Annotated in this window: 36 protein-coding genes and 1 riboswitch (1 of these 37 cut by a window edge); of the genes, 19 read left to right on the top strand and 17 right to left on the bottom strand. The window is 73.0% G+C overall.

Annotated features, from left to right (window positions below; genetic code table 11):
* Positions 1-405, bottom strand: a 405-nt coding sequence (locus M8J73_RS22515) for a DUF8805 domain-containing protein (protein ID WP_505016641.1), incomplete at its 3' end; no start/stop codon positions are given.
* Positions 406-503: 98 nt separating this feature from the next.
* Entirely contained in the window at positions 504-1,235 is a 732-nt protein-coding gene (locus M8J73_RS22510) for a class II aldolase/adducin family protein (protein ID WP_055542734.1), read from the bottom strand.
* A gap of 353 nt (positions 1,236-1,588) precedes the next feature.
* Here M8J73_RS22510 and M8J73_RS22505 point away from each other — a divergent pair, with 353 nt between their 5' ends.
* Both M8J73_RS22505 and M8J73_RS22500 read left to right on the top strand, forming a co-directional pair.
* Entirely contained in the window at positions 1,589-2,848 is a 1,260-nt protein-coding gene (locus M8J73_RS22505; RefSeq protein WP_249828981.1) for an inorganic phosphate transporter, read from the top strand.
* Positions 2,849-2,874: 26 nt separating this feature from the next.
* On the top strand, positions 2,875-3,096 hold the full coding sequence (locus M8J73_RS22500) for a hypothetical protein (protein ID WP_055716385.1): 222 nt from the start codon (positions 2,875-2,877) through the stop codon (positions 3,094-3,096).
* 73 nt (positions 3,097-3,169) lie between these two features.
* Here M8J73_RS22500 and M8J73_RS22495 read toward each other — a convergent pair whose 3' ends face one another.
* Positions 3,170-3,427, bottom strand: a complete 258-nt coding sequence (locus tag M8J73_RS22495; RefSeq protein ID WP_249828980.1) for a hypothetical protein — start codon at positions 3,425-3,427, stop codon at positions 3,170-3,172.
* A gap of 248 nt (positions 3,428-3,675) precedes the next feature.
* A riboswitch (cobalamin riboswitch) is annotated at positions 3,676-3,818 on the top strand.
* A gap of 100 nt (positions 3,819-3,918) precedes the next feature.
* On the opposite strand from M8J73_RS22495, the gene M8J73_RS22490 reads away from it, so the two are divergent.
* The 7 genes from M8J73_RS22490 (at position 3,919) to cobI (ending at position 15,055) form a co-directional block, all read left to right on the top strand.
* Positions 3,919-4,914: a cobalamin biosynthesis protein gene (locus M8J73_RS22490; protein ID WP_055540274.1), complete on the top strand. Its 996-nt coding sequence runs from the start codon at positions 3,919-3,921 to the stop codon at positions 4,912-4,914.
* Positions 4,911-6,422: a cobyric acid synthase gene (locus M8J73_RS22485; RefSeq protein ID WP_055540273.1), complete on the top strand. Its 1,512-nt coding sequence runs from the start codon at positions 4,911-4,913 to the stop codon at positions 6,420-6,422. The genes M8J73_RS22490 and M8J73_RS22485 overlap by 4 nt, the downstream gene beginning before the upstream one ends.
* Positions 6,419-10,078: a cobaltochelatase subunit CobN gene (gene cobN, locus M8J73_RS22480; RefSeq protein WP_055540272.1), complete on the top strand. Its 3,660-nt coding sequence runs from the start codon at positions 6,419-6,421 to the stop codon at positions 10,076-10,078. Before M8J73_RS22485 ends, cobN begins: the two co-directional genes overlap by 4 nt.
* A gap of 169 nt (positions 10,079-10,247) precedes the next feature.
* Positions 10,248-12,314, top strand: coding sequence for a putative cobaltochelatase (locus M8J73_RS22475; RefSeq protein WP_249828979.1), 2,067 nt, complete (start codon positions 10,248-10,250; stop codon positions 12,312-12,314).
* Positions 12,314-12,913 (top strand): cob(I)yrinic acid a,c-diamide adenosyltransferase, encoded by a 600-nt coding sequence (gene cobO / locus M8J73_RS22470; protein WP_059197257.1) that lies wholly within the window; start codon positions 12,314-12,316, stop codon positions 12,911-12,913. The genes M8J73_RS22475 and cobO overlap by 1 nt, the downstream gene beginning before the upstream one ends.
* Before the next feature lie 7 nt (positions 12,914-12,920).
* Positions 12,921-14,327, top strand: coding sequence for a cobyrinic acid a,c-diamide synthase CobB (locus tag M8J73_RS22465; protein ID WP_249828978.1), 1,407 nt, complete (start codon positions 12,921-12,923; stop codon positions 14,325-14,327).
* Complete coding sequence (gene cobI, locus M8J73_RS22460; RefSeq protein WP_249828977.1) at positions 14,324-15,055, top strand: precorrin-2 C(20)-methyltransferase; 732 nt, start codon at positions 14,324-14,326, stop codon at positions 15,053-15,055. The genes M8J73_RS22465 and cobI overlap by 4 nt, the downstream gene beginning before the upstream one ends.
* A gap of 23 nt (positions 15,056-15,078) precedes the next feature.
* Here the strand turns inward: cobI and M8J73_RS22455 are convergent, their stop codons facing one another.
* Entirely contained in the window at positions 15,079-15,807 is a 729-nt protein-coding gene (locus tag M8J73_RS22455; RefSeq protein ID WP_055540804.1) for a ZIP family metal transporter, read from the bottom strand.
* A gap of 464 nt (positions 15,808-16,271) precedes the next feature.
* On the opposite strand from M8J73_RS22455, the gene cobM reads away from it, so the two are divergent.
* The 5 genes from cobM (at position 16,272) to cobC (ending at position 22,235) form a co-directional block, all read left to right on the top strand.
* The gene (gene cobM / locus M8J73_RS22450; RefSeq protein WP_055538239.1) at positions 16,272-17,099 is read left to right on the top strand and encodes a precorrin-4 C(11)-methyltransferase; all 828 of its coding nucleotides are present in this window, start codon (positions 16,272-16,274) and stop codon (positions 17,097-17,099) included.
* Positions 17,096-18,337, top strand: coding sequence for a bifunctional cobalt-precorrin-7 (C(5))-methyltransferase/cobalt-precorrin-6B (C(15))-methyltransferase (locus M8J73_RS22445; protein WP_055538238.1), 1,242 nt, complete (start codon positions 17,096-17,098; stop codon positions 18,335-18,337). The genes cobM and M8J73_RS22445 overlap by 4 nt, the downstream gene beginning before the upstream one ends.
* Entirely contained in the window at positions 18,334-20,079 is a 1,746-nt protein-coding gene (gene cobJ / locus M8J73_RS22440) for a precorrin-3B C(17)-methyltransferase (RefSeq protein WP_055538237.1), read from the top strand. Before M8J73_RS22445 ends, cobJ begins: the two co-directional genes overlap by 4 nt.
* Positions 20,080-20,230: 151 nt before the next feature.
* Positions 20,231-21,160, top strand: coding sequence for a sirohydrochlorin chelatase (locus M8J73_RS22435; protein ID WP_055538236.1), 930 nt, complete (start codon positions 20,231-20,233; stop codon positions 21,158-21,160).
* A complete protein-coding gene (gene cobC, locus M8J73_RS22430) occupies positions 21,150-22,235 on the top strand; it encodes an Rv2231c family histidinol phosphate aminotransferase CobC (RefSeq protein WP_055538235.1) in 1,086 nt (361 codons plus the stop codon). The genes M8J73_RS22435 and cobC overlap by 11 nt, the downstream gene beginning before the upstream one ends.
* A gap of 54 nt (positions 22,236-22,289) precedes the next feature.
* Here cobC and M8J73_RS22425 read toward each other — a convergent pair whose 3' ends face one another.
* The 5 genes from M8J73_RS22425 to M8J73_RS22405 form a co-directional block, all read right to left on the bottom strand.
* Positions 22,290-22,943, bottom strand: coding sequence for a hypothetical protein (locus tag M8J73_RS22425; protein ID WP_055538234.1), 654 nt, complete (start codon positions 22,941-22,943; stop codon positions 22,290-22,292).
* Between the two features lie 181 nt (positions 22,944-23,124).
* A complete protein-coding gene (locus M8J73_RS22420; RefSeq protein WP_249828976.1) occupies positions 23,125-24,216 on the bottom strand; it encodes an amidohydrolase family protein in 1,092 nt (363 codons plus the stop codon).
* Positions 24,217-24,440: 224 nt separating this feature from the next.
* Positions 24,441-25,250, bottom strand: a complete 810-nt coding sequence (locus M8J73_RS22415; RefSeq protein WP_055541971.1) for an amino acid ABC transporter ATP-binding protein — start codon at positions 25,248-25,250, stop codon at positions 24,441-24,443.
* Positions 25,247-26,080, bottom strand: a complete 834-nt coding sequence (locus M8J73_RS22410; protein ID WP_055541972.1) for an amino acid ABC transporter permease — start codon at positions 26,078-26,080, stop codon at positions 25,247-25,249. The genes M8J73_RS22415 and M8J73_RS22410 overlap by 4 nt, the downstream gene beginning before the upstream one ends.
* A gap of 3 nt (positions 26,081-26,083) precedes the next feature.
* Complete coding sequence (locus tag M8J73_RS22405; protein WP_055541973.1) at positions 26,084-26,944, bottom strand: basic amino acid ABC transporter substrate-binding protein; 861 nt, start codon at positions 26,942-26,944, stop codon at positions 26,084-26,086.
* A gap of 249 nt (positions 26,945-27,193) precedes the next feature.
* On the opposite strand from M8J73_RS22405, the gene M8J73_RS22400 reads away from it, so the two are divergent.
* On the top strand, positions 27,194-28,297 hold the full coding sequence (locus M8J73_RS22400) for a pyridoxal-phosphate-dependent aminotransferase family protein (RefSeq protein ID WP_249828975.1): 1,104 nt from the start codon (positions 27,194-27,196) through the stop codon (positions 28,295-28,297).
* 235 nt (positions 28,298-28,532) lie between these two features.
* On the opposite strand, the gene M8J73_RS22395 is transcribed toward M8J73_RS22400, so the two are convergent.
* On the bottom strand, positions 28,533-32,177 hold the full coding sequence (locus M8J73_RS22395) for a tetratricopeptide repeat protein (protein WP_249828974.1): 3,645 nt from the start codon (positions 32,175-32,177) through the stop codon (positions 28,533-28,535).
* Positions 32,178-32,649: 472 nt separating this feature from the next.
* Between M8J73_RS22395 and ectA the strand changes: the two genes are divergently transcribed.
* The 4 genes from ectA (at position 32,650) to thpD (ending at position 35,939) form a co-directional block, all read left to right on the top strand.
* Positions 32,650-33,201: a diaminobutyrate acetyltransferase gene (gene ectA / locus M8J73_RS22390; RefSeq protein WP_206188042.1), complete on the top strand. Its 552-nt coding sequence runs from the start codon at positions 32,650-32,652 to the stop codon at positions 33,199-33,201.
* A gap of 107 nt (positions 33,202-33,308) precedes the next feature.
* Positions 33,309-34,580 (top strand): diaminobutyrate--2-oxoglutarate transaminase, encoded by a 1,272-nt coding sequence (gene ectB / locus M8J73_RS22385; RefSeq protein WP_055538738.1) that lies wholly within the window; start codon positions 33,309-33,311, stop codon positions 34,578-34,580.
* 41 nt (positions 34,581-34,621) lie between these two features.
* Positions 34,622-35,020, top strand: coding sequence for an ectoine synthase (locus tag M8J73_RS22380; protein WP_055538734.1), 399 nt, complete (start codon positions 34,622-34,624; stop codon positions 35,018-35,020).
* A 22-nt stretch (positions 35,021-35,042) separates the two neighbouring features.
* Complete coding sequence (gene thpD, locus M8J73_RS22375; RefSeq protein WP_055538739.1) at positions 35,043-35,939, top strand: ectoine hydroxylase; 897 nt, start codon at positions 35,043-35,045, stop codon at positions 35,937-35,939.
* A gap of 90 nt (positions 35,940-36,029) precedes the next feature.
* On the opposite strand, the gene M8J73_RS22370 is transcribed toward thpD, so the two are convergent.
* From M8J73_RS22370 to M8J73_RS22340, 7 genes are all read right to left on the bottom strand, one after another.
* Positions 36,030-37,097: a maleylpyruvate isomerase family mycothiol-dependent enzyme gene (locus tag M8J73_RS22370; protein ID WP_055538735.1), complete on the bottom strand. Its 1,068-nt coding sequence runs from the start codon at positions 37,095-37,097 to the stop codon at positions 36,030-36,032.
* A 79-nt stretch (positions 37,098-37,176) separates the two neighbouring features.
* Complete coding sequence (locus tag M8J73_RS22365) at positions 37,177-37,785, bottom strand: RNA polymerase sigma factor (protein WP_055538736.1); 609 nt, start codon at positions 37,783-37,785, stop codon at positions 37,177-37,179.
* Between the two features lie 45 nt (positions 37,786-37,830).
* Positions 37,831-38,883: an aminotransferase class V-fold PLP-dependent enzyme gene (locus tag M8J73_RS22360; protein WP_055538737.1), complete on the bottom strand. Its 1,053-nt coding sequence runs from the start codon at positions 38,881-38,883 to the stop codon at positions 37,831-37,833.
* A 192-nt stretch (positions 38,884-39,075) separates the two neighbouring features.
* A complete protein-coding gene (locus M8J73_RS22355) occupies positions 39,076-39,795 on the bottom strand; it encodes a DsbA family oxidoreductase (RefSeq protein WP_249828973.1) in 720 nt (239 codons plus the stop codon).
* A gap of 130 nt (positions 39,796-39,925) precedes the next feature.
* Positions 39,926-40,459: a GNAT family N-acetyltransferase gene (locus tag M8J73_RS22350; protein ID WP_206187913.1), complete on the bottom strand. Its 534-nt coding sequence runs from the start codon at positions 40,457-40,459 to the stop codon at positions 39,926-39,928.
* An 85-nt stretch (positions 40,460-40,544) separates the two neighbouring features.
* Positions 40,545-41,153, bottom strand: coding sequence for a DUF1349 domain-containing protein (locus M8J73_RS22345; protein WP_055540105.1), 609 nt, complete (start codon positions 41,151-41,153; stop codon positions 40,545-40,547).
* 37 nt (positions 41,154-41,190) lie between these two features.
* Positions 41,191-42,455: the 3' portion of an aldehyde dehydrogenase (NADP(+)) gene (locus M8J73_RS22340; protein ID WP_079054984.1), read on the bottom strand. Its footprint extends 265 nt past the window's final position; only the last 1,265 of its 1,530 coding nucleotides appear in the window; the start codon falls outside the window, past its right edge — the gene reads right to left on this strand; its stop codon occupies positions 41,191-41,193.

The following is a 42,455-nucleotide window of genomic DNA, read 5'->3' as shown; positions in this document are numbered from 1 at the left end:
GTCGGTGTGGTCGAGGCCGAGTGCGGTGCGTGGGTCGCCGATGTGGGTGTTGGGGGTGAACCACACCTTGTCGCCCGGTTCCAGGGTGCCTTCGCTGACGCGTTCCAGGCGGCGCACGACCGTGTCGGGGGCGTGCGGCACGCTGTTCACGACGGAGCCGACGACCGCGTGGGCGCCGGCGCCGGTGAGGCCGTGGATGCCGGGGCGCTGGGAGGCGAAGGCCCTGGTCAGGGTGATCCGGCCGGCCGCGGTGGAGTGCACGGTCAGCCGGGGCTCCGTGGGCAGTGGTCTGCCCGGTGTGGTCTTCAGCGCGGCATCGCTGGCCAGTCGGCCGGCGGCGACACTGGCCGCCCCGGCCGCGAACGCGACCCCGACGGCCGCGGCTGCTGCTCTCACTGCACGCACGCATCCAGTGTCCTGGCCGACCCCGTCCGCGGCCAGTGGGCGGGACACCGGAGCATCCGGCGGGGTGGTGGCCGGCCGGATGCTCCGGGGCCCCGCCGCTACCTCGGCTGGCCGTATCCCCGCAGCCGCTCCCCCGCCTCCGCCACCTGGTCCGGGGTGAGCAGGCGCGGGCTCAGGCCGGGCACCGAGGAGGCCGTCAGCCAGACCCTGCACATCCATTCGAGCTGGGCGGTGCGGTCGAAGGCTTCGGAGAGGCTCCGTCCGTAGGCGATGGTGCCGTGGTTCTGGAGGAGACAGGCCGTGCGTCCCGTCAGGGCGCGGAGCATGTTGTCGGCCAGCTCGGGGGTGCCGTAGGTCGCGTAGGGGGCGACGCGGACCGGTCCGCCGAGGGCGCCGGACATGTAGTGGATCAGGGGCAGCTCGCCGACGAGGGTCGAGACGGCGGTCGCGTGGACGGCGTGGGTGTGGACCACGGCGCGGGCGTCGGTCATGGTGTGGATCGCCAGGTGCATGGGCAGTTCGCTCGTCGGCCGGAGGGTGCCCAGGGTCTGGCGGCCCGCGAGGTCGACGCCGGTCACGTCATCGGGGGTGAGGCGGTCGTAGGGGACGCCCGTCGGGGTGACCAGGACGGTGTGGCCGACGCGTACGGAGACATTGCCGGACGTGCCCACGACCAGACCGTCGGCCACGGTCCTGCGGGCCGTGGCGACCAGCTCGTCCCAGGCCCGCGCGATGTCGTCGGCAGCCGCCTCGGGCGGCCCGCCCTCCGTATGCCGTGGATCCCCACCCGCGTCCAGCGGGCCCCGCGTGTTCCACCTCTGCTCAGCCATGCCGCGATCCTGCCAGGAGGCCCGCCCGGCTCGGCTTCGCATACAACCCGTACGACAAGTGGAGGGAGCCGGGTCCCGCCCCGTGACCGGAATCCGTTCACCGGGTCCGCGGCACGTGGCCGCGGGCGTTCATCGTGCGTTGACACGGATCACGCTCGGAGGCCCCGGCTCCGTTTCAGTTCGAGGGAATCGGGGAAGGCGCGCGGTCGGCCCGCCCGAGAACGGCTCCGTCGACACAAACGGAACCTCGACAACCCGATCGCTACACCCATCGGTACTCCCGAGTTCATCTTCCGTTCACCCAGGTTGCCTACGGTCCAGATGCCACTGACATCCAAAAGAAGCTCGGGTAAATGGAAAACTTCTCGCTGATCCTCGCGATCGTGGTCATCACCGCGCTCGCGTTCGATTTTACGAACGGTTTCCACGACACCGCCAACGCGATGGCCACCACCATCTCGACCGGCGCCATGAAGCCCAAGGTCGCGGTGGCCATGTCCGCCGTGCTCAACCTTGTCGGCGCGTTCCTTTCCATCGAGGTCGCCAACACCATTTCCAAGGGGCTCGTCGACGAGTCCGGGATCCAGCCAGAGGTCATCTTCGCGGCGCTCGTGGGCGCCATCCTCTGGAACCTGCTGACCTGGCTGGTGGGGCTCCCCTCCAGCTCCTCGCACGCCCTGATGGGCGGCCTGATCGGTGCCACGATCGCCTCGGTCGGCACGGGCGCCGTGCACGGGGACGTGCTCGTCACCAAGGTGCTGATCCCCGCCGTCGCGGCCCCGCTGGTCGCCGGCATCGCGGCGATGTTCGCGACGCGGTTGACGTACAAGCTCGGGCAGCACACGAGCGAGAAGGCCGCAGGCAAGGGCTACCGCGCCGGTCAGATCGCCTCCGCCGGTCTGGTCTCGCTGGCCCACGGCACGAACGACGCCCAGAAGACGATGGGCATCATCACCCTGGCCCTGGTCGCCGGCGGCGCTCTCGCGCCGGACTCCGACCCGCCGGTCTGGGTCATCGTCTCCGCCGGTATGGCCATCGCTCTCGGCACCTACCTGGGCGGCTGGCGCATCATCCGCACCATGGGCAAGGGCCTGACCGACCTCCAGCCGCAGCAGGGCTTCGCCGCCCAGACCAGCGCGGCGACGGTCATCCTGGCCTCCTCGCACCTGGGCTTCTCCCTCTCCACCACGCACTCGGTCTCCGGTGCGGTCATGGGCGCGGGCCTGGGCCGCAAGGGCGGCGTGGTGCGCTGGTCCACCGCCACCCGGATGTTCGTGGCGTGGGGCCTGACCCTGCCGGCCGCGGCGCTCGTCGCCGCGCTCGCCGAGTGGGTGACGTCCCACGGCACGTGGGGCACGGCCGTCGTCGCGGTCTTCCTCATCGCCTCCAGCGCCGCGATCTGGGTGATCTCGCGCCGTGAGGTGGTCGACCACACCAATGTGAACGACGCCGAGGAGCCCCCCGGCGTGGTGACCACGGCCATCGCCGCGGTGACCCCGCCGCCGACCGCCGCCGTGGCCGAGGAACTCGCGGCGACGATCCCGGCCCCCGCGGCCGCGACGGCCGGCGCCGAGACCCCGACCGGCCCCTCCGCCCCCACACCGGCCGTCTGAGCCGGCGCCCCTAGGAAGACACCACCATGCACATCGACTGGGCAGCACTCGGCTCCGTCTTCGGAGTCAGCCTCGTGGTCACCGTGGCCCTCGTCGGCCTGTTCACCCTGGGGATCGTCGGCCTCTCCAAGCGGGAGACGGCGACCGCCTCCGGCGGCTCGGCCGCCCTCGCCACGACAGCGGCGTACGCCTGCTTCGCGGCGTGCGCGGCGGCGGTGGGCTACGGCATCTACCTGATCATGGCCTGAGACCACACCCACCCGACACCACCACGAGCCCCCTGTGCCGGTCACCCCGGCGCAGGGGGCTCGTCGTCTTCGTTCACGGCGTCCGGTGACCGGGGTTCAGGCCCCACCAGAGGCCCGCTCCCGTGGCGACGAGGGTCGTCACCGCCATCCAGACGACGGCCCGCGCCTCCGTCCCCGGCACCCACAGCGCGGCGAGGGCGCCGACGCCGACGGCGAGCACCCCCGCCACCGTGCTGAACAGCACCAGCGGGGCGGCGGCCGTCACCAGCGTCCGCCGGTCCCACGACGCTCCCGTGCTCGCCCGCGCGGCCCTCTCGGTCCGGTCCTCCATCGCGTGCACCTCCCGTCCCCCGGACGGGTCTTCACGAGCCGTCCGCTCCCGGGTCCCCAGCCCCGCCAGAAAACCACAGCACGCCGTGTGACGGAAGAAGTGCAGAGCGTTCTGATACCTGTTCGAGCACACACGGGGCCCGGGTGCCGGGAAAGAGCACGCAAAGCGCCGATTCGGGCGACTGACGCCGTTTCAGCGATGTGGGGCTCAGCACACCGCTGCGCCGCAGGTCAACAGCAAGTTGACGGGTCTTCCGGGGCCGTGGTGGACTGCCGGGGCCATCCACGACGGCAGGAGAGGAAGCCGGTGCGAGTCCGGCGCGGTCCCGCCACTGTCACCGGGGAAGAACCTTCCCCGGGAGCCAGGAACTCTCGTCGTCGGTCTCGTCGAACCAGGGCGTGGACACCCTGAGTGAGGACATATCGCCATGCGCGGCTGCCATGTGAGACTCAGCATCCGGTCCTTGCCCGACCCCGCGATCGGCTGAACGCGTGCGTGCCGATCGCGTCTTCGCGTACGGCGCCACCGCCGGACTCCTCGGTGACCTGCTGCTCGGCGATCCCCGCCGGGGGCATCCCGTCGCCGTGTTCGGACGGGCCGCGGGCGCCGTGGAGCGGGTGTTGTGGCGGGACCACCGGGGGTGGGGCGCGCTGCACACCGTGGTGTGCGCCGGAGGCGCTGTGGCGCTGGGGGCGGTGGCCGCGGCTGCGGCACGGCCGTCCCGTGCGGCGTCCGTCGCGCTGACCGGCGCGGCCATCTGGGCCGTCGTCGGGGGCACCTCCCTCGCGCGGGAGGCCCGCACCGTCGGGCGGGCGTTGGAGGCCGGGGACATCGAGGCCGCGCGGGACCGGCTGCCTCATCTGTGCGGACGGGACCCGCAGGCGCTGGACGCGGACGGGATCGCGCGCGCCGTGGTCGAGTCCGTCGCCGAGAACACCTCGGACGCCGTGGTCGGGGCGCTGGTGTGGGGCGCGTTGGGCGGTGTGCCCGGCCTGCTCGGGTTCCGCGCCGTCAACACGCTGGACGCCATGGTCGGGCACAAGTCTCCCCGTCATCGGCGGTTCGGGTGGGCGTCCGCCCGCCTCGACGACGTGGCGGGGTGGCCGGGGGCCCGGCTCACCGCCCTGCTGGCCGCCGCGGCCGGCGGGGACGCCCGAGGGGCCGTACGGGCCTGGCGGGCGGACGCGGGGAAGCATCCGAGCCCCAACGCGGGGCCCGTGGAGGCGTCGTTCGCCGGGGCGCTCGGCGTCCGGCTGGGAGGCACCTTGTCGTACGGAGGGCGGGTCGAGCACCGGCCTGTGCTGAACACGGAAGGGCGGGCCGTCACCGTGGGGGACATCGAGCGGGCCGTGCGGCTGTCGCGGCGCGTGAACTGGCTCGCGCTCGGCGTCAGCGCGGGCGCGTCACTGCTGCGGGGCCGCGTCGCGCGGGGCCCGGCACAGGAGTTGACCAAGGGTCGCGGCCGGCGGTCGAAGGGGGCGTCATGACGGGCGGCGGACTGCTGGTCGCCGGCACCACCTCCGACGCAGGCAAGAGCGTCGTCACCGCCGGGATCTGCCGGTGGCTGGTCCGACAGGGCGTCAAGGTCGCGCCGTTCAAGGCGCAGAACATGTCCCTCAACTCGTTCGTGACGCGGGAGGGCGCCGAGATCGGGCGGGCCCAGGCCATGCAGGCACAGGCCTGCCGGGTGGAGCCGACGGCGCTGATGAACCCGGTGCTGCTCAAGCCCGGCGGGGAGCAGAGCAGCCAGGTCGTGCTGCTCGGCAAGCCGGTCGGGGAGTTGAGCGCGCGGGGCTACCACGGGGGACGGCAGCAGCGGCTGCTGGGCACCGTGCTCGACTGTCTTGCCGAGTTGCGGGGCACGTATGACGCGGTGATCTGTGAAGGGGCCGGGAGTCCCGCCGAGATCAATCTCCGGCGGACCGACATTGTCAACATGGGGATCGCCCGCAACGCCGGGCTCCCCGTGCTCGTCGTCGGCGACATCGACCGCGGTGGTGTGTTCGCCTCGTTCTTCGGGACGGTGGCGCTGCTGTCGCCCGAGGACCAGGCGCACATCGCCGGGTTCCTCGTCAACAAGTTCCGCGGGGACGTCTCCCTGCTGGAGCCGGGGCTCGACATGCTGCACGGGCTGACGGGGCGTCGGACGTACGGGGTGCTGCCGTTCCGGCACGGTCTCGGCATCGACGAGGAGGACGGCCTGCGCGTGTCCCTGCGCGGGACGGTCCGCGAGTCGAACGTGTCGCCGCCCGTCGGGGAGGACGTGCTGCGGGTCGCCGTCTGCGCGATCCCCCTCATGTCGAACTTCACCGACGTGGACGCGCTCGCCGCCGAACCCGGCGTCGTGGTGCGGTTCGTGGACCGGCCCGAGGAGCTGGCCGACGCGGATCTCGTCGTCGTCCCCGGCACCCGGGGCACCGTACGGGCGCTGGACTGGCTGCACGAGCGGGGCCTGGCCGACGCCCTGCGGAGCAGGGCCGCCGAGCACCGGCCCGTGCTCGGCATCTGCGGCGGCTTCCAGGTCCTCGGCGAGCACATCGAGGACGACATCGAGAGCCGCCGGGGACAGGTGGACGGGCTCGGAATCCTGCCCGTACGGGTGCGGTTCGCGCGGGAGAAGACCCTCACCCGGCCTGAGGACGAGGCCCTCGGGGAGCACGTCACGGGGTACGAGATCCATCACGGGGTCGCCGAGATCAACGGGGGCGAACCGTTCCTGGACGGCTGCCGGGTCGGCCAGACCTGGGGCACGCACTGGCACGGCTCGCTGGAGTCGGACGGGTTCCGGCGGGCCTTCCTGCGCGAGGTGGCGGCCGCCGCGGGCCGTCGTTTCGTGCCGGCCGCCGACACGTCGTTCGCCGCGCTGCGCGAGGAGCAGCTGGACCGGCTCGGCGATCTGATCGAGGAACACGCGGACACCGACGCGCTGTGGCGGCTCATCGAGTCGGGCGCGCCGCAAGGACTGCCTTTCATTCCACCGGGAGCGCCCGCATGAGCACTGGCACTGTGTTGTTGTTGTCGACCGCCGACACGGATCTGCTGGCGGCCCGGGCCGCCTCCGGAGCCTCGTACCGGATCGGCAACCCGACCCGCGTCGACGTGGGGGACGAGCTGCCCGCTCTCCTCGACGGCGCGGACATCGCCGTCGTACGGCTGCTGGGCGGCAAGCGGGCCTGGGAGGACGGGCTCGCCGCGCTGAAGGCCGCCGGGATCCCGACCGTGCTGCTCGGCGGTGAGGCCGTGCCGGACGCCGAGCTGATGGCCGAGTCGTCGGTGCCGGCCGGTGTGGTCGCGGAGGCGCTCAAGTACCTCGTGGAGGGCGGGCCCGACAACCTCACCGAGCTGGCCCGGTTCCTCTCCGACACCGTGCTGCTGACCGGCGAGGGGTTCGTCGAACCGCGGAAGATGCCCGAGTACGGGCTGCACGGGGAGCGTCCGCTCGTCGAGGGGCGGCCCACGGTCGGGGTGCTCTTCTACCGGGCGCACGAACTGAGCGGCAACACCGCGTTCGTCGACACGCTGTGCGACGCGATCGAGACCAAGGGCGCCAACGCGCTGCCCGTGTACTGCGGTTCGCTGCGCGGCGCCGACGCGGGGCTGTACGAGCTGCTCGCGGGGGCGGACGCGCTGGTCGCCACCGTCCTCGCCGCCGGCGGTACGCACGCCTCCGAGGCGTCGGCCGGCGGCGACGAGGAGGCGTGGGACATCGGCGCGCTCGCCGAGCTGAACGTCCCCGTCCTCCAGGGCCTGTGCCTGACGTCGTCGCACGCCGCGTGGGACGAGTCGGACGCCGCCCTCTCCCCCATGGACGCGGCGATGCAGGTCGCGATCCCCGAGTTCGACGGACGGCTCATCACGGTGCCGTTCTCGTTCAAGGAGCAGGGGCCGGACGACGTGCCGGTGTACGTCGCCGACCCCGAGCGGGCCGCGCGCGTCGCCGGGATCGCCGTGCGGCACGCGGCGTTGAAGCACAAGCCGAACGCGGAGAAGAAGCTCGCGCTGGTCTTCACCGCCTACCCGACCAAGCACTCGCGCGTCGGCAACGCGGTGGGCCTCGACACGCCCGCCTCGGCGGTGCGGGTCCTCGACGCCCTCAAGGCGGCCGGGTACGGGGTCACCGCGTACCCCGACAACGGCGACGAGCTGATCCACCGGCTCATCGAGGCCGGCGGCCACGACGTGGAGTGGCTGACGGAGGAGCAGCTGGCCTCCGCGCCCGCGCGGGTGCCGCTCGCCGACTACCGGGCCTGGTTCGACAAGCTGGACCCGGAGCTGCGGGACGGCATGCTGGAGGCGTGGGGCGAGCCGCCGGGTTCGCTGTACGTGGACGGGGACGACATCGTGCTCGCCTCCCTCCAGTTCGGGAACGTCGTCGTGATGATCCAGCCGCCGCGCGGCTTCGGGGAGAACCCCATCGCGATCTACCACGACCCGGACATGCCGCCGTCGCACCACTACATGGCCGCCTACCGGTGGCTGGAGAACAGTTTCGGTGCCGACGCGATCGTGCACATGGGCAAGCACGGCACCATGGAGTGGCTGCCGGGCAAGGGCCTCGGGCTGAGCGGGGGCTGCGCCCCGGACGCCGTGCTCGGTGATCTCCCGCTCGTCTACCCGTTCATCGTCAACGACCCCGGCGAGGGCACGCAGGCCAAGCGGCGCGGGCACGCCACCGTCGTCGACCACCTCGTACCGCCGATGGCGCGCGCCGACACCTACGGCGACCTGGCGAAGCTGGAGCAGCTGCTCGACGAGTACGCGCTGGTGTCCGACCTCGACCCGGCGAAGGCGCCGGCCGTGCGGGCGCAGATCTGGACGCTGGTGAAGGCCGCCGAGCTCCACCACGACCTGCATGTGGACGAGCAGCCGGGCGACGACGACTTCGACGAGTTCGTCATGCACATCGACGGCTACCTCTGCGAGATCAAGGACGTGCAGATCCGCGACGGTCTGCACATCCTCGGCGGCGGCCCGGTCGGTGAGCCGCGCGTCAACCTGGTGCTGGCCGTGCTGCGCGCCTCGCAGGTGTGGGGCGGGCAGGCGAACGCGCTGCCGGGCCTGCGGGCGGCGCTGGCGACCCACTTCGGCCTGGTCGAGAAGGAGTTGCTGGCGGAGCCCGGCGCGCCGGTGAAGGTGCCGGTCGAGCTGAGCGACCTGGTGGAGGGCCCTTCCCGTACCGCCGCCGACGCCATCGACCTCCTGGAGCAGCTGTGCCGGCGGGTCGCGGAGGGCATGGAGGCACGGGACTGGGACGTCACCGTGGTCCCGGCGCTCGTGCGCGGTGTGCTCGGCACCGAACTGCCGGACGCCGTCGCGGTGCTGGAGTTCGCGTGCAGGGAGGTCGTGCCGCGGCTCGCCCGCACCACCGACGAGATCGGGCACATCCTCAAGGCCCTCGACGGCGGTTACGTCCCGGCGGGTCCCTCCGGTTCGCCGACGCGCGGCCTGGTCAACGTGCTGCCGACCGGCCGCAACTTCTACTCCGTCGACCCCAAGGCCATCCCGTCCCGGCTCAGCTGGGAGGTCGGGCAGTCGCTCGCCGACTCACTGGTGCAGCGGTACCTGGCCGACACCGGGGAGTACCCGAAGTCCGTCGGCCTCACGGTGTGGGGCACGTCCGCGATGCGCACCCAGGGCGACGACATCGCCGAGATCCTGGCGCTGCTGGGCTGCCGGCCGGTGTGGGACGACGCCTCGCGCCGCGTCACCGGGTTCGAGGTCGTGCCGCTCGCGGAGCTGGGGCGGCCGCGCATCGACGTCACGGTGCGGATCTCCGGGTTCTTCCGGGACGCGTTCCCGCACGTCGTCGGACTGATCGACGACGCGGTGCGGGCCGTGGCCGAGCTGGACGAGCCGGCCGAGCAGAACTTCGTGAAGGCGCACGCCGACGAGGACACCGCCGAGCACGGCGACCGGCGGCGGGCCACGGCCCGGGTCTTCGGCTCCAAGCCGGGCGCGTACGGCGCCGGGCTGCTGCCGCTGATCGACGCCCGGAACTGGCGCTCCGACGCCGACCTCGCCGAGGTGTACGCCGTCTGGGGCGGCTACGCGTACGGGCGCGGCCTCGACGGGCGGGCGGCGCGCGGGGACATGGAGACGGCGTTCAAGCGGATCGCGGTGGCGGCGAAGAACGTCGACACGAGAGAGCATGACATCGCGGATGCCGACGACTACTTCCAGTACCACGGCGGCATGGTCGCCATGGTCCGCCATCTGACGGGCGCCTCCCCCGAGGCGTACGTGGGCGACTCGGCGACACCGGACCAGGTGAAGACGCGCACCCTCGGCGAGGAGACGCACCGGGTGTTCCGCGCCCGTGTGGTCAACCCGCGCTGGATGGCGGCCATGCGGCGCCACGGCTACAAGGGCGCCTTCGAGATGGCGGCGACCGTCGACTACCTCTTCGGCTACGACGCCACGGCGGGCGTGGTCGACGACTGGATGTACGAGAAACTCAGCGCGGAGTACGTCTTCGACGCGGAGAACAGGGACTTCATGCGCAAGTCCAACCCTTGGGCGCTCAGGGGCATCACCGAGCGACTCCTTGAGGCGGCAGACCGTGGCCTCTGGGCGGAGCCGGACCAGGAGACCCTCGAACGGCTCCGCGCGACCTACCTCGAACTCGAGGGCGATCTGGAGGGAGACGCATGAGGCCCCTCCGAACCCCCGCGTCGGCGGGGAGCACGTCATCCCGCGCAGTGCCCACGGGTTTGACTTCGGACCACCCCCGCGTCAGCGGGGAGCATGCCTTGACCGTGACAGCTGGGCAGCTGCGGCGCCCGCACCTGGGTCCTGAAGCACTCGAAGGAGTGATCGCCGCGTGAGTACTCCCTTTCCGTTCACGGCCGTCGTCGGCCAGGACGACCTGCGGCTCGCGCTGCTGCTGAACGCCGTGTCCCCGGCCGTCGGCGGGGTGCTGGTGCGCGGCGAGAAGGGCACCGCGAAGAGCACCGCCGTGCGGGCGCTGTCGGCGCTGCTGCCGGAGGTGGACGTCGTCGCCGGGTGCCGCTTCTCGTGCGACCCCGCGAAGCCGGACGCGGCGTGCCCGGACGGGCCGCACGAGCCGGGGCCGGGCACCACCCGTCCCTCCCGGATGGTCGAGCTGCCCGTCGGTGCCTCCGAGGACCGGCTCGTCGGTGCCCTCGACATCGAGCGGGCGCTCTCGGAGGGCGTGAAGGCGTTCGAGCCAGGGCTCCTCGCCGACGCGCACCGGGGGATCCTCTACGTCGACGAAGTGAACCTGCTGCACGACCACTTGGTCGACCTCCTCCTCGACGCGGCGGCCATGGGCGCCTCGTACGTGGAGCGCGAGGGCGTCTCCGTGCGGCACGCTTCGAAGTTCCTGCTCGTCGGGACCATGAACCCCGAAGAGGGCGAGCTGCGGCCGCAGCTCCTCGACCGGTTCGGGCTGACCGTCGAGGTGGCCGCCTCGCGGGAGCCCGACCAGCGGGTGGAGGTCGTCCGGCGGCGGCTCGCCTACGACGACGACCCGGCCGGATTCGCGGCCCGCTGGGCGGACGAGGAGGCGGCGATACGGCAACGGATCATCGCCGCACGGGAGTTGCTGCCGCAGGTGCGGCTGGGCGACGGGGCGCTCCGGCAGATCGCGGCGACCTGCGCCGCGTTCGAGGTCGACGGTATGCGGGCCGACATCGTCATGGCCCGGACGGCGACCGCGCTGGCCGCCTGGGCCGGGCGGACCGACGTGCTCGCGGAGGACGTGCGGCAGGCGGCGCTGCTCGCGCTGCCGCACCGGCGGCGCCGCAACCCGTTCGACGCGCCGGGCCTGGACGAGGACAAGCTCGACGAGACGCTGGAGGAGTTCGGCGGGTCGTCCGAGGACGAGGACCCGGACCCGGACCCCGGCCCGGACGGGCCCGGCGGTGGCGGGCAGCCGCCGTCGTCGGACCCGGAGGGGCCGCAGGGCGGGGAGACCGGCGCACGGCCCGAGGCCGGGGAGGGCGGGGAGCCGCAGCCGTCCGGGGCGGGTGCGGGCGAGCAGTCCGCCGTACGGGCCGCCGAGCCGTTCCGGACGAAGGTGCTGAGCGTGCCGGGGCTCGGTGAGGGCGCCGCCGGGCGGCGTTCGCGGGCCCGGACCGAGCACGGGCGCACCACCGGGGCGCGCCGACCGCGCGGAACGCTCACCAAGCTGCACCTGGCGGCCACCGTGCAGGCCGCCGCGCCGCACCAGCGGGCGCGCGGGCGGTCCGGGCCGGGGCTCGTCGTCCGGCGTGACGATCTGCGGCAGGCGACCCGTGAGGGGCGTGAGGGGAACCTCGTGCTGTTCGTGGTGGATGCCTCCGGGTCGATGGCGGCGCGGCAGCGGATGAGCGCCGTGAAGGGCGCCGTGCTGTCGCTGCTGCTGGACGCGTACCAGCGGCGGGACAAGGTGGGGCTGGTGACGTTCCGGGGATCGGCGGCGGAGGTGGCGCTGCCTCCGACGTCGTCGGTGGACGCGGCGGCGGCCCGGCTGGAGTCGCTGCCCACCGGTGGGCGGACGCCGCTCGCCGCCGGGTTGCTGCGGGCCCACGAGGTGCTGCGCGTGGAGCGGCTGCGGGACCCGGCGCGGCGCGCGCTGGTCGTGGTGGTGACCGACGGGCGGGCGACGGATGGAGGGGCGGCGCGAAGCGCCTCCGGCCGGGGTGGTGGCCGGGCGGCGGGTGGGACGGAGCAGGTGGCGCTGGCGGGGCGGGCGGCCCGGCTGTTCGCGGCCGAGGGCGTCGCCTCCGTGGTGGTGGACTGCGAGTCGGGGCCGGTGCGGCTGGGGCTGGCCGGGCAGCTCGCGGGTGAGCTGGGCGGTACGGCCGTGACGCTGGACGAGTTGCGGGCGGACTCCATCGCCGGTCTGGTCAGGGATGTGCAGGGGACTTCGAGGAGGGCCGCGTAATGCCGCAGGGACAGCCGAGTGTGGTGCCGGACGACGGGCTGACGACACGGCAGCGGCGCAACCGGCCGCTCGTCGTCGTGCACACCGGCATCGGGAAGGGCAAGTCCACCGCCGCGTTCGGGCTGGCACTGCGGGCCTGGAACCAGGGCTGGCCGATCGGGGTGTTCCAGTTCGTCAAGTCGGCGAAGTGGAAGGTCGGCGAGGAGAACGCGCTGCGGGTGCTGGGCGCCAGCGGTGAGGGCGGCTCCGTCGACTGGCACAAGATGGGCGAGGGCTGGTCCTGGGTCCAGCGGGACGCGCAGATGGACAACGAGGAGAAGGCCCGCGAGGGCTGGGAGCAGGTCAAGCGGGACCTGGCGGCCGAGACGTACAAGCTCTACGTGCTCGACGAGTTCGCGTACCCCATGCACTGGGGGTGGGTCGACACCGACGAGGTCATCGCCGTGCTGCGCGACCGGCCGGGGACGCAGCACGTGGTCATCACCGGGCGGAACGCGCCGGAGAAGCTGGTCGACTTCGCGGACCTCGTGACCGACATGTCGAAGGTGAAGCACCCCATGGACGCGGGCCAGAAGGGCCAGCGGGGCATCGAGTGGTGATGTCGTCGTGAACTCCTCGTCGTCCGTCCCCCGGCTGGTCGTCGCCGCGCCCTCCTCGGGCAGCGGCAAGACCACCGTCGCCACGGGGTTGATGGCCGCGCTCACCGCGCGGGGGCTCACCGTGTCCCCGCACAAGGTGGGGCCGGACTACATCGACCCCGGCTACCACGCGCTCGCGAGCGGGCGGGTGGGGCGCAACCTCGACGCGTACCTGTGCGGGCCGGAGCTGATCGCGCCGCTGTTCGCCCATGGGGCGCGGGGGTGCGACCTCGCCGTCGTCGAGGGCGTGATGGGGATGTACGACGGGGCCGCCGGCGAGGGGGAGCTGGCGTCCACCGCGCATGTGGCCAAGCTGCTGCGGGCGCCGGTGGTGCTGGTCGTCGACGCGTCGTCGCAGTCGCGGTCGGTGGCGGCGCTGGTGCACGGGTTCGCGTCCTGGGACCCCGAGGTGCGGGTCGGGGGCGTGATCCTCAACAAGGTCGGCTCCGACCGGCACGAGGAACTGCTGCGGGAGGCGCTCGACTCGGCCGGGGTGCCGGTGCTCGGTGTGCTGCGGCGGGTGGCCCGCGTGGACACGCCGTCCCGCCATCTGGGGCTGGTGCCGGTCGCCGAGCGGCGGGCGGAGGCCGTGGAGGCGGTCGCGGAGATGGCCGCGCAGGTGGCCGCCGGATGCGACCTGGAGGCGTTGGTGGCGCTGGCGCGGAGCGCGGGGGCGCTGCCGGGCCCGGCGTGGGACGCGGCGGAGGCCCTGGCTTCCTCGCCCCCGCCGCTCCCGCCCGTCCCGTCCTCGGCCCCGCCCGTCCCGTCCTCGGCCCCGGTCGTCGCCGTCGCCGGCGGGCCCGCGTTCACCTTCTCCTATGCCGAGCAGGCCGAGCTGCTCACTGCCGCCGGGGCCGAAGTCGTGACCTTCGATCCGCTGCGGGACGAACAACTGCCCGAGGGGACCCGGGGGCTGGTCGTCGGGGGCGGGTTCCCCGAGGTGTACGGCGCCGAGCTGTCCGCCAACGAGGCGCTGCGCAAGGAGGTCGCCGAACTGGCGCTGGGCGGGGCGCCCGTGGCGGCCGAGTGCGCGGGGCTGCTGTATCTGTGCCGGGAGCTGGACGGGCGGCCCATGTGCGGGGTGCTCGACGCCACGGCCCGGATGGACGCGCGGCTGACGCTCGGGTACCGGGACGCCGTGGCCCTCGGTGACAGCGTGCTGGCGCCCGCGGGGACGCGGATGCGGGGGCACGAGTTCCACCGGACGGTCGTCGAACCGGGCGCCGGGGCCGCTCCCGCGTGGGGGATCCGCGGCGCTCAGCGGCGGGTCGAAGGTTTTGTACAGCGCGGTGTGCACGCGAGCTATCTGCACACGCACTGGGCGTCCGAGCCCGGTGTCGCCCGTCGGTTCGTGGAGAGGTGCCGGACGTCATGAGCAGCAGGCTGATCGGAGTGGGGGTCGGCCCCGGTGACCCGGAGCTGGTGACCGTCAAGGGCGTCAACGCGCTGCGGGACGCCGATGTCGTCGTCGTGCCCGTCATGGACACCGGGGAGCGGGGGCGCGCCGAGGCGACCGTGCTGCACTACGTGGGCGCGGAGAAGATCGTCCGGGTGGTGTTCGCGCTCAACGAGCGGACCGACCGGGGGCGGCGCGAGGCCGCCTGGGACGCGGCCGGTGAGCGGGTCGCCGAGCTGCTGAAGGCGCACTCCGCCGTGGCGTTCGCCACCATCGGCGACCCCAACGTGTACTCGACGTTCACCTATCTCGCCCACACCATCGGCGAGCTGGTGCCGGGGACCGTCATCGAGACGGTGCCCGGGATCACCGCGATGCAGGACCTCGCCGCGCGCTCCGGTGCCGTGCTGACGGAGGGGACGGAGCCGCTGACGCTGGTGCCCGTGACGGCGGGGTCGGCCGTGCTGAAGGACGCCCTCGGCGGGCCGGGGACCGTGGTGGCCTACAAGTTCGGGCGGCAGGCGCAGGCCGTCGTCGAGGCGCTGCGGGAGACCGGGCGGCTCCACGACGCCGTGTGGGGGTCCGCGCTGGGCCTTCCCGAGGAGTCCATCCAGGCCGCCGACGCGCTCGACGGCGGCCCCCTACCGTATCTGTCCACGTTGATCGCGCCCGCCCCGCGCGACGGCGGGCGCGGCGGCAAGCTGTGAGCGGAGCCCTCGGGTCCGGTCGCTCACTCGGCCACGCCGACCACCACCCAGATGAACGCCGCCCCGGCGATCGTGCACAGCAGTGTGGAGCGCGCCGGGTGCGTGTGATGGGCCTCGGGGAGGATCTCGGCGGCGGCCAGGTACAGCAGGGCGCCGCCGAAGAAGCCGAGGTAGCAGCCGAGCGGGCCCTCGGGGATCGTGACCAGCAGCGTGGAGGCGGCGCCCAGGACCGGCGCCACCGCGTCCGCGACGAGCATGGTGATCGCCCGGCGGCGGGCGTTGCCGTACACGCTCGTCAGTGTGTACGTGTTGAAGCCGTCGGCGAAGTCGTGGGCGATCACCGCGAGCGCCACGGCGAGGCCCATGCCCTCGCCGACCTGGAAGGCGGCGCCGATGGCGACGCCGTCCATGGCGCTGTGGCCGACCATCGCGGCGGCCGCCGTGAGACCGACCTGCGGGGTGCGCCCGTCGTTCTCCTCCGCGCCGTGCGCCGCCTGACGGGCCGCCAGCAGGCGTTCCACCAGGTGGGCCGCGAGGAATCCGGCCACGAACAGCAGCAGCGCCGCCGGTACGCCGAACACCTCGTCCCCGGCGGCCTCCAGGGCCTCCGGGAGCAGGTCGAGGCCGACCACGCCCAGCATCAGTCCGCCGGCCAGGCCCAGCACCAGGTGACGGCGGTCGGTGACGTGCCCGGCCGTCCAGCCGCCGATGAGCGTCATGAGGAACGCGCCGAGCGCCACGAACACCGCCATGGGTCCTTGCTACCGGAAGAGCGCGGCCTCTTCGGTGCGGCGCCCCGAGACCCCAGCCGGGTTCCGGGGCCCGGCACCGCTCCGGCGGGCCCGGGCCCGAAGGGGCGTTTGTTCGGCGCGTGCGGGTGGGTGGGGGCCGTTCGCGCCCACGCGGCGGAGCCGCATGTGTCACCGCCCCGCGCCCCTGAAGGCTTCGGGCCTTCGGCCCGGCCTTCATCGGAGAAGCACGGGGCCGCAGGCCCCTGCTTTTCCAGGGGCGCGGGGAACTGCGCGACAAGCCCCCACTCACCCGCACCCGCCAACGACGCCCCCTTGGGCCCGGGCCCGAAGGGGCACCGCCCCGCATCACCCGTGCGCGGCGGACTGCCCGCGCGCCCCGTACAGCCTTCGCGCCCCGTACCGCCTTCGCGCCCCGTACCGCCTTCGCGTCCCGTACAGCCTTTGAGAGAGGAACGATGACTTCCATGGCCGAAGCCCCCACCGGCAAGGTGACCTTCGTCGGTGCCGGGCCCGGCGCCGCCGATCTGCTGACGTTCCGGGCCGCACGGGCGATCGCGGAGGCGGACGTCGTGATCTGGGCGGCCAGCCTGGTGCAGGCCGAGGTGCTGGACCACGCCCGCGCGGAGGCGGAGATCCTCGACTCGGCCGCCATGTCCCTGGAGGACGTCGTCGCCGTGTACGAGCGCGCCCTCGCGGAGGGGCTGAAGGTCGCCCGGATCCACTCCGGTGACCCGGCGCTGTGGGGCGGCACCCAGGAGCAGCTCGACCGGTGCCGCGCGCTGGGCATCGCGACCGAGGTCGTGCCGGGCGTGTCGTCGTTCTCCGCCGTCGCCGCGCTCGCCCAGCGGGAGCTGACGATCCCGGAGGTCGCGCAGTCGGTGATCCTGACCCGGCTCGGCGGGGGCAAGACGCCCATGCCGCCGGGTGAGGAGGTACGGGAGTTCGCGCGGCACGGCACCACGATGGCGATCTTCCTGTCGGCCGCGCGCAGCGGCCAGTTGGTGCGGGAGCTGCTGGAGGGCGGCTATCCGACCGGTACCCCGGTGGTCATCGCCTACCAGGCGACCTGGCCGGAGGAGCTGGTCGTGCGGTGCACCATCGAGACGCTGGAGGAGACCGTCAAGGAGCACAAGCTCTGGAAGCACACCCTGTTCCTGGTGGGCCCGGCCCTCGGCGCGCAGGGCACCCGCTCGCACCTGTACCACCCCGGTCACTTCCACGGGTACCGCAAGGCCGACCCCGAGGCGCGCAAGGCGCTGCGGGAGGCGCGCGGCAGGGGCGGCACGCCGTGATCACCGTCATCGGTACGGGTACGGGGGCGCCCCTCCCCCCGGACGCCGAGGCCGTCCTGGCCGGGGCGGCGCTCGTCGTGGGCGGCCGCCGGCATCTGGCGGCGGCCCCGCTCCCGGCGACGGCCGAGCAGGTCGTCCTCGGGCCGCTGGCGCCCGCCCTCCAGGTGATCGAGAAGTACCGGGACCGGCGGGTGGTCGTCCTGGCCTCCGGTGACCCGGGGTTCTTCGGGATCGTGCGGGCGCTCGCCGAACGCTTCGGCGCCGGTGAGCTGGACGTCCGGCCGGGGGTGTCCTCGGTGGCCACCGCGTTCGCCCGGCTGGGGCTGCCCTGGGACGACGCGGTCGTGGTGAGCGCCCACGGGCGTGCGCTGCGGACCGCGCTGAACGTGTGCCGGGCCCGCCCGAAGACGGCGGTGCTGACCGGGCCCGGCAGCGGGCCCGCCGAGCTGGGGGCGGGGCTGCTGGACAGCCGGCGGACCCTGGTGGTGGCGTCCGCGCTGGGCGACCCGGAGCGTGAGCGGGTGGAGCGGGTGACACCGGCCGAGGCCGCCGCGCGCGACTGGGGTGCCGAGGTCAGCGTCGTGCTGTGTCTGGACGAGACGCACGCCGTGTCCGCCGTGCGGACCGTCGCCGGGGCCCCGGCCGCTCCGGACGGCTGGGCGCTGGACGAGGGCGCGTTCGCGCACCGCGACTCGATGATCACCAAGTTCGAGGTGCGGGCCCTCGCGCTGGCCCGGCTCGGCCCCCGTCTCGGCGACCTCGTCTGGGACGTCGGCGCGGGCTCCGGCTCGGTGGCCGTGGAGTGCGCGCGGCTCGGCGCGGCCGTCACCGCCGTCGAGCGGACGGCGGACGGTGCCGAGCGAGTCCGCGCCAACGCCGCCGCGCACGGCGTCGACGTGCACGTGGTGCACGGGGCCGCGCCGGACGCGCTGGCCGGGCTCCCGGACGACCCCGACTCCGTGTTCATCGGCGGCGGGGGGCGCGAACTGCCCGCGATCGTGACCGCGTGCGCGCGGCGCGCCCGGCGGACCGTGGTGGTCGCCATGGCCGCGCTCGACCGGGTCCCGGCGGCCCGCGAGGCGCTCGTCGCGGCCGGGCTGACCTGTGACGGCGTCCTGTTGCAGGCGTCCCGGCTCGCGCCGCTGCCGGGGGACGTGACCCGGCTCGCGGCGACCAATCCCGTTTTCCTGCTGTGGGGCGTGAGGCCCCCGGCGCACTGTGAAGGAGTTGACAGGTGATCGGCCTGATCTCCGCGACCGCCGCGGGGGCCGTTGCCGCCCAGCGGCTCGCCTCGGCGTGGCCCGAGCGGACCCGTGTGTACGAGGGGCCCGTACGGGACGCCGTGGAGCGCGCGTTCGGCGAGTGCGAGCAGGTGGTGTGCTTCCTCGCCACGGGGGCCGTGGTGCGGCTGATCGCGCCGCTGCTGGCGGACAAGGGCACCGATCCGGGTGTCGTGTGCGTCGACGAGGGCGGGCGGTTCGCCGTGTCGCTGGTCGGCGGGCACGCGGGGGGCGCCAACGCGCTCGCCGTCGAGGTGGCCGAGGTGCTCGGCGCCGAGCCGGTCGTGACCACGGCCACCGACGCGGTCGGGGTGCCCGGCCTGGACACGCTCGGGTTGCCGGTCGAGGGGGATGTGGCCGGGGTCTCCCGGGCCCTGCTCGACGGTGAGTCCGTGGAGCTGGACCTGGAGATCGCCTGGCCCCTGCCCCCGCTCCCGTCGAACGTGCGGCGCCCGGCGCCGGACGCGCAGGCCGAGCGCGGAGGACCGGCGATCGTGGTGACCGACCGGGTGCTCGACGCCGACGGTCACCCTGCCGGTGACGCACGGGTGGTGCTCCGCCCGCCGTCCCTCGTGGTGGGCGTCGGGGCGTCCAAGGGCGCCCCCGTCGACGAGGTGCTGGGCCTGATCGAGAGCGCCCTGCGGGACGCCGGCCTCTCCCCCCGGTCCCTCGCCGAGCTCGCCACCGTCGACGCCAAGGCCGACGAACCCGGTCTCGTCGAGGCCGCCACGCGCCTCGGTGTCCCGCTGGTCACCCACTCCGCCGAGGAGTTGGCCGCCGTCGAGGTGCCGAACCCGTCGGACGCGCCGCTCGCCGCCGTGGGCACCCCCTCCGTCGCGGAGGCCGCGGCACTCGTCGGCGGGGGTGAACTCCTCGTCCCCAAGCGGAAGTCGGAGCGGGCGGACGGCAGGCCCGCGATGGCGACCTGTGCCGTCGTACGGCGGCCGGCGCGGGGGCGGCTCGCGGTGGTGGGGCTCGGACCGGGCGCCCGGGACCTGCTGACGCCGCGCGCGAAGGCCGAACTGCGGCGGGCCTCCGTGCTCGTCGGGCTGGACCAGTACGTCGACCAGATCCGGGATCTGCTCCGGCCCGGCACCCGGATCCTGGAGTCCGGGCTGGGCGCGGAGGAGGAGCGGGCGCGGACCGCCGTGGCCGAGGCCCGCCGGGGGCAGGCCGTGGCGCTGATCGGGAGCGGCGACGCCGGGGTGTACGCCATGGCCTCGCCCGCGCTCGCCGAGGCGTCCGACGACATCGACGTGATCGGCGTGCCCGGGGTGACCGCCGCGCTCGCCGCCGCCGCGATCCTCGGGGCACCGCTCGGGCACGACCATGTGTCGATCAGCCTGTCCGACCTGCACACGCCGTGGGAGGTCATCGAGCGGCGGGTGCGGGCGGCGGCCGAGGCCGACATCGTGGTGACGTTCTACAACCCGCGCAGCCGGGGCCGGGACTGGCAGTTGCCGAAGGCCCTCGCCATCCTCGCCGGGCACCGTGAGCCGACGACGCCCGTCGGGGTCGTGCGGAACGCCTCGCGGCCGGACGGGTCGCACCGGTTGACGACCCTGGCCGCGCTCGACCCGGCGACGGTCGACATGATGACCGTGGTGACCGTGGGCAACACGGCGACCCGTGAGATCGCGGGCCGCATGGTGACGCCGCGCGGCTACCGCTGGCAGGAGAACCCGGAGGGCGCCGAGTGAACCATTCGGTCCACCCGACCGAGCCGTTGCGGCGACCGGCCGCCCACCGGCCCGCCCCGTACACCGAGGCGACCGTGACGGGCGGGCCGGCGCCGGCCACCGCGCCCGTCGCCCCGCAGTACCACCCCGTTCGAGACTCCGAGGAGAAATAGTGACCACCCCGCCGCCCGCCCTGCTCATCGCCGGTCATGGCACCCGGGACGATGCCGGAGCCGAGGCGTTCCGCGACTTCGTCCGGGAACTGGGGCGCCGCCACCCCGAACTGCCCGTCGCGGGCGGCTTCATCGAGCTGTCCCCGCCGCCGCTGGGCGAGGCCGTGGCCGACCTGGTGGAGCGGGGTGTGCGGCGGTTCGCCGCCGTCCCGCTGATGCTGGTGTCCGCCGGGCACGCCAAGGGCGACATCCCGGCGGCTCTGGCCCGCGAGAAGGAGCGGCACCCGGGGATCTCGTACACCTACGGCCGTCCGCTCGGCCCGCACCCGGCGCTGCTGAGCGTGCTGGAGCGGCGGCTGGACGAGGCGCTCGGCGGTACGGGCCGAAGCCCCGAGGACCGTGCCGATGTGACCGTGCTGCTGGTGGGGCGCGGCTCGACCGACCCGGACGCCAACGCCGAGGTGTTCAAGGCGGCCCGCCTGCTGTGGGAGGGGCGCGGATACGCGGGCGTGGAGACGGCGTTCGTGTCGCTGGCGGCGCCGGACGTGCCGAGCGGTCTCGACCGGTGCGTGCGGCTCGGTGCCAGGCGGATCGTGGTGCTGCCGTACTTCCTGTTCACCGGCATCCTGCCGGACCGGGTACGGCAGCAGACCGAGGGCTGGGCTGCCGCGCACCCGGAGATCGAGGTACGGTCGGCCGATGTCATCGGTCCGGAACCGGAGTTGCTCGATCTGGTCATGGAGCGCTACCGGGAGGCCCTGGAGGGCGATCTGCGGATGAACTGCGACTCCTGCGTCTACCGGATCGCCCTGCCCGGGTTCGAGGACAAGGTGGGGATGCCGCAGCAGCCGCACTTCCACCCCGACGACGACGGGCACCACCACGGCCACCACCATCACGGGGGACACACGCACTCCCATGCACACTGAACACCGGAGCGGTTCCCGGCGTGCGGGGCACGACCTGCGGCATCACGGTGACGCCGAGGTGCGGGACGACGGGGCGGGGCTCACCGACCTCGCCGTGAACGTGCGGGCCGGCACGCCGCCCGCCTGGCTGCGGGAGCGGATCGCCGGGTCGCTGACCGGGCTGGCCGCCTACCCCGACGGGCGGTCCGCCCGGGCGGCGGTGGCCGCCCGGCACGGGCTGCCCGCCGAGCGGGTGCTGCTCACGGCGGGCGCCGCCGAGGCGTTCGTGCTGCTGGCGCGGGCTCTGAAGGTCCGTCGGCCGGTCGTGGTGCACCCTCAGTTCACGGAGCCGGAGGCGGCGCTGCGGGACGCCGGGCACAGCGTGGACCGGGTGCTGCTGCGGGCGTCGGACGGCTTCCGACTGGACCCTGAGGCCGTGCCCGAGGACGCGGACCTGGTCGTCGTCGGCAATCCCACCAACCCGACGTCGGTGCTGCACCCGGCGGGGGCAATCACCCGGCTGGCCCGGCCCGGGCGGACGCTGGTGGTGGACGAGGCGTTCATGGACGCGGTGCCGGGCGAGCGGGAGGCGCTGGCCGGACGGACGGACGTGCCCGGTCTGGTGGTGCTGCGCAGCCTCACCAAGACGTGGGGCCTGGCCGGGCTGCGGATCGGCTATGTCCTCGCCGCACCGGAGACGATCGAGGAACTGGAGCGGGCGCAGCCGCTGTGGCCGGTGTCGACGCCGGCGCTCGCGGCGGCCGAGGCGTGCGTGTCCGAGCGGGCGCTGGCGGAGGCAGCTGACGCGGCGTACCGTATCGCCGCCGACCGGGCCCATCTGGTGGCGGGGCTCAAGGAGTTCGCCCCGGACGGACTGACCGTCGCCGAGCCCGCCGAGGGGCCGTTCGTCCTCGTCAGCCTGGATCGCGCGCCGGCCGTGCGCCGCCATCTGCGGAGCCTGGGCTTCGCGGTGCGCCGGGGCGACACCTTCCCCGGCCTGGACGAGAACTGGCTGCGGCTGGCGGTCCGTGACCGTACGACGGTCAACAGCTTCCTCCAGGCGCTGGACCAGGCGATGACGCTGGCGGACCGTTGAGCGGAGGGGGCTCGACGGTCCGCCGGCGGATCCTGCGGGGCGGGGGCTACCGGGTCAGCACTGCGAGCTGTGCTTGCAGTGGAGCTTCACGCCCATCTTGTGGTTGAAGTCCTGCCACTTGCCGCGGGCGAAGGACTTGTTGAGGCCGTCGGGCACGCTCGGCTTGGCGACGTAGGCCCAGACGTGGAGCATCAGGTACCCGGTGCTCTTCTCGTTGTAGAACTGGAAGTACACCTTGGAGCCTGCGCCGTCGAAGTGGCCCTTCTGCGCGACGAAGTACCAGCCGTTCGCCACACCCTTCGAGTAGAACTTGACGGGCGCGTTCTTGCAGCCGAAGGGACCTGCCGCGCAGGCCTTCAGCTTGATCAGCTGGCCTTCCTTGGGGTACTTCTTCGGCGCGTTCTTCACCGGGAACGTGCAGTTGAAGCACTTCTTGAGTTCCTGGATGGCCTCGGCGGGCTTCCAGGGCCGCCCGATGTACTTGGCGTTGTTGGGCTTGACGTGCAGGCGCCAGTCGTAGAGCTTGCGGAGCTTGACGGCGGCCGCGGGCGTCGTGTCCTGCTGGGCGGCCGTCGTCTCGGCCTTCTTGGCGACGGGAGCGCCGCTGCTGGCGGACGCGGCGCCGGCGGGGGCGAGGACGGCGAGCATGGCGGCCCCCGCGACCGCCAGGTTCGACAGTCTGCGCAGGAGAGGGGAACGGTTGGGCACGGATGCCTCCCTGGTGCTGGACGGAACATTCGGGACGGGCGTGCGGTGCGCAACCAACCTAGGGAGCGGGCGAGTTCCCGGAAATTGTCCCTTCGGGCACTGCCCTTGAGGTCCTGTCCCGCGCACGCCCGCCCGACGGCCGTCGCCGCCGGGCGGACCGGCGTTCCCGGGGAAGCGGGGGTCAGGCGGTGATCGTGCCGTTCAGCACGACCCGCAGGGGTGCCGCCAGTGCGCGGACGTCGTCGCGGGGGTCCTCGGCGTAGACGACCAGGTCCGCCGGGGCGCCCTCCTCCAGGCCGGGGCGGCCGAGCCAGCTTCGGGCGTCCCAGGTGGTCGCGGCGAGGGCCCGGAGCGGGGGGATGCCTGCCTTGACCAGTTCGGCCACCTCGTCGGCGACCAGGCCGTGCGGGAGGCTGCCGCCGGCGTCGGTGCCGACGAAGACGGGGATCCCGGCGTCGTAGGCGTTGCGGACGGTGTCGTAGCGGCGGTCGTACAGGTTCCTCATGTGGGCGGACCACACGGGGAACCGGGCCTCGCCGCCCTCGGCGAGCTTCGGGAACGTGGCGATGTTGACCAGGGTGGGGACGATCGCGACGCCGCGGGAGGCGAACAGCGGGATCAGCTCGTCGGTGAGACCCGTGGCGTGCTCGACGCAGTCGATGCCCGCCTCGACGAGGTCGCGCAGCGAGGACTCGGCGAAGCAGTGGGCCGTGACGCGGGCGCCCAGACGGTGGGCCTCGGCGATCGCCGCCTCGACCGCGCCACGCGGCCAGCACGCCGCGAGGTCGCCCACCTCGCGGTCGATCCAGTCGCCGACCAGCTTCACCCAGCCGTCACCGCGCCGGGCCTCCCGGCCGACGTACGCGACGAGGTCGTCCGGCTCGATCTCGTGGGCGTAGCCACGGATGTAGCGGCGGGTACGGGCGATGTGCCGGCCTGCGCGGATGATCTTCGGGAGGTCGTCGCGGTCGTCGACCCAGCGGGTGTCGGACGGGGAGCCGGCGTCGCGGATCAGGAGAGTACCGGCGTCGCGGTCGGTCAGGGCCTGCTTCTCCGCGGTACCGGCGTCGACCGGCCCGTGCGCGCCGAGGCCGACATGGCAGTGTGCGTCGACGAGACCGGGCAGCGCCCAGCCCTCCACGGTCCGCACGTCCCGCGCGACGGCGGGACGGTCGTAGGAGACACGGCCGTCCACGACCCACAGCTCGTCCCGGACGTCGTCGGGCCCGACGAGGACCCGCCCCTTCACACGCAGCACAGCACGCTCGTTCATACCCGCACCCTAGTCAGGGGTCGATCGCCGTCGGGGGGTGCGGGTGGGTGGGGGCCGTTCGCGTGGTTCCCCGCGCCCCTGAAAGCGACCGGGCTGCGCCCGTGCTTTTCATGGAGGGCGGGCCGCAGGCCCGTCCCTTCAGGGGTGCGGGGCGGTGACACATGCGGCTCCGCCGCGTGGGCGCGACAAGCCCCCACCCGCCCGCACCTGCCGAACGAACCTTTTCAGTCGCTTCTGCCCACCTGGTCCGACGTCTCCTCCTCCACCTCCGCCATCGCGGGGTCGAGGAGACGGGACAGGAAGTGGCGGGTGCGCTCGTGCCGGGGGGCGCCGATGACCCGGGCGGGGGCGCCGTCCTCGACGATCACTCCGCCGTCCATGAAGACGACACGGTCGGCGACCTCGCGGGCGAAGGTCATCTCATGGGTGACGACCATCATCGTCATGCCCTCCTCCGCGAGCCTGCGCATCACCGCCAGGACGTCGCCCACCAGTTCCGGGTCCAGTGCCGACGTCGGCTCGTCGAAGAGCATGACCTCGGGGCCCATGGACAGGGAGCGGGCGATCGCCACGCGCTGCTGCTGGCCGCCGGAGAGGGAGGAGGGGTAGGCGTCCGCCTTCTCGGCGAGACCGACCCGCTCCAGGTTCTCGGCGGCCACCCGCGCCGCCTCCGCCTTGCCTCGCCTGAGGACCCGGCGCTGCGGGAGCGTGAGGTTCTCGGTGACCGTGAGGTGCGGGAAGAGGTTGAACTGCTGGAACACCATGCCGATACGGCGGCGTACGGCGTCGATGTCGACGTCCGGGTCCGTCAGTTCGGTGCCGCCGACGAAGACCTGGCCCTTCGTGGGTTCCTCCAGGAGGTTCACACAGCGCAGCAGGGTCGACTTGCCGGAGCCGGACGGGCCGATGACGCAGACGACCTCGCCGCGGCCGATCTCCAGGTCGATGCCCTTGAGGACCTCGTTGTCGCCGAACGACTTGTGCAGTCCGCGGACCTGGATCTCGGCGTGTCCGCCCAGCGTCTTCTCGGTCATTTCACGGCCTCCTGGGCCTTCGCCTCCATACGGCGCACGACGAAGCCGAGCGGGATGGTGACCAGCAGGTAGCACAGGCCAGCGACCAGGATCGGCGTCGAGTTGGCGGTGGTACTGGCCAGGTCCCGCCCGAACTTGGACAGTTCGCGCTCCTCCAGGGTGACCCCGAGGAACAGCACCAGCGAGGAGTCCTTGAAGAGGAGGACGAGTTCGTTGGTGAGCGGCGGGAGGATGATCCGGAACGCCTGCGGGATGATGATCGAGACCATCGCGCGGGCGGGCGAGAACCCCAGCGAACGGGCCGCCTCCATCTGCCCCTTGGGGACGGCCTGGATGCCCGCGCGGATCGTCTCCGCCATGTACGCCGCCGCGACGAGGCCCAGCGCCAGGGCGACCTTGCCGTAGGTGCCGCCGACGATCTCCGTGCCCGGGAAGGCCAGCGGGACGGCGACCCCGATGAAGATGAAGATCAGCAGGGCGGGCAGACCGCGGAAGATCTCGATGTACACACCGGCGAACCAGCGGTACGGGCCGACCGACGACAGCCGCATCAGGGCGATCACCATGCCGAGCACCAGGCCGACGGCGAAGCCGGACAGGGTGTAGAGCACGGTGTTCTTCAACGCCAGCGTGATGACGTCGGGGAACATCTGCTCGGCGATGTCCGCCTGCGCGAACTGGTTCTTCAGCCGGCCCCAGTCCGCCGAGACCGCGAAGGCGATCACGGCGGCGACGAAGACGACGTACTGCGCGCCGCGCGACAGGCTGCGCTTCTGCCGCCGGGTCAGCCCCTTCTTCCTGGGCCGGACCACCGCGTCCGTGTCGGCCATGGGTCAGGAGGCGGACGCGGACGGGGAGGCGGAGGCGGCGCTCTCGTCGTACGGCCCGATCCACTTCTCGTACAGCTCGCGGTACGTCCCGTCGGACTTGGCCTCGGCAAGCGCCTTGTTGATGGCGGCGAGGAGCTTGGTGTTGCCCTTCTTGACCGTGAAGCCGTACTGCTCACCGGTGTTGATGTTGTCCGCGACCTCGAAGGCGTCGGCGTTGGGCTTGTCCTTCAGCCAGCCCTGGACGACCGGGTAGTCGATGACGACGGCGTCGACCTGGCCGGAGCGCAGTCCGTTGAGGACGGCGTCGGAGGACTCGAAGGAGACCGGGTCGAGGCCCTGGCTCTTGGCGTAGTCCTCACCGGTGGTCTGCGCCTGGGCGCCGACCTTCTTGCCCTTGAGGTCCGCGAAGGAGCTGATCCCGGCGTCCTTGTCGGCGAGGACGGCCTGGGTGGCGTCGAAGTACGGGTCGGAGAAGTCGACGTTCTTCTTGCGCTCGTCGGTGATCGTCATACCGGCGGCGGCGAGGTCGCACTCCCCGGAGTTCAGGAAGGCGCCCGTCTTGAAGTTCTCGAACGGGGTGTCGAGGATGTCCTGCTTCACGCCCAGGTCCTTGGCGACGAGGTCGATCAGCGCGACGTCGAAGCCCTGCACCTTGCCGTCGATCTCCGACTGGAACGGCGGGTACGGGAGGTGGGTGCAGGTCGTCAGCTGGCCCGCCTTGACCAGCTCGACCCCGCCGGCGGCCGTCTTGGTGCCGCCGCTGCCGCCGTCGTCGGTCGAGGTGCAACCGGCCACGAGCAGCAGTCCGGCCGCGGCGGTGGTGGCGGCCAGGATGCGGGTCCGGCGTGCGAGGACCGAGTTCACGGGGAGACCTCCTGTGGGGAACGTAGGCATCCGATTATAAGGAGATGTTTGACTTGCTCAAACCAATCCGATGGTCACTGGGCCGTTCGGCCTCAGAAGTCATCGGTACGGGGCGGGAGATGCAGTCGGATTCCGGGGGCGGGGATCGTCGGGCGGTGCTGCCGGACGCGCCGATTACGCTCGACGTACGTCGACCCGTGTCGGCCCACCCTGGACACCATCTACCCCAGTGAGCGAAGAGAGCACCCTGTGACGCACCCGTTTCTGGATCTGGCCCCGTTGACCGCGGAGCGCTTCGCGTCGATCGAGGACCGGGTGGCCCGGCTGCTCTCCACGGAGCAGGACGTGGTGATCACCCAGGGCGAGGCGCTGCTGCCGCTGGAGGGGGCGATCCGCGGGGCCGCCGGGCCCGGGACGACCGCCCTGAACGTGATCACCGGCCCCTACGGGCAGACCTTCGGCGACTGGCTCCGCGGCTGCGGGGCGACCGTCGTCGACCTGGCCGTGCCCTTCCACACGGCGGTCACCGCCGAGCAGATCCGGGACGCCTTCGCCGAGCACCCGGCCATCGACTTCGTCTCCCTGGTGCACGCGGAGGCGGCGACCGGCAATACGAACCCCGTCCCCGCGATCGGCGAGGTCGTCCGTGAGCACGGCGCGCTCTTCTACCTGGACGCGGTGGCCTCCGTCGGCGCCGAACCGGTGCTCCCGGACGCGTGGGGTGTCGACCTGTGCGTCATCGGGGCGCAGAAGGCGATGGGCGGTCCGGCCGGCGTCTCCGCGATCTCGGTGAGCGAGCGGGCGTGGGCCCGGATGGCCGCGAACCCGCACGCCCCGCGCCGCTCCTATCTGTCGCTCCTCGACTGGAAGGAGCGCTGGATCGACGGCGGCCGCCGCGCCCTGCTGCACGCCCCGGCCCAGTTGGAGATGCTCGCGCTGGAGGCGTGCCTGGAGCGCATCGAGTCGGCGGGCCTCGACACGGTGATGGCCCGCCATGCCTCGGCCGCCGCGGCCACCCGGGCGGGGGCGCTCGCGCTGGGCGGCGGTCTGGAGCCGTATGTGCGCGAGGCCCGCGAGGCGGCCCCCGTCGCGACGACCCTCCGGGTGCCGGGCGGTGTCGACGCGTCCGCACTCGTCGCCAAGGCCCTCACCGCGGACCCGGCGCTGCCGCTGGCCGCGGGCGGCGGCGCCCTCGCCCACGAGATGGTCCGCGTCAACCACTACGGCCCCGACGCGACGCCGGATGCCGTCCACTCCAGCCTCGCGGGGCTGGGGGCGGCGCTGGCGGAGTTCGGGGTGGGGGTGGACCTGGAGGCGGGGCTGAGGGCTGCCGAGGGGGCTTGGGGGGAGTAGGCCGACGTGGGCGTGGCGGGGTGACGGACGCGGAGGATTCGGGGCCTGGGGTGGGGCCGGCCGAGATGGAGGATCCAGGGCCTGGAGTGGGGCTGGCCGAGATGGAGGGCCCAGGGCCCAGGGCCCATGGCGGGGGCCGACAGGGAGGACCCAGGGCCCGGGGTGGGGTAGGCCGAGACGGAGGACCCAGGGCCCACTGCGGGGGCCGATACGGAGATTCCGGGCACGGCGGCCCTCAGGAGGTCTCCTGGCGGGTGAGGTACTCCCGTACTTGAGCGAGGGGTTCGGCCGCGTCGTCGAGTCCCCTCGCCACCGCCGTGGCCAGCCAGGCTTCCGCCTCCTCCACCTGGCCCCGGTTGGCGAGCATGGCGCCGAGGTTGAGCGCCCCGCGGGGGTGCCCGGCCTCGGCGGACTTGCGGCACCAGAACTCGACGTGCACGGGTTCGCCGCCCCGTTCGGCCAGGTAGCCGGCGAAGTCGAACGCGGTGTTCGCGTCCGCCTCCTGCGCGGCCCGATGCCACCAGTGCTCGCCCTCCTGGTGATCACTCAGGCCGGTGAGGAACAGTAGGCCCAACAGGAAAGCAGCTTCGGGCCGTTCTCCTGCCAAGGGGAGGAGCCTCTCCACCCCGAGATCTGGCCGTGCGAAGTCGACGAGTTGGTCGGCGACTTTCAGGGCAGCCCGGGGATACCCTGCGTCGGCAGCGTGGCGCAGCCAAGAGGCGGCCTCTTCGGTCTCACCTTGATCGGAAAGCAGACGGCTGAGGTTGTAGGCGGAGACGGGGAATGCGGGGGCGGAGACGCGCCACCAGCGTGCCGCTTCGTCGAGGTTCCCGTCGATGAAGTACTGCGTGCCAAGGTTGTGGGCGGCGTCGGTGCGGCCAGCGTCAGCCATCCAGCGCAGGAGGGTGCGCACCACGTGCGTCATGCCTGCCTGTCGGACCACCGCGGCGTACGCGTAGATCTCCTCGGTGTTGTCGGGGTCGTCCAGTAGTTCGAGGAGGAGCGTCCGGGCTTCCGGGGAGCGGCCGTCCTCGATCAGGAGGCCGATCAGATTGAGGCGGGCTTTGATGTCTCCACCGGCCGCGGCCCGGCGAAACATCTCCTCGGCGAGGTGGAGGTCCCCATCCGCTCGGTGCAGGGCGCCGAGATTATTGAGAGAACTGAGGTACCCGGCTTCACCGGCACGTCGGTGCCATTTCTTAGCCTCATCAAGGTCACCCTGGTCAGCCAACCACGCACCGAGGTTGAACATCGCGACTGTGTGACCGGCCTCGGCCCCCTTGGCGTACCAGACGGCACCATCGGCCCGGTCACCTCGTCGGCTGAGGAGAACGCCGAGTTCGTTGGCAGCCTCCGCGTTGCCGGCTTCCGCGGCCATCCGCCACCACTTCTCGGCGTCGGCGAGGTCACCACGCTCCTCGGCGGCGTTGCCCATGATCTCTGCGGCTCGATCGTGGCCACGCTCGGCGGCGCGGCACAGCCACAGTTCGGCTTGGTCGTCATCGCGCAGGCGCAACAGGTGGCCGAAGACGTACATCGCTTCCGTGTCGCCCGCCATGGCAGCTCTCCGCCACCAAGGCTCCGCCTCCCTGCTGTCACCACGCTGATGCAGGAGCGCCGCGAGGGTACTGAAGGCATGGACGTAACCGCCTTCCGCAGCTCGTCGCAACCATGTCTCCGCCTGCTCTTCGTCTCCCAGAGCGCCGAGATGCCGGAAAAGGTTGTAGGCGGCCGCTGGCAGCCCCGCATCGGCAGACGCCAGCCACCACACCGCGGCCTCGTCGGCTTCGCCTCGAAGCAGCAGGACCACACCGAGGTTGAGCTGCGCGACGGGATCTCCAGCCTCGGCCACAGGGCGCAGCAACGCTTCGATTCGCGCCAGATCCTTCATCTGGAACAGTTGCGCCGACGCATAGTTGACGATCGCTTGCTCGGTCCCCGCCTCCGCAAGCGGACGCCACGCTTCCTCTGCGAGCGCCCACCGTCCACTGAGGGACGCCGTCTGCGCGATCAGCGGGCGCGTACGGTCGTCCGCCTGCCTGAGGGCCGTTCGCCACACCGCTTCCGGGACGTCCGGCGCGTCGGGGTCGCGGGCCACGGAGTCGACGAGGTAGTCGAAGGGCCGTTTGGTGTTCTCCTCCTCGCCCTCCATCAGCAGGCTGGCGACGCCGTAGCGGATGCGGGTGGCCCAGGCGATGGCGTCGGCGTAGGACTCGGGGCGCAGGGCGGGGCCGCCTAGCGCGGCGAGGTAGCGCTCGTGCACCTCACGCAGCAGGGTCTCCGGCAGGTCGCCGATGAGGCCGATGCGGGCGAGGTCCGCGGCTGCCGCGACGAGCGCCGCGCCCCGTGGATGGCCGCCCCTGGTGGTGGCGCGCTCGGCCCGGCGCCATTCGCCGAGGAGTTCCGGTCCGGCCGCCAGGTACTCGGCGATCCCATGAATGCCGTGCCGGGCGTGGGCCTCAACGAGGCGGCTGTCGTCGACCTCGGCCACCCGGTCGAGTTCGGTGTCGCTCCACAGCCGCCGGACGACGACCGGTTCCACCATGTTGAGGACGCGCAGTCCCCGCTCGGCGGCCATACGGCCGGCGCCGCCCTCGCCGTCGGCGCCGTCGGCCGCGTCGCGCAGGGTGTCGTAGCGCTCGTCCCGCAGGGTCGCCAGCACCACGAGCCCGGCGTCGGTCAACGCCGACAGCAGGGACGGTTCGAGGCCGCCGGGACCGAGGTAGTGCTCCAGGTCGTCGAGCCAGAGCACGTGCCGGTCGTAGGCGGGGCCGCCCGCGGGCGGCCGTAACACACGGAGGTCGGCGCCCCAGGGCGGGGCGAGGAGCAGATGTCCCGGCAGGACGGCCCGTGCCGCTTCGAGGGCGGTGCGGCTCTTGCCCGCGGTCGAGTCGCCGGTGAGCAGCACCAGCCCGCCCGAGGCGGCCGCCTTCCTCAGCCGGTCCCGCACCTGTTCGTCGATGTCGCGGCGGACGTAAGGCGGCAGCGTCGAGGCGTCCGCGCCGCCGACGCGGGCCCGGTGGACGCCCAGCCCGAGGGGGTCGGTGTCGCGGACCGGCTGCCAGGCGCCGAGGGCGGCGACGGCGGTCGGGTCGGCGGCGGCGTGGGGGGCGAGGTCTCCCCTCGCGTACTGCGTCGCGATGCCTCCGGTGGCGGCGAGGACATGGGCGGGCTCGGCGGGCAGCCGGGGCACCAACACGCCGGCGTACGGGTCCCCGGCACCGCCGCGCCCCACCGGCCGGTCGGAGCCCGCGGCGGGGCCGGGGGCCGACGGCGCGGCGGGGCCGGAGGCCGGGGGCCTGGCGGGGGCGACGGCCGAGGCCACGGCGGGGCCGAGGGTCGAGGACGCGGCGGGGCCGGGGGCCGGGGACCCGGCGGCGGCAGTGACCGACGACACGGCGGAGCCGGGGGCCGAGGACCCGGCAGCGGCAGTGACCGACGACGCGACGGAGCCGGGGGCCGAGGGCGCCGCGGGGGCAGGGACCGCGGACGTGGCGGGGGCGATCGCCGAGGCCACTGCAGAACCCCGGCCGGTGGCCGAGATCCCGGCGAGCAGCACGCGCAGTTCCTCGGCGGCCCGGACGCGCTCCGCAGGGCCCAGGTGCTCCAGCCGTTCCTCGAAGCGGGTCTGCCAGGCGGCCTCCTGGCGGATGCGAGTGCCGTCGTCGGGAGCGGACGCCGACGTCAGGGCGGCGGCGGTCCTGTCCAGGCGGTCCAGCTCGGCCCGTTCCCGTTCGGCGTCACCGCGGGCGAACCACGCGGCGACGGCCCGCCGCAGCCCGGCCCAGGAGTCCGCGTGCGCGCCCGTGCTCCCGCCCGCGGCCCGTACGACCGCTGTTCCCCCGGCCGCGGTCAGTGCCGCCCACGGCTGCTCCGGCATCCTCGTCCCCTCCCCCGCCGCCGACCTCGCCAGAACCGTATTACCCGCTCCGGGGCAGCGCAGCGGTATCGGTGGAGAACTCGGGGGAGAACTGCCCGCGCGGGGCGGTGTCCTGGGCCGGGGAAGTGGCCGGCACCGGCGAATCGACGGAAAAGAGGGTCGCTTTTCCAACAGAAAGGGTCCTACAATTCCATGGGTAAGACCCCGTATTCTTCTGCCCGCTTCAACCTTCCCTAAACGCAAAGGTTTCGCGAACAACAAGGGGCGCGATCCGGGCAGGTTCCGTGAGGGTTACGCGCATGTGACGGACTCCACAGTGCGCCCCTTTTGCAGGGGTATTTCCGGGCAAAACCGCACAGGTCAACCACCTGCTTGCGCGCCCGCTCGCGCCCGCGTGATAACACAGGGCGCGCTCATTCGTAACCCCTAGCGGCGATGCAATTCGAAATTCCGCTGGGTAAATTCAAGCCGTATGACTGCCGCACAAGCAGACCTGCACATCGCACACCTGGAATCACAACCGGAAATCGCCGAGGGGATTCGGATCGACCGCCCGGACGTGGCGGACGGCAGCGCGCTGTGGCGTATCGCCGGGGACTCCAAAACCCTCGACCTGAACTCCTCGTACAGCTATCTGCTGTGGTGCCGGGACTTCGCGGACACCTCGGCGGTGGCCCGTGACGAGACGGGGGAACCGGTCGGCTTCGTGACCGGGTACGTGCGGCCGGAGCGGCCGGACACCCTGCTCGTGTGGCAGGTAGCCGTCGACGAGGCGCACCGCGGGCGCGGGCTCGCCGGGGCGCTGCTGGACGGACTCGTCGCACGGGTCGCGCGACAGCACGCGCTGACCGCCGTCGAGACCACCATCACCCCGGGCAACACCGCCTCGGAGCGGCTGTTCGCCGCGTTCGCCGAACGCCACGGCGCGAGCGTCGAGCGCACGGTCCTGTTCGAGGCGGGGGACTTCCCCGACGGTCCGCACGAGCCCGAGGTGCTGCACCGCATCGGCCCGCTGTCCCCCTGAGCACCGCTGTGCCCCTGAGCACCACCGGCCCCCGCCGGGCCACCCCCTCTGCCCTCTCCCCCACTCCCGCACACCCGCACCCCCCACGCACCGAGGAGCGATTCGCCGTGACCATCACCCAGCCCGACCTGAGCGTCTTCGAGACCCTGGAGTCCGAGGTGCGCAGCTACTGCCGCGGCTGGCCCACCGTGTTCGACACCGCGCAGGGCAGCCGGATGCGCGACGAGGACGGCCACAGCTACCTGGACTTCTTCGCCGGAGCCGGTTCGCTCAACTACGGCCACAACAACCCGGTGCTCAAACGGGCTCTGATCGACTACCTGGAGCGGGACGGCGTCACGCACGGCCTCGACATGTCGACGGGCGCCAAGCGGGCGTTCCTGGAGTCCTTCCAGAACCTGGTGCTGCGGCCCCGCGACCTGCCGTACAAGGTCATGTTCCCGGGCCCGACCGGCACCAACGCCGTGGAGTCCGCGCTGAAACTGGCGCGGAAGGTCAAGGGCCGCGAGGCCATCGTGTCGTTCACCAACGCCTTCCACGGCATGTCCCTGGGCTCCCTCGCCGTGACCGGCAACGCCTTCAAGCGGGCCGGCGCGGGCATCCCGCTGGTGCACGGGACGCCGATGCCGTTCGACAACTACTTCGAGGGCCAGATCCCCGACTTCCTGTGGTTCGAGCGGATCCTGGAGGACCAGGGGTCCGGGCTGAACAAGCCCGCCGCCGTGATCGTGGAGACGGTCCAGGGCGAGGGCGGCATCAACGTCGCCCGCCCGGAGTGGCTGCGCGCCCTCGCCGAGCTGTGCGAGCGGCAGGACATGCTGCTGATCGTCGACGACATCCAGATGGGCTGCGGCCGTACGGGGGCGTTCTTCTCGTTCGAGGAGGCGGGCATCACCCCCGACATCGTCACCGTCTCCAAGTCCATCAGCGGCTACGGGCTGCCGATGTCGCTGTGCCTGTTCAAGCCCGAGCTGGACATCTGGGAGCCGGGCGAGCACAACGGCACCTTCCGCGGCAACAACCCCGCCTTCGTCACCGCGACCGCCGCCCTGGAGACGTACTGGTCGGACGGCTCCGCCATGGAGAAGCAGACCCGTGCGCGCGGTGAGCAGGTCGAGCAGGCACTGATCTCCATCACCGAGGAGAACCTCGCCGATGTGAAGGAGTACCGGGGCCGAGGGCTGGTGTGGGGCCTGGAGTTCCACGAGAAGGCCCGTGCGGGCCGGGTCGCCAAGCGGGCCTTCGAACTCGGGCTGCTGATCGAGACGTCCGGTCCGGAGAGCGAGGTCGTGAAGCTGCTGCCCGCCCTCACCATCACCCCGGACGAGCTGGACGAGGGCCTGCGCGTCGTCGCCCGCGCCGTGCGGGAAACCGTCTGACCACCATCTGAGGAAAACCCGCAAGGAGGCATGGAACCACCGTGATCGTCCGTTCTTTCAAGGATCTGGAAGGCACCGACCGGCACGTCAAAGCGGCGTCCGGCACGTGGGAGAGCAAACGCATCGTCCTCGCCAAGGAGAAGGTCGGCTTCTCCCTGCACGAGACGATCCTCTACGCGGGCACGGAGACGTCGATGTGGTACGCGAACCACATCGAGGCCGTGGTGTGCGTCGAGGGCGAGGCCGAACTGACCGACAACGAGACCGGGCGGACGTACACGATCACGCCCGGGACCATGTACCTCCTCGACGGCCACGAGCGGCACACGATGCGGATCAAGGAGGACTTCCGCTGCATCTGTGTGTTCAACCCGCCCGTGACCGGACGGGAGGACCACGACGAGAACGGCGTCTATCCCCTGCTGACGGAGGAGGGCTGACATCATGACCACGAGCACCACGATGAACACCACCACCGGCGTGCCCGATCCGTACCCCAGCCGCGGCGCCACCGAGGTGTCGGTCCCGCGCCAGGACCCGGTCGTCTGGGGCGCCCCCGGCACCCCCGGCCCGATCTCCCTCACCGACCTGCAGACGTACGAGCGGGACGGCTTCCTCGCCGTCGAGGAGCTCATCACGCCGGACGAGGTCGCCGTGTACCACCGGGAGCTGGAGCGGCTCGTCACCGATCCCGCGGTCCGCGCCGACGAACGCTCGATCATCGAGCCGAAGTCGAAGGAGATCCGGTCCGTCTTCGAGGTGCACCGCATCAGCGAGGTGTTCGCACAGCTCGTGCGGGACGAGCGGGTCGTCGGCCGTGCCCGGCAGATCCTCGGCTCCGACGTGTATGTGCACCAGTCGCGGATCAATGTGAAGCCGGGCTTCGGCGCGTCCGGGTTCTACTGGCACTCCGACTTCGAGACCTGGCACGCCGAGGACGGGCTGCCGAACATGCGGACGGTGTCCGTCTCGATCGCGCTGACCGAGAACCACGACACCAACGGCGGCCTGATGATCATGCCGGGGTCGCACCGGACGTTCCTCGGCTGCGCGGGCGCCACCCCGAAGGACAACTACAAGAAGTCGCTCCAGATGCAGGACGCGGGCACCCCGTCGGACGAGGCGCTGACGGCGATGGCCTCCGAGTACGGCATCAAGCTGTTCACCGGTAAGGCCGGTTCGGCGACCTGGTTCGACTGCAACTGCATGCACGGCTCCGGCGACAACATCACGCCGTTCCCGCGCAGCAACGTCTTCATCGTCTTCAACAGCGTGGAGAACGCGGCGGTCGAGCCGTTCGCGGCTCCCGTACGGCGGCCTGAGTTCATCGGCGCGCGGGACTTCACCCCCGTGCGGTGATCCCGGCCTCGCCGTCACGATGACCGGACCGGGCGGTCCCTGCCCTGAGGGACCGCCCGGTCCGCCGTGTGTGCCGCCCCTCGGGGGCCGCTACAGCCAGGCCAGTGACGCCGCCGTGGCCAGGACGTTCCGTGCGGCGCGCTCGTCGCCCGCGAGACCTCTCGGCACCTCGTCCGGGGCGTAGCGGCCGCCCACGAGCAGACAGAAGTCGACCGGGTCCAGGGTCAGTTCGGCGGCCACGGGCTCGGCGTCCGAGCCGAGGACCCAGCCGGTGCCGGGGCCGGTCCCGGTGACCTCGACGAGGACGGGCGGCGCGTCGTGCAGGGCCAGGCCGAGGATGCGGACGGCGAGCCGGACCAGCTGTTCCAGGTGCTCGTCGGGCGGCGGCGGTACGGCGATGCCGAGCGCCCGGCCGATGTCGTCGGCGTGGATCCACGCCTCGAAGGCGCGTATGACGAAGTGATCGGCGACAGGGAGTCTGAGGCCCATGACCGTCGCCGCGCGGGCGGCGAGAGCGGGGTCAAGGGCCTCGGGGGTCGCCAGGAGGTCGGCGGCCTGCGCGGCCCAGGTGGCGACGGTCTCCTCGGGTGTACGGGCGTGCTCGTGGGCGATGGCGTCGGCGGTGCGCAGCTCCCACGCGTGCGCGGCGGGCGTCCCGGCCGGGATGCGGGAGGCCGGCAGCCGGGCGCCGACCCCGAGCGCCACGGCCAGATGTTCGTCGGCGGCGACGAGGTGGGCGACCGTGGCGTGCGCGTCCCAGTCGTGCACCACCGGGGTGCCCCAGCGGCCCGGCAGCTCCCGGACCAGCGCCCGCAGTCCGGCGACGGCGGCGGCGTACGGCGCCGCGTGCGGGGCGACACCCGGCGTACGGGGCCGGCGCGAGCGCAGCGCCGACGCGAGCACCCCGTCCGCACCATCGCGCCCCTGATCGCCCCCCGTGGCCCCGTCGCGCGCGTCACCGGGGGCGCCGCTCGCCCGCGCGTCCGGGCCGGGGGTGCCGTCCAGCAACCGTACGGTCGCCCGGAGTCGTTCGGCCTCGGCCGCGCAGGTCTCGCAGTCGGCGAGGTGGAGCGGTACGGCCCTGGCGTCGGCGGGTGGCAGCGCGCCGACCGCCCAGGCGGCCAGCAGCTCCCGTACGCCGTCGTGGTCGTTGGTCATCGCGCGCCGCCCTTTCGCCGTGCCGCTGCCACGATACGCAGAGCCCGCACGGCCCCGGCGCTGCGGTGAGGGGCCGCCATCACGCGCCCCTCGCCGCTGCCGGGTCCGGTGGATCCGCGAGGGACTCCGCCAGTTTGCGCAGGGCCGAGCGGAGCCGGGTCTTCGCGGTGCCCTCGGGGATGCCCAGCTCCACGGCGGCCTGGCGGTAGGTGCGGCCCGCGAAGTAGGCGAGGTGGACCACCTCCCGCTGGGTGCGCGGGAGTTCGGCGAGGGCGGTGTGCAGCAGCAGGGAGCGCTCGCGGTCGACGACCGCCTCGTGCGGGCCGGGTCCGGCGTCGGGGATGGCGTGCAGCTCCGAGTCGTCCGCGTGGGTGTGCTTGCGGTGCCGGGCCTCTCTGCGCACCCAGTCCACGGCCCGCCGGTGGGCGAGCATCGACAGCCAGGTGCGCAGGGAGCCGCGCCGCGCATCGAAGCCGTACGGGCTGGTCCACAGCTGGGCGAAGACCTCCTGGGCCACGTCCTCGGCCGCCGCCTGACTGTGGGTGACCCGCACGGCCACCCGGCGCACGAGTGCCCCGTACGCCGCGTAGGCCTCACGCAGCGCGGACTCGTCCCCGTACACCAGCCGCCGATGCAACTCCACATCGATGGACGGCTGTTCGAGCGTCGGCTCCACCGGCACCACCATCCCTGATGCCCTTCCTAGCGTCCCGGCCGGGCTCGCGCCAGTGGTTCAGGAAGACAGGGCGTCCAGGACCCGGTCGACGTCCGCCGCCGTGTTGTAGAGGTGGAAGGCGACGCGCAGGTTGCCCGCGCGATCGGAGACCTGGATGCCGGCCGCGCTCAACTCGGACTGACGCACGCCCAGTCCGGGCACGGAGACGATCGCCGAGCCGGGCGCGGGCACGGGCTGGTGGCCGAGGGTGGCGAGCCCCGCGCGGAACCGGTCCGCGAGGGCGAGGTCGTGGGCGTGGACGGCGGCCACGCCGAGTTCCTCGATCAGCCCGAGGGAGTGGCGCAGCCCGGCGTACGTGAACAGGGCCGGGGTCAGGTCGAAGCGGCGGGCGGAGCGGGCGAGTTCGGTGACGGGGCCGTAGCAGCTGTCCCAGGGGTTCTCCCCCGCGACCCAGCCGGCCAGCACCGGGGTCAGTCCGCCGAAGTCCTCGGGCACGACGAGGAAGGCCGCGCCGTGCGGGCCGAGCAGCCACTTGAAGGTCGTGCAGACGGTGAAGTCGTACGCGTCGGCCTCCATCGGCAGCCATCCGGCGGCCTGGGAGAAGTCGACGCAGGTCCGCGCCCCGTGCTCCCGCGCCGCCTCGCGCAGCGCGGGCAGGTCGGCGATCCGGCCGTCGGCGGACTGGGCGGCACTGACCGCGACGAGCGCGGTGCCGGGGCGGACGGACTCCGCGAGCCGCTCCAGCGGCACGGCCCGCACCTTGAGGTCGCCCCGGACGTGGAACGGGTTGAGGACGGAGGTGAAGTCGTCCTCGGCGGTCAGCACCTCGGCGCCGGGCGGCAGCGACGCGGCGACCACCCCGGTGTGCGCGGCGACCGACGTCCCGGCCGCCACCCGCCCGGCCGGCACCCCGGCCAGCCGGGCGAACGCGGCCCGCGCGGCCTCCACGTCCTCGAACAGCGGGTCCAGCGGCCGGCCCTCGGCCCGCAGCAGCGCGGCCCGCCCCAGCGCGGCCACCGTCCGGGCGGGCAGCAGCCCGCTGCTCGCGGTGTTCAGATAGGTGTTCTTCGGCGCGAACTCGGCACGGACGAGGCTCTCGAAGGTCTCCATGCCACCACTGTGGGGCCCGAGGACCTCCCCGTCCATTGAGAGGTTTTACGCGGTTCCCCATAGCACCGCTTATACATGCAGGCCGACCAGCACCTCAGCGCCCCCAAAGGGGCACGGGGAACTGCGCGAGCAACCACCCGCGCGGCCGCGGACCGCAGATCACCGCACCCCCACGGCGCTACCGCACCCCGGTCACCGAGCCTGCGGCACCGCGCACCCGTCGGGCCCGCACGCCTCCGCGGTGTCCTCCTGGATCACCTGGAGCGGCGACCGCTCGCCCCACGCCTGCGTGAGCGCCCGCTCGAACACCTCGGCGGGCTGCGCGCCGGACACCCCGTACTTGCGGTCCAGCACGAAGAACGGCACTCCGTTCGCGCCCAGCTCGGCCGCCTCCCGCTCGTCCTCGCGGACGGCGTCCGCGTACGCGGCGGGGTCGGCCAGCACCTGACGGGCAACGCCCTCGTCGAGCCCGGCCTCGACGGCCAGCTCGATCAGGAACTCGTCCGCGTCGGCGTACACGGACCGCTCCTCGGCGAAGTTCGCCCGGTACATGAGCTGGAGCAGCTCGCTCTGCCGGCCGTGCTCCTTGGCCAGGTGCAGCAGCCGGTGCATGTCGAAGGTGCTGCCGTGGTCGCGGCCCTCCGCCCGGTAGTCGAGGCCCTCGGCGCCGGCCTGCGCGCGGAGGTTGTGCTCGCCGGCCTGGGCCTGCGCCTCGCTCATCCCGTACTTCTTGCTCAGCATGGTGAGGACCGGCTGGATGTCGTCCTTGGCGCGGCCGGGGTCGAGCTCGAAGGAGCGGTGCACCACCTCGACGTCGTCGCGGTGGGGAAAGGCCGCGAGCGCCTTCTCGAAGCGGGCCTTGCCCACGTAGCACCAGGGGCAGGCGATGTCGCTCCAGATCTCGACGCGCATGTGTCAGCTCTCTTCGGTCGTACGGGTACGGGTGGACGGAGGCGCGCTCCGCTTCTGCGATGGATGAACGTTCAAGCAGCCCATCTCATTCCCACGCCTCGCCCCCGCCCGCCCCCGCTCCGGCTCACCCTCACGTCCGGCCCCGCTCCGGCTCGCCCCCGGTGACCGCATAGGTGAGGAGCAGATGGTGGTCGTCCGGGGCCGGCGGGTGCTCCGGGTCCGGTGTCCAGCCGAGGCGGGCGTAGAAGGCCCGCGCCCGGTGGTTGTCGACGTGGACGGTGAGCGTGGCCGTGCGCCTGCCGTCGGCCCGCCACTCCTCCACGCAGGCCGCGTGCAGGGCCCGGCCGGTGCCGCGGCGCCACTGGTCGGGGTCCACATGGAGCTGGGCGAGGTACACCGTGTCGGCGGGGCCGTCCTCCGCCGTGCGGAAGGAGGCGATGCCGGTGATCCGGCCGTGCTCCACCGCACAGAGCACACGGCCGTCCGGTCGCTCGACGGCCCGCCGCCAGCCGGCGAGCCAGTCCGTGCCGTCGTCGGGGACGCCGTCCGGGTAGTACGTCGCGCGGGCTCGGGCGTGCAGCGCGACGATGTCATGGAGTTCGGCGGGGAGCGCGGTCCTGATCACACGCGCTCCGGTCACTCGTTCCGCAGGGTCCTTGATCATGCGGAGGAGGACGAGCGCGAGGTCGCGGCGGTTCCGGCCCGGGGTGACGCCGGGCGCCGGGCCCGGGCCGCCCCCGCCCCGGCCCTCAGCTGCCGTTTCTCAGATCCTCGGGCCAGTTCGGGCGGAACTCCATGCCGTCGTACGTCACCACGCAGCCCTCCCCCATCGGCGACTGCGTCATGAACCCGACCAGGGCGGCCCCGCTCTCCCGCTCCCCGGCGAGCGTGAACAGCCGGACGAACGTCCAGTGCTTGCCGTCGCGGGAGGCGTGGAAGGCGAACGCCCGACCCGTGCGGCTGACCCGCAGCCACACGGAACTCCCCTCCACGGTGAAGGAGTTGGCGTCATCGGAGTGTCCACGGGTGACCACCGTGCAGACGGTGGGAACGTCCGGCGAGTACTCCAGGCACAGCTTCGCCCAGGCCCGCTCCCCGACGTGCACGTACAGCACGCCCGCGTCGAACCCGGCGGCGAAGCCGACGGTGACGCGGGCGATCAACTGGAAGTCGCCCTCCGGCGCCCCCAGCAGCCTGGGCGCGTCCGTGACGGGGTCCAGCCCCTCGTCCGTGGGCGGCACGAACCGGTCCTGCCGGGCACCGGCCCACCCGGTGAGCACCCCGTCCTCATAGGACCAGTGCCCATCGGGCCCATAGGTACGAAGAGGGAAAGGGAGTTCGGGAAGTTCGAGATCCATTGGGGGATTCTTACAGCCCACCGCACCCCTGACGGCGCTATCGCTCCAGAACGCCGTTGAACCTGCGCGGCAGTCCCAGCGGGTTGTCGTCCCTCAGCTCCGGCGGCAGCAGCGCCTCCGGTGCCCCCTGGTACGCGACCGGCCGCAGCCACCGCTCGATGGCCGTGCCGCCCACCGAGGTGGACGTCGACGTCGTCGCCGGGTAGGGCCCGCCGTGGTGCTGGGCCGCGGCGACCGCCACACCCGTCGGCCAGCCGTTGACGAGCACACGGCCGGCCAGCGGCGTCAGCTCCGCGAGGAGCTCCGGGCCGCGCCCCTCTCCTGCGGCCTCCTCACCGGACAGGTGCACCGTGGCGGTGAGGTTGCCCGGCAGCCGGGACAGCACCGTCTTGGCCTCGTCCTCGTCCTCGTAGCGCGCGACGACCGTGAGCGGCCCGAAGCACTCCTCCAGGAGCAGGTCGTGCTCGCCCTCGACCGCCAGCTTACCGGCGGGGACGGTGAGGAAGCCGGGGCTGACGGTGTGCTCGCCACCCGCGCCCGCCGTCACCGGCGACTCCACGTCCGGCAGTTCCGCGCGCTCGGCGACACCGGCGAGGAAGTTGTCGCGCATCCGGTGGTCGAGCAGGACACCCGCGTCGACGTCGCTGACGGCGTCGGTGAGCGACTTGACCAGCCGGTCGCCGGCGTCGCCCGCCGGCGCCAGCACCAGGCCCGGCTTCACACAGAACTGGCCGACGCCGAGGGTCATGGAGCCCGCGAGACCCGTGCCGATCGCCTCGGCGCGCTCGGCCGCCGCGGCCTCGGTGACGAGGACGGGGTTGAGGGAGCCCAGCTCGCCGTGGAACGGGATCGGCACCGGCCGCGCGGCCGCCGCGTCGAACAGGGCCCGGCCGCCGCGTACGGAGCCGGTGAAGCCGGCGGCGGTCACCAGCGGGTGCTTGACCAGCTCGACGCCCGCCTCGAAGCCGTGGACGAGACCGAGGACGCCCTCGGGAATGCCGTGCTCGGCGGCGGCGCGGCGCAGCACGATCGCGACCAGCTCGGACAGCGCCGGGTGGTCGGGGTGGGCCTTGACGACCACCGGGCAGCCGGCGGCCAGCGCGCTCGCGGTGTCGCCGCCGGGGACGGAGAAGGCGAAGGGGAAGTTGGAGGCCGAGTAGACGGCGACGACGCCCAGCGGGACCTTGTAGCGGCGCAGGTCGGGGATGGGCGGGGTCGCGGTGTCGTCGGGGTGGTTGATCACCACGTCGAGGAAGGCGCCCTCGTCGACGATGTCGGCGAAGGCCCGCAGCTGGTAGCAGG

Origin of the sequence: Streptomyces neyagawaensis (genome assembly GCF_023516595.1) — a bacterium.
Classification (GTDB): domain Bacteria; phylum Actinomycetota; class Actinomycetes; order Streptomycetales; family Streptomycetaceae; genus Streptomyces; species Streptomyces neyagawaensis.
This window is presented reverse-complemented; position numbering and strand designations above follow the sequence as displayed.

Bases quoted from the DNA above. Each gene is read 5' to 3' on its own strand.
- M8J73_RS22510 (WP_055542734.1), bottom strand. From the start codon at position 1,235: ATGGCTGAGCAGAGGTGGAACACGCGGGGCCCGCTGGACGCGGGTGGG.
- M8J73_RS22505 (WP_249828981.1), top strand. From the start codon at position 1,589: ATGGAAAACTTCTCGCTGATCCTCGCGATCGTGGTCATCACCGCGCTC.
- M8J73_RS22500 (WP_055716385.1), top strand. From the start codon at position 2,875: ATGCACATCGACTGGGCAGCACTCGGCTCCGTCTTCGGAGTCAGCCTC.
- M8J73_RS22495 (WP_249828980.1), bottom strand. From the start codon at position 3,427: ATGGAGGACCGGACCGAGAGGGCCGCGCGGGCGAGCACGGGAGCGTCG.
- M8J73_RS22485 (WP_055540273.1), top strand. From the start codon at position 4,911: ATGACGGGCGGCGGACTGCTGGTCGCCGGCACCACCTCCGACGCAGGC.
- cobN (WP_055540272.1), top strand. From the start codon at position 6,419: ATGAGCACTGGCACTGTGTTGTTGTTGTCGACCGCCGACACGGATCTG.
- cobO (WP_059197257.1), top strand. From the start codon at position 12,314: ATGCCGCAGGGACAGCCGAGTGTGGTGCCGGACGACGGGCTGACGACA.
- cobI (WP_249828977.1), top strand. From the start codon at position 14,324: ATGAGCAGCAGGCTGATCGGAGTGGGGGTCGGCCCCGGTGACCCGGAG.
- M8J73_RS22455 (WP_055540804.1), bottom strand. From the start codon at position 15,807: ATGGCGGTGTTCGTGGCGCTCGGCGCGTTCCTCATGACGCTCATCGGC.
- cobM (WP_055538239.1), top strand. From the start codon at position 16,272: ATGGCCGAAGCCCCCACCGGCAAGGTGACCTTCGTCGGTGCCGGGCCC.
- cobC (WP_055538235.1), top strand. From the start codon at position 21,150: ATGCACACTGAACACCGGAGCGGTTCCCGGCGTGCGGGGCACGACCTG.
- M8J73_RS22420 (WP_249828976.1), bottom strand. From the start codon at position 24,216: ATGAACGAGCGTGCTGTGCTGCGTGTGAAGGGGCGGGTCCTCGTCGGG.
- M8J73_RS22415 (WP_055541971.1), bottom strand. From the start codon at position 25,250: ATGACCGAGAAGACGCTGGGCGGACACGCCGAGATCCAGGTCCGCGGA.
- M8J73_RS22410 (WP_055541972.1), bottom strand. From the start codon at position 26,080: ATGGCCGACACGGACGCGGTGGTCCGGCCCAGGAAGAAGGGGCTGACC.
- M8J73_RS22395 (WP_249828974.1), bottom strand. From the start codon at position 32,177: ATGCCGGAGCAGCCGTGGGCGGCACTGACCGCGGCCGGGGGAACAGCG.
- ectA (WP_206188042.1), top strand. From the start codon at position 32,650: ATGACTGCCGCACAAGCAGACCTGCACATCGCACACCTGGAATCACAA.
- thpD (WP_055538739.1), top strand. From the start codon at position 35,043: ATGAACACCACCACCGGCGTGCCCGATCCGTACCCCAGCCGCGGCGCC.
- M8J73_RS22370 (WP_055538735.1), bottom strand. From the start codon at position 37,097: ATGACCAACGACCACGACGGCGTACGGGAGCTGCTGGCCGCCTGGGCG.
- M8J73_RS22365 (WP_055538736.1), bottom strand. From the start codon at position 37,785: ATGGTGGTGCCGGTGGAGCCGACGCTCGAACAGCCGTCCATCGATGTG.
- M8J73_RS22360 (WP_055538737.1), bottom strand. From the start codon at position 38,883: ATGGAGACCTTCGAGAGCCTCGTCCGTGCCGAGTTCGCGCCGAAGAAC.
- M8J73_RS22355 (WP_249828973.1), bottom strand. From the start codon at position 39,795: ATGCGCGTCGAGATCTGGAGCGACATCGCCTGCCCCTGGTGCTACGTG.
- M8J73_RS22350 (WP_206187913.1), bottom strand. From the start codon at position 40,459: ATGATCAAGGACCCTGCGGAACGAGTGACCGGAGCGCGTGTGATCAGG.
- M8J73_RS22345 (WP_055540105.1), bottom strand. From the start codon at position 41,153: ATGGATCTCGAACTTCCCGAACTCCCTTTCCCTCTTCGTACCTATGGG.